General features: G+C 45.7%; 56 protein-coding genes, 1 rRNA gene and 1 riboswitch (1 of these 58 cut by a window edge). Of the genes, 29 read left to right on the top strand and 28 right to left on the bottom strand.

Annotated elements, in window-relative coordinates; genetic code table 11:
• Positions 1–643 carry the 5' portion of an S-(hydroxymethyl)glutathione dehydrogenase/class III alcohol dehydrogenase gene (locus tag WJM94_RS22225; RefSeq protein WP_444496352.1) on the bottom strand. The gene continues 506 nt to the left of window position 1, outside the view, so only the first 643 of its 1,149 coding nucleotides appear in the window; its start codon is at positions 641–643; the stop codon falls past the left edge of the window.
• A 405-nt stretch (positions 644–1,048) separates the two neighbouring features.
• On the opposite strand from WJM94_RS22225, the gene kduI reads away from it, so the two are divergent.
• From kduI to WJM94_RS22195, 6 genes are all read left to right on the top strand, one after another.
• Positions 1,049–1,891, top strand: a complete 843-nt coding sequence (gene kduI, locus WJM94_RS22220; protein WP_444496351.1) for a 5-dehydro-4-deoxy-D-glucuronate isomerase — start codon at positions 1,049–1,051, stop codon at positions 1,889–1,891.
• A 38-nt stretch (positions 1,892–1,929) separates the two neighbouring features.
• Positions 1,930–2,913 (top strand): TRAP transporter substrate-binding protein, encoded by a 984-nt coding sequence (locus WJM94_RS22215; RefSeq protein WP_444496350.1) that lies wholly within the window; start codon positions 1,930–1,932, stop codon positions 2,911–2,913.
• A gap of 51 nt (positions 2,914–2,964) precedes the next feature.
• Positions 2,965–3,504, top strand: coding sequence for a TRAP transporter small permease (locus WJM94_RS22210; protein WP_444496349.1), 540 nt, complete (start codon positions 2,965–2,967; stop codon positions 3,502–3,504).
• 1 nt (position 3,505) lies between these two features.
• Complete coding sequence (locus WJM94_RS22205) at positions 3,506–4,813, top strand: TRAP transporter large permease (protein WP_444496348.1); 1,308 nt, start codon at positions 3,506–3,508, stop codon at positions 4,811–4,813.
• 73 nt (positions 4,814–4,886) lie between these two features.
• Positions 4,887–5,651 carry an IclR family transcriptional regulator gene (locus tag WJM94_RS22200; protein ID WP_444496347.1) on the top strand — a complete coding sequence of 255 codons (765 nt, stop codon included), beginning with the start codon at positions 4,887–4,889 and terminating at the stop codon, positions 5,649–5,651.
• A gap of 208 nt (positions 5,652–5,859) precedes the next feature.
• Positions 5,860–6,729, top strand: coding sequence for a LysR family transcriptional regulator (locus WJM94_RS22195; protein WP_444496346.1), 870 nt, complete (start codon positions 5,860–5,862; stop codon positions 6,727–6,729).
• Here WJM94_RS22195 and WJM94_RS22190 read toward each other — a convergent pair whose 3' ends face one another.
• The 3 genes from WJM94_RS22190 to kdgR form a co-directional block, all read right to left on the bottom strand.
• Complete coding sequence (locus WJM94_RS22190; RefSeq protein WP_444496345.1) at positions 6,730–7,440, bottom strand: 3'-5' exonuclease; 711 nt, start codon at positions 7,438–7,440, stop codon at positions 6,730–6,732.
• Positions 7,441–7,442: 2 nt separating this feature from the next.
• Positions 7,443–9,308 carry a DUF294 nucleotidyltransferase-like domain-containing protein gene (locus WJM94_RS22185; protein WP_444496344.1) on the bottom strand — a complete coding sequence of 622 codons (1,866 nt, stop codon included), beginning with the start codon at positions 9,306–9,308 and terminating at the stop codon, positions 7,443–7,445.
• Between the two features lie 83 nt (positions 9,309–9,391).
• A complete protein-coding gene (gene kdgR, locus WJM94_RS22180; RefSeq protein ID WP_444496343.1) occupies positions 9,392–10,174 on the bottom strand; it encodes a DNA-binding transcriptional regulator KdgR in 783 nt (260 codons plus the stop codon).
• A gap of 256 nt (positions 10,175–10,430) precedes the next feature.
• Here kdgR and kduD point away from each other — a divergent pair, with 256 nt between their 5' ends.
• The 4 genes from kduD to WJM94_RS22160 are packed head-to-tail and all read left to right on the top strand — an operon-like array spanning position 10,431 to position 12,738.
• A complete protein-coding gene (kduD, locus tag WJM94_RS22175) occupies positions 10,431–11,192 on the top strand; it encodes a 2-dehydro-3-deoxy-D-gluconate 5-dehydrogenase KduD (RefSeq protein ID WP_444496342.1) in 762 nt (253 codons plus the stop codon).
• A 21-nt stretch (positions 11,193–11,213) separates the two neighbouring features.
• Positions 11,214–11,735, top strand: a complete 522-nt coding sequence (locus WJM94_RS22170; protein ID WP_444496341.1) for a YgjV family protein — start codon at positions 11,214–11,216, stop codon at positions 11,733–11,735.
• Between the two features lie 7 nt (positions 11,736–11,742).
• Positions 11,743–12,063, top strand: a complete 321-nt coding sequence (locus WJM94_RS22165) for a cupin domain-containing protein (protein WP_444496340.1) — start codon at positions 11,743–11,745, stop codon at positions 12,061–12,063.
• Positions 12,064–12,102: 39 nt separating this feature from the next.
• Complete coding sequence (locus tag WJM94_RS22160; RefSeq protein ID WP_444496339.1) at positions 12,103–12,738, top strand: RpiB/LacA/LacB family sugar-phosphate isomerase; 636 nt, start codon at positions 12,103–12,105, stop codon at positions 12,736–12,738.
• Between the two features lie 397 nt (positions 12,739–13,135).
• Here WJM94_RS22160 and WJM94_RS22155 read toward each other — a convergent pair whose 3' ends face one another.
• Positions 13,136–14,038 carry a DMT family transporter gene (locus WJM94_RS22155; protein WP_444496338.1) on the bottom strand — a complete coding sequence of 301 codons (903 nt, stop codon included), beginning with the start codon at positions 14,036–14,038 and terminating at the stop codon, positions 13,136–13,138.
• Positions 14,039–14,257: 219 nt separating this feature from the next.
• Between WJM94_RS22155 and WJM94_RS22150 the strand changes: the two genes are divergently transcribed.
• Both WJM94_RS22150 and WJM94_RS22145 read left to right on the top strand, forming a co-directional pair.
• On the top strand, positions 14,258–15,187 hold the full coding sequence (locus tag WJM94_RS22150) for a sugar kinase (protein WP_444496337.1): 930 nt from the start codon (positions 14,258–14,260) through the stop codon (positions 15,185–15,187).
• Between the two features lie 11 nt (positions 15,188–15,198).
• Complete coding sequence (locus WJM94_RS22145) at positions 15,199–15,822, top strand: bifunctional 4-hydroxy-2-oxoglutarate aldolase/2-dehydro-3-deoxy-phosphogluconate aldolase (protein ID WP_444496336.1); 624 nt, start codon at positions 15,199–15,201, stop codon at positions 15,820–15,822.
• Between the two features lie 350 nt (positions 15,823–16,172).
• Here WJM94_RS22145 and WJM94_RS22140 read toward each other — a convergent pair whose 3' ends face one another.
• A complete protein-coding gene (locus WJM94_RS22140; RefSeq protein WP_444496335.1) occupies positions 16,173–17,900 on the bottom strand; it encodes a sodium:solute symporter family transporter in 1,728 nt (575 codons plus the stop codon).
• Between the two features lie 129 nt (positions 17,901–18,029).
• On the opposite strand from WJM94_RS22140, the gene WJM94_RS22135 reads away from it, so the two are divergent.
• From WJM94_RS22135 to WJM94_RS22120, 4 genes are all read left to right on the top strand, one after another.
• Positions 18,030–18,707 (top strand): oligogalacturonate-specific porin KdgM family protein, encoded by a 678-nt coding sequence (locus WJM94_RS22135; protein ID WP_444496334.1) that lies wholly within the window; start codon positions 18,030–18,032, stop codon positions 18,705–18,707.
• Positions 18,708–18,722: 15 nt separating this feature from the next.
• Entirely contained in the window at positions 18,723–20,951 is a 2,229-nt protein-coding gene (locus tag WJM94_RS22130) for a right-handed parallel beta-helix repeat-containing protein (protein ID WP_444496333.1), read from the top strand.
• Positions 20,952–21,253: 302 nt separating this feature from the next.
• Entirely contained in the window at positions 21,254–23,023 is a 1,770-nt protein-coding gene (locus WJM94_RS22125; protein WP_444496332.1) for a sodium:solute symporter family protein, read from the top strand.
• A gap of 68 nt (positions 23,024–23,091) precedes the next feature.
• Positions 23,092–24,258 (top strand): oligogalacturonate lyase family protein, encoded by a 1,167-nt coding sequence (locus tag WJM94_RS22120; RefSeq protein WP_444496331.1) that lies wholly within the window; start codon positions 23,092–23,094, stop codon positions 24,256–24,258.
• A gap of 59 nt (positions 24,259–24,317) precedes the next feature.
• On the opposite strand, the gene WJM94_RS22115 is transcribed toward WJM94_RS22120, so the two are convergent.
• Together WJM94_RS22115 and WJM94_RS22110 are read right to left on the bottom strand one after the other, a co-directional pair.
• On the bottom strand, positions 24,318–25,091 hold the full coding sequence (locus WJM94_RS22115) for a siderophore-interacting protein (RefSeq protein ID WP_444496330.1): 774 nt from the start codon (positions 25,089–25,091) through the stop codon (positions 24,318–24,320).
• Positions 25,092–25,279: 188 nt separating this feature from the next.
• A complete protein-coding gene (locus tag WJM94_RS22110) occupies positions 25,280–25,864 on the bottom strand; it encodes a LysE family translocator (RefSeq protein ID WP_444496329.1) in 585 nt (194 codons plus the stop codon).
• Positions 25,865–25,991: 127 nt separating this feature from the next.
• On the opposite strand from WJM94_RS22110, the gene WJM94_RS22105 reads away from it, so the two are divergent.
• Positions 25,992–26,432 carry an Lrp/AsnC family transcriptional regulator gene (locus tag WJM94_RS22105; RefSeq protein WP_444496328.1) on the top strand — a complete coding sequence of 147 codons (441 nt, stop codon included), beginning with the start codon at positions 25,992–25,994 and terminating at the stop codon, positions 26,430–26,432.
• Positions 26,433–26,505: 73 nt separating this feature from the next.
• On the opposite strand, the gene WJM94_RS22100 is transcribed toward WJM94_RS22105, so the two are convergent.
• Together WJM94_RS22100 and WJM94_RS22095 are read right to left on the bottom strand one after the other, a co-directional pair.
• Positions 26,506–27,126 carry an HAD family hydrolase gene (locus tag WJM94_RS22100; protein WP_444496327.1) on the bottom strand — a complete coding sequence of 207 codons (621 nt, stop codon included), beginning with the start codon at positions 27,124–27,126 and terminating at the stop codon, positions 26,506–26,508.
• Positions 27,127–27,179: 53 nt separating this feature from the next.
• Positions 27,180–27,491 (bottom strand): cupin domain-containing protein, encoded by a 312-nt coding sequence (locus WJM94_RS22095; protein WP_444496326.1) that lies wholly within the window; start codon positions 27,489–27,491, stop codon positions 27,180–27,182.
• Positions 27,492–27,901: 410 nt separating this feature from the next.
• On the opposite strand from WJM94_RS22095, the gene ompW reads away from it, so the two are divergent.
• Positions 27,902–28,546, top strand: coding sequence for an outer membrane protein OmpW (gene ompW, locus WJM94_RS22090; protein ID WP_444496325.1), 645 nt, complete (start codon positions 27,902–27,904; stop codon positions 28,544–28,546).
• Positions 28,547–28,700: 154 nt separating this feature from the next.
• On the opposite strand, the gene WJM94_RS22085 is transcribed toward ompW, so the two are convergent.
• Positions 28,701–28,946 carry a Rho-binding antiterminator gene (locus tag WJM94_RS22085; RefSeq protein WP_444496324.1) on the bottom strand — a complete coding sequence of 82 codons (246 nt, stop codon included), beginning with the start codon at positions 28,944–28,946 and terminating at the stop codon, positions 28,701–28,703.
• Between the two features lie 188 nt (positions 28,947–29,134).
• Here WJM94_RS22085 and WJM94_RS22080 point away from each other — a divergent pair, with 188 nt between their 5' ends.
• The gene (locus WJM94_RS22080; protein WP_444496323.1) at positions 29,135–30,268 is read left to right on the top strand and encodes an MBL fold metallo-hydrolase; all 1,134 of its coding nucleotides are present in this window, start codon (positions 29,135–29,137) and stop codon (positions 30,266–30,268) included.
• Between the two features lie 59 nt (positions 30,269–30,327).
• On the opposite strand, the gene WJM94_RS22075 is transcribed toward WJM94_RS22080, so the two are convergent.
• The 5 genes from WJM94_RS22075 to WJM94_RS22055 form a co-directional block, all read right to left on the bottom strand.
• A complete protein-coding gene (locus tag WJM94_RS22075; protein ID WP_444496322.1) occupies positions 30,328–30,783 on the bottom strand; it encodes a macro domain-containing protein in 456 nt (151 codons plus the stop codon).
• Between the two features lie 119 nt (positions 30,784–30,902).
• Positions 30,903–31,328, bottom strand: coding sequence for a VOC family protein (locus WJM94_RS22070; RefSeq protein WP_444496321.1), 426 nt, complete (start codon positions 31,326–31,328; stop codon positions 30,903–30,905).
• 133 nt (positions 31,329–31,461) lie between these two features.
• Positions 31,462–31,791, bottom strand: a complete 330-nt coding sequence (locus WJM94_RS22065; RefSeq protein ID WP_444496320.1) for a DUF4144 family protein — start codon at positions 31,789–31,791, stop codon at positions 31,462–31,464.
• Positions 31,792–31,816: 25 nt separating this feature from the next.
• Positions 31,817–32,353: a DUF924 family protein gene (locus WJM94_RS22060; protein WP_444496319.1), complete on the bottom strand. Its 537-nt coding sequence runs from the start codon at positions 32,351–32,353 to the stop codon at positions 31,817–31,819.
• A gap of 69 nt (positions 32,354–32,422) precedes the next feature.
• Positions 32,423–34,270, bottom strand: a complete 1,848-nt coding sequence (locus tag WJM94_RS22055) for a M3 family metallopeptidase (RefSeq protein ID WP_444496318.1) — start codon at positions 34,268–34,270, stop codon at positions 32,423–32,425.
• 314 nt (positions 34,271–34,584) lie between these two features.
• Between WJM94_RS22055 and WJM94_RS22050 the strand changes: the two genes are divergently transcribed.
• Complete coding sequence (locus tag WJM94_RS22050) at positions 34,585–34,947, top strand: hypothetical protein (protein WP_444496317.1); 363 nt, start codon at positions 34,585–34,587, stop codon at positions 34,945–34,947.
• A gap of 66 nt (positions 34,948–35,013) precedes the next feature.
• Here WJM94_RS22050 and WJM94_RS22045 read toward each other — a convergent pair whose 3' ends face one another.
• Complete coding sequence (locus tag WJM94_RS22045) at positions 35,014–35,187, bottom strand: hypothetical protein (RefSeq protein ID WP_444496316.1); 174 nt, start codon at positions 35,185–35,187, stop codon at positions 35,014–35,016.
• 234 nt (positions 35,188–35,421) lie between these two features.
• Here WJM94_RS22045 and WJM94_RS22040 point away from each other — a divergent pair, with 234 nt between their 5' ends.
• The 3 genes from WJM94_RS22040 (at position 35,422) to WJM94_RS22030 (ending at position 39,223) form a co-directional block, all read left to right on the top strand.
• On the top strand, positions 35,422–36,564 hold the full coding sequence (locus tag WJM94_RS22040; RefSeq protein WP_444496315.1) for a sugar diacid recognition domain-containing protein: 1,143 nt from the start codon (positions 35,422–35,424) through the stop codon (positions 36,562–36,564).
• A 159-nt stretch (positions 36,565–36,723) separates the two neighbouring features.
• The gene (locus tag WJM94_RS22035) at positions 36,724–38,076 is read left to right on the top strand and encodes a GntP family permease (protein ID WP_444496314.1); all 1,353 of its coding nucleotides are present in this window, start codon (positions 36,724–36,726) and stop codon (positions 38,074–38,076) included.
• A gap of 16 nt (positions 38,077–38,092) precedes the next feature.
• Entirely contained in the window at positions 38,093–39,223 is a 1,131-nt protein-coding gene (locus tag WJM94_RS22030; protein ID WP_444496313.1) for a glycerate kinase, read from the top strand.
• A gap of 73 nt (positions 39,224–39,296) precedes the next feature.
• Here the strand turns inward: WJM94_RS22030 and WJM94_RS22025 are convergent, their stop codons facing one another.
• Positions 39,297–39,767: an HAD family hydrolase gene (locus WJM94_RS22025; protein ID WP_444496312.1), complete on the bottom strand. Its 471-nt coding sequence runs from the start codon at positions 39,765–39,767 to the stop codon at positions 39,297–39,299.
• A gap of 43 nt (positions 39,768–39,810) precedes the next feature.
• Positions 39,811–40,326 carry a GNAT family N-acetyltransferase gene (locus tag WJM94_RS22020; RefSeq protein WP_444496311.1) on the bottom strand — a complete coding sequence of 172 codons (516 nt, stop codon included), beginning with the start codon at positions 40,324–40,326 and terminating at the stop codon, positions 39,811–39,813.
• 274 nt (positions 40,327–40,600) lie between these two features.
• Here WJM94_RS22020 and WJM94_RS22015 point away from each other — a divergent pair, with 274 nt between their 5' ends.
• Both WJM94_RS22015 and WJM94_RS22010 read left to right on the top strand, forming a co-directional pair.
• The gene (locus WJM94_RS22015; protein ID WP_444496310.1) at positions 40,601–41,689 is read left to right on the top strand and encodes a NapC/NirT family cytochrome c; all 1,089 of its coding nucleotides are present in this window, start codon (positions 40,601–40,603) and stop codon (positions 41,687–41,689) included.
• 22 nt (positions 41,690–41,711) lie between these two features.
• A complete protein-coding gene (locus WJM94_RS22010) occupies positions 41,712–44,159 on the top strand; it encodes a molybdopterin guanine dinucleotide-containing S/N-oxide reductase (RefSeq protein WP_444496309.1) in 2,448 nt (815 codons plus the stop codon).
• 67 nt (positions 44,160–44,226) lie between these two features.
• Here WJM94_RS22010 and WJM94_RS22005 read toward each other — a convergent pair whose 3' ends face one another.
• The 8 genes from WJM94_RS22005 to thiD form a co-directional block, all read right to left on the bottom strand.
• Positions 44,227–44,952 (bottom strand): phosphatase PAP2 family protein, encoded by a 726-nt coding sequence (locus WJM94_RS22005; protein ID WP_444496308.1) that lies wholly within the window; start codon positions 44,950–44,952, stop codon positions 44,227–44,229.
• A gap of 185 nt (positions 44,953–45,137) precedes the next feature.
• The gene (gene thiE / locus WJM94_RS22000; protein ID WP_444496307.1) at positions 45,138–45,752 is read right to left on the bottom strand and encodes a thiamine phosphate synthase; all 615 of its coding nucleotides are present in this window, start codon (positions 45,750–45,752) and stop codon (positions 45,138–45,140) included.
• A 55-nt stretch (positions 45,753–45,807) separates the two neighbouring features.
• The gene (gene thiM / locus WJM94_RS21995) at positions 45,808–46,605 is read right to left on the bottom strand and encodes a hydroxyethylthiazole kinase (protein WP_444496306.1); all 798 of its coding nucleotides are present in this window, start codon (positions 46,603–46,605) and stop codon (positions 45,808–45,810) included.
• Between the two features lie 13 nt (positions 46,606–46,618).
• Complete coding sequence (gene tenA, locus WJM94_RS21990; RefSeq protein ID WP_444496305.1) at positions 46,619–47,287, bottom strand: thiaminase II; 669 nt, start codon at positions 47,285–47,287, stop codon at positions 46,619–46,621.
• 18 nt (positions 47,288–47,305) lie between these two features.
• Positions 47,306–48,256, bottom strand: coding sequence for an ABC transporter substrate-binding protein (locus WJM94_RS21985; protein ID WP_444496303.1), 951 nt, complete (start codon positions 48,254–48,256; stop codon positions 47,306–47,308).
• Positions 48,257–48,293: 37 nt separating this feature from the next.
• On the bottom strand, positions 48,294–49,094 hold the full coding sequence (locus WJM94_RS21980; RefSeq protein WP_444496354.1) for an ABC transporter permease: 801 nt from the start codon (positions 49,092–49,094) through the stop codon (positions 48,294–48,296).
• Entirely contained in the window at positions 49,087–49,845 is a 759-nt protein-coding gene (locus tag WJM94_RS21975; protein WP_444496301.1) for an ABC transporter ATP-binding protein, read from the bottom strand. The genes WJM94_RS21980 and WJM94_RS21975 overlap by 8 nt, the downstream gene beginning before the upstream one ends.
• Complete coding sequence (gene thiD, locus WJM94_RS21970; RefSeq protein WP_444496300.1) at positions 49,835–50,692, bottom strand: bifunctional hydroxymethylpyrimidine kinase/phosphomethylpyrimidine kinase; 858 nt, start codon at positions 50,690–50,692, stop codon at positions 49,835–49,837. The genes WJM94_RS21975 and thiD overlap by 11 nt, the downstream gene beginning before the upstream one ends.
• 98 nt (positions 50,693–50,790) lie before the next feature.
• A riboswitch (TPP riboswitch) is annotated at positions 50,791–50,898 on the bottom strand.
• Positions 50,899–51,192: 294 nt separating this feature from the next.
• Between thiD and WJM94_RS21965 the strand changes: the two genes are divergently transcribed.
• The gene (locus WJM94_RS21965; RefSeq protein ID WP_444496299.1) at positions 51,193–52,578 is read left to right on the top strand and encodes a TldD/PmbA family protein; all 1,386 of its coding nucleotides are present in this window, start codon (positions 51,193–51,195) and stop codon (positions 52,576–52,578) included.
• Entirely contained in the window at positions 52,578–53,921 is a 1,344-nt protein-coding gene (locus WJM94_RS21960; protein ID WP_444496298.1) for a TldD/PmbA family protein, read from the top strand. Before WJM94_RS21965 ends, WJM94_RS21960 begins: the two co-directional genes overlap by 1 nt.
• A 97-nt stretch (positions 53,922–54,018) precedes the next feature.
• Here the strand turns inward: WJM94_RS21960 and trmY are convergent, their stop codons facing one another.
• On the bottom strand, positions 54,019–54,618 hold the full coding sequence (trmY, locus tag WJM94_RS21955; protein WP_444496297.1) for a tRNA (pseudouridine(54)-N(1))-methyltransferase TrmY: 600 nt from the start codon (positions 54,616–54,618) through the stop codon (positions 54,019–54,021).
• 157 nt (positions 54,619–54,775) lie between these two features.
• Here trmY and WJM94_RS21950 point away from each other — a divergent pair, with 157 nt between their 5' ends.
• Both WJM94_RS21950 and WJM94_RS21945 read left to right on the top strand, forming a co-directional pair.
• Positions 54,776–55,300 (top strand): DUF3087 domain-containing protein, encoded by a 525-nt coding sequence (locus WJM94_RS21950; RefSeq protein WP_444496296.1) that lies wholly within the window; start codon positions 54,776–54,778, stop codon positions 55,298–55,300.
• Between the two features lie 497 nt (positions 55,301–55,797).
• Positions 55,798–57,350: ribosomal RNA gene (locus WJM94_RS21945) — 16S ribosomal RNA — on the top strand.
• Positions 57,351–57,355 lie beyond the last annotated feature (5 nt).

Raw genomic sequence — 57,355 nt, 5'->3', positions numbered from 1 at the left:
TGATTGCAGACAGACCGATACCGCCCAGACCAAAGATAGCGACTGTGTCGCCTTCTTTAACTTTTGCTGTATTTAGTACTGCGCCCATACCAGTAGTTACACCACAGCCAAGCAGACACACTTCTTCCAGAGGAGCTTCTTTGTTCACTTTAGCCAGTGAAATTTCTGGAAGTACAGTGTACTCAGAGAAAGTCGAGCAGCCCATGTAGTGGAAAATAGTTTCGCCATTGATAGAGAAGCGGCTAGTGCCGTCTGGCATCAGGCCTTTACCTTGAGTTTCACGAACTGCCTGACAAAGGTTAGTTTTGCCAGATTTACAGAACTTACACTCACCACATTCTGCTGTGTAAAGAGGAATGACGTGATCGCCGACTTCAACGCTGGTTACACCTTCACCTACCATTTCGACAATACCGCCACCTTCGTGACCTAAAATCGCCGGGAAGATGCCTTCTGGATCGTCACCAGATAGTGTGAATGCGTCAGTGTGACAAACGCCTGTTGCCACGATGCGAACTAAAACTTCACCTTTTTTAGGAAGTTGTACATCCACTTCTTCCATTTTTAGTGGTTCACCTGCCGCCCATGCGACAGCCGCTTTAGATTTAATCGATGTTTGACCTGGTTTGATATCAAGTGCCATTGGATTTTCCTTATCTAATCAATAGGTAGGCGTCGTAGTTAAGCGTAGCTGAGCTTTAGTTTTTCGCCTGATGTTTTACTGGTTTTCATTCTATCTATTTCAATAAAAATGATAATCCATCCTTTTGAAAATGATTTTTACAAATACGTAATAATTGGCCGGGGTTTTAGCTGGTGTATCGATGAGAGTTCATTTTCATAATATTGAACATTAAATAAATAAAACGATGTTTCAACTTCTAACTTTTGAGTCAATTTCATTAGAAAAAAAGGCCTAATGTCACATTAATCCCGGCTTTGATTTGATGCTGATTGCTAGAGATCTCAATTCAATTGAAATCAAATTTGAACGATATTGATCATATATGAACTATCGATACACTTATCTCAAACAAAGGAGAGATAGATGTATACCAACTACAACAGCAATCCGCTGGATGCGAAGCATTATGATACGCAGCGTTTGCGCGACGAATTTCTCAATGAAAACTTATTTGTTGAAAACAAAATAATCTTACTTTACAGCCACATAGATCGCGTTGTTGCACTTGGTGTGTGCCCAACTTCTCAACCGCTTAGCTTGGATGAGTACATTGATAACGATGTGTTTGGCACTGACTATTTTTTACAGCGTCGTGAGCTGGGCATGGTGAACCTGAGTCAGGCTCCAATTGAAGTAAGCACGTCAAGCAACACCTATACGCTTGAATATCTTGATGCGCTGTATCTGGGCAAAGATGAGCAGAACATAACCTTTACTTCACTAAATCCTGCACAGGAACCAGTTCTGTATTGCTTGAGTGCTCCGGCTCACCATACCTTTCCGTCTCGCCTGATCACGCGACAAGACGCAAAAGTAGTCGAGCTTGGCTCAAGTGAAACATCGAATTTGCGAGTTATTAACCAGTACCTTCATCCTGATGTGCTGCCTACATGCCAACTGTGTATGGGCGTGACGCATCTCGCTCCGGGAAGTGTGTGGAATACAATGCCGGCTCATACCCATGAGCGTCGCATGGAGGCCTACCTCTATTTCAATATTAAAGCCGATCAGGTCGTTTTCCATTTCATGGGTGAACCGCAAGAAACCAGACACATCGTGGTGCGCGATAAGCAGTTAGTCCTGTCACCTAGTTGGTCGATTCACTCTGGTTGCGGAACCAGCAATTACAGCTTTGTCTGGGGAATGCTTGGTGAAAACCAAACCTTTGATGACATGGATTTCGTCGACATGAACGCGATCCGATAAATACAAATACCCTACAAATTTTTACAAGGACTTTAGATATGAAAAAAGTACTGAAATTAGCAACGCTGTCGGCTTTGGTAAGTGTTGGTCTGGGCGCAACCTCAATGGCGCAAGCGGCAACCGAAATTAAAGCGGCCTTTAACCAGTCTGATAACCATCCTCAATATCTGGCTCTTCAGGAGTTTGGTAAAAAACTTAATGAGCAAACGGATGGTCGCTACAAACTTTCTATTTATGCTAATGAACTGCTTGGTGACCAACGTGCAGCCCTTGAACTTGTGCAGAATGGCGCGATTCAAATGGCTGTTGTGGCAAACCCTTTGATTGAAAACTACGACGCAACTTATCGTGTCATTGGTATGCCTTACGTTTACACCGGTCCAAAGCATCAGGAAGCGGTATTTACCTCTGGTGAGTTAGATGAGCTGTTTGCTTCAACACAACGTTTTGGATTTGAGGTTCTGACGGCGTACACCGCTGGTGCGCGCAGTATGTACACCAAGGGTGCACCAGTAGAAACGGTTGCAGATATGAAAGGTAACAAGATTCGTGTGATGCAATCTGAAACCATGATCAAGATGCTTTCTTGCATGGGCGGTACCGGCGTTCCTATGAGTCAGGGGGAAGTGTACACCGCGATTCAGCAGGGCGTACTTGATGGTGCTGAAAACAACGAAATCACTTATGCCGATCTTAAACAGTATGAAGTGGCTCCTTACTTCTCAACGACTCGCCATCTGATGGTGCCAGATCTTGTCGTTATCAGCAGCTACTTCATCAACTCAATGTCGAAGGAAGATCAGGCAACCATTCGTCGTTTAGCGAAGGAAAGCACACCAGAGCAATTCAAAATGTGGAACGAGCGTGTGAGTACGGCAATGGAAACCGCAAAATCACACGGTGCTACTTTCAATGAAGTTGACATCAAACCTTTCCAGGATAGCTGCCTGCCATTACAGGAAGCTCTGACTGAATCTCCAGTTCAGAAAAAACTATTCGAAAAAATCTCTGCCTTGAGATAAGAGTCTAAGTTGTAAGGAGCCAGCGTGCTGGCTCCTTTTTGGATCGTCGTTATGCAAAAAACAAAACTCCAAACGTTATTGTCTGGGATGACAATGATTAAGCAGTGGGTGGATAAGTTTCTCTCACTGATTTTGATCCTTATTGTAGGTGCCATGACTGCCTTAGTGACCTACCAGGTGGCATCTCGTTACTTATTTAATAGTCCAAGTGCAGTCAGTGAGGTTCTTTCCCGTTACTTGTTCATTTGGCTAGTGCTATTTGGTAGTGCTTACGTATTTGGCTTGCGTGAACATATGGCGATTAGCTTTATCAAAGACAAATTCAGAGCTAAATATCGCTTGCTGGCGGAGATGTTCATTGAGCTCGTTACTGCCAGTTTCGCCTACGCCATCATGATCACCGGCGGTTACAACAGTGCATTGCGTCAAATGTGGCAGCTCGATTCGGCCTTACAAATTCCTATGGGTGTCATTTACTCCGCGATACCGATCTCTGGCGCGCTGATCTTATTTTATTTCATTTACAACGAATTAAATCTGGTCAATCAATTTAAGTCCCTTAAACACAGCTCAACAGTAAGAGAGGTTTAATATGGATATTGCACTTACTGCCTCGATCGTTATGTTTGCTGGGGTGATATTTTTACTGGTGATTGGTGCGCCAATCGCTATTAGTGTCGGTGCGGCTTCGTTTGCTGCAATGACCGTAATTCTGCCATTTCAGGGGGCGATGACCACATCCGCTCAGCGTATGTTTGTTGGTCTCGACTCGTTTGCACTGCTCGCTATCCCATTTTTTATTCTGGCCGGTAACATCATGAATAACGGCGGAATAGCGATTCGTTTGATCAACTTCTCTAAGATCATCAGTGGCTTCTTTCCGGGCTCGTTAGCTCAGACCAACGTTGTGTCTAACATGCTTTTTGGCTCAATCAGTGGATCAGGCGTAGCTTCTGCTGCAGCGGTAGGTGGCATCATGTCGCCAATTCAAAAGAAAGAAGGCTACGACCCGGCATTCAGCACGGCGGTTAACATCGCTTCTGCGCCAACAGGTATGCTGATTCCACCGAGTAACACCTTAATCGTTTATGCGACGGTAGCGGGGAGTGTGTCTGTATCCGCTCTGTTTGTTGGCGGTTACATTCCCGGTATTTTATGGGGACTCAGCGTGATGGTGATTGCTGGCTTTATGGCTAAGCGTCGTGGTTATATCGCTAAACATTCCATGACGCTTAAAGACTGCGTGAATGTCACTTTGCAGGCGGTTCCGAGTTTATCTCTGATCGTTGTTGTGATTGGCGGTATTCTTGGTGGTGTATTTACGGCAACAGAAGCATCGGCAATAGCGGTGGTTTACTCGCTATTTTTGACCTCATGTTACCGTTCATTGAACTTCAGTGCTCTGCCACAGATTTTCCTAAACACAGCCAAAATGTCAGCGATTGTGATCTTTATGCTGGCTACATCTTCAATCATGTCATGGGTAATGGCGTTTACTCAGATTCCGGGAATGATAGCGGACTCTTTGCTGTCGCTGACAGATAACCCGTTCTTGATCCTGCTTATCATTAACTTGGTGCTGTTGTTTGTTGGTACCTTTATGGACCCAACCCCAGCGGTATTGATTTTTACACCTATTTTCCTGCCTATCTGTACTTCACTTGGTATGGATCCAGTACAGTTCGGTATCTTGTTGGTGTTCAACTTATCGCTCGGCACTATCACGCCGCCGGTTGGTCCAATTCTGTTTACCGGATGTAAAGTCAGTGGGATCAGCATCGATAGTGTAATACGCACATTATTACCGTTCTTTGTGATGGTGTTTGGTGTGTTGATGTTGGTAACGTATGTGCCAGCAATTTCAATGACTATTCCGCAATGGATGGGCCTGATTCGTTAATTGTGGCGTAGTACTTTAAAGGAAAATTACATGCTGTCATACTGTTCGTCATGTATGACAGCATCATTCAATCATGACTACTATTAAAAAGAACGAGTATCGGGCCCCAGCGTTAGAAAAAGGACTCGATATTTTAGAACTGCTTGCCGCTTCAACTGTTCCTCTAACTAAAAAACAGATTGCTGAAAAGCTCGATCGAAGCGTTAGTGAGATTTTTCGCATGCTGTCGGTGCTTGTTGAACGACAATATATCGAGTTTGATTCAGAGCAGTCATCCTACTCTTTGAGCCTGAGAATGTTTGTATTGTCGAATCAGCATCCACCTGTCGCCCAGATGCTAAAACGTGCAACGCCAATGATGGAAGAGCTGTGTTTAAAAGTGAATCAGTCTTGTCATCTCAGCCAATACAAGCATGGTGAATTAGTGGTGATTAGTGTGCAGGAAAGTCCTTATAAAATGGGCTTTGGTCTGCGCTTAGGTGCGACTTTGGATGTCTGCTCTTCTGGTTCTGGTATCGTGTTGCTGGCGTTTTCCAGCCAAGAACAGCGCGAGAAAGTTCTTAAGCAGACCGGTGCTACGGATGTCGAAATTCAACACGCTCTGGCTAACATTACCAAAACGCAGAGTGACGGTTATTACGTAGGCGCGAGTCCGCAGATTTCTGGGGTTACCAATATCAGCTTTCCGATCTTTGGTGCTCTGGGTGAATTGATCGCAATCATTACCGTGCCATATATGACGCTAAACTCTCAAACGGTGCATCATCACATAGAAGATATTGAACAAACCAAGAAGGAGCTTTCTGAGGTAGCCAGGTATCTCAGTATGTTTGAATAACTCTTATATGGGGTCGTAGCGAATTGGTTTCTGGTATAGAAATGGTCACCTGTTCTAAAAGGCTGGCCATTTTCCTCATCCTTGTTAATCAATATCCTTTATAAAATCTTTCAAAGCTGCTTTTAACTCGAACGTGCGAAGGGAAAGTTTCTCCTTGACGGCGTTTGTGTGAGAATGTTGCCTTAATTAGGCTTAAGGGAACAGCACAATGGCGAATTGGGAAGGTGTCACTGAATTTGTAGTAGTCGCAGAGACAAACAGTTTCACCGGCGCTGCATCTAAACTCAAAACATCGGTTGCACAAATCAGTCGTCGAGTCTCTGCCCTTGAACAGCGTTTGGCGGTGAAGTTGCTGCATCGCACTACACGAAAAGTTTCCCTCTCAGAGGCTGGTCAGCTTTATTACCAGCAATGTAAGCACTTGTTGGAAGGGCTAGAGTTGGCAGAGCTTGCAGTGACGCAAATGCAGGCTGAGCCGAGAGGTGTGTTGCGAGTCACGGCTCCTGTTACCTATGGGGAGATGAATCTCGCGCCATTGCTGAACCAGTTTTTAGAGAAGCATCCTCAAGTGAGTCTCGACCTGATTTTAACCAACCAACGACTAGATTTAATTGAACAAGGGGTCGACCTGGCGATACGTCTCGGTCGTCTGCAAGATTCCAGTCTGATTGTCAGACGCCTTTCTTCCCGACAAATGCACGTTTGCGCCAGTCCTAAGTACTTAGAACGATATGGCGAGCCCCATACACTCTCTGAGTTAGGTCGTCATCAATGTCTGGTCGGTTCCGTGGACTACTGGCATTTTAAAGAGCAAAAGCGTGAGAAGTCTTTAAGAGTGTCGGGGAGGATCAAGTGCAACAGTGGCTTCGCTTTAGTGGATGCAGCAAAGCGCGGACTTGGATTGGTTCAGCTACCGGATTACTACGTGCAGGAGGCATTAGACAGCGGTGAGCTGATAGAAGTGCTCAGTGATTACCGAGATGATCGTGAAGGCATCTGGGCCCTGTATCCGCCCAGCCATAACCTGTCACCTAAGGTGAGATTGCTCATCGACTTTTTGGCTAAAGAACTGGCTTAATCAGCGCATAAGCTGGCGAAGCGTCACATAAGGCAGGGCAGAAAGCTTTTTACTCTGGACTAAAAACAGTTCTGCACAAGCTAACGCATCACTGGCCGCTGAGTGAGAATGGTAGTCGGGCAGATGATAATGGCTACGCAAATCGTCGAGTTGATAGCTGGGATGCGCACCAGTTTTCCCTGCATAGCTGAACTGTTTCTCTATCTGCAGCGTATCGATGAAATAGGCTGGCAGTTCGTCCATCTGGTAACGCGTAGTAAAATAGCGTTGGATGAATGCCTTTTCGATACAGCAACCATGAGCCAGGACCACTTTGCCTTCCATTCTTTCCAGCAGATGGTTCATTCCCTGATCGATGTGCAGACCATGAGCTAAATCTTGTGGGGTCAAGCCATTGATCTCTGCGGTTTCGGGTTTGATGAACTGGCCGTGGCAAATAAACCATTCTTTCGTGCTGGCGATATCAATGCCTTCGAGCGTGAGATCCACAACGCCAATCGATAATATTTTATCGCCTCGGGCATCAACACCGGTCGTTTCAAAATCCAGGGCGACAAAACTGAGCTCATTCATTGTTGCCTCCCAATCGATGAGTGGTTGCTGTAAGTAGCGTTGTAGCGCGTTGGGCCAGCTATCGAGAATTTCAATGGACTGACGTTTTTGTTCCGGATTGTTCGGGGATTCCCACCGTTTAAACCAGCGCTTAAACATGTTTATGCCCCTTTCACAAACTTCAATTTCGCCACATCTTGCATCTCACTGATGATCTTAAACGCATCTTTCAAGTGCTTACGTTCAAAGCTGCTGAAATTGTCAGGCGCAATATGATTGTCTGGTGTGGTGCCAGTGAGAATGGCGTTTAGTTGATGGCGAAAACGCACTTGTGTAATAAATCGGTACGCGCCGATGATGTTTTCCATGCTGTCCTTTGATAACGTGCCATGTTCAGCTGCGTAACGAAAACGTTCTTCAGTACCTGTTAAAGACCCACCGGCTGCGAGGCTAAAGATTCGTGCTAAGTCGATGATCAAATTCAATGCGTACTTTTTAATGTTCAGCGTATTGCTGTTTTTGCCACCTTTTTCCAACACGAGATTATTGAAAATGCCTAATGGTGGTTGGGTATCAATGGCATCACGTACCAGAGCAGGAATAAAATTGGCGCTTTTTTGAATACATTCGTGCAGGTGTTGTTGGATTTGGTCAACAAACTCGCGATTACCATGAATCGCTCGTACCTCTAAAAAGACACTGATGCTCAATAGTTTGTTATACTCTGGGCTGGCAACCCATTTTTGATAATACTCTTTCCAGCGTTTTACAGGCTGACACCATTGAGGTGATGCTGCCATGTATTTGCCATCACACAGCGGATAACCACAGGCAGCTAAACCATTACAAACGCGCATTGCAAGATGTTTGAAGTAAAGTTTATGGTCTTCCGTTGCCTCATCGGAAAGGACTATCGCACTGTCCTGATCGGATAGCATATGGACTTCATTTCTGGCGTGAGAACCTGCCACCAACCAGGCATAGTCACAAGGCGGTGGGCCAAGTAATTCTTCACTCAGTTGGATGATGCGACGGTTAAAGGCATCCATGATCATCGACATCACTCGGCCTTGGATTTCGGCACTGACGCCACTTTCAACTAATGCTTGGAAAATCGTTTGTTTTTCTTCTTTTAATGAAGCCAGCGCATTAATTGACTGAGCGTATTTGATTTTTTCGATCAGGAAGAGCGATTGCGTTTTGTGATTGTGGACTAAATGCGTTGTGGTCAATAATCCTGTTACCTGGCCATTTTTTAATACCGGTAAACAACGAACGTTATATTGCAGCATTAATGAAATAGCTTGCATGACTTTGTCATCACTCTGAACCAGTACAGGGGATGTGTTCATGACTTTGGAAATAGGCAGGTTGGTATCTATTTTTTGCGCAACCACACTTTTGGTCATATCGCGGTCAGTCACCATACCTGCAATTTCTCCGTTGCGCATGATGACAGCACATGAGCTACGTTGCTTTCCACACATGCTTTGCGCAACGCTGTGAATTGAATCGTTTACATCGACAATCGCGATGTTTTCGCTGGCGATTTCTCCTACGGTACGAAAGAAAAGCCCTTTATCTTCTTTGCTGACGTATTTCACCGCAGAGCTTAAACGAAGATTGGCTTGTGCTGCGAAATAGTCGGCGAATTCTGGGTGTTCTTCGCTGACTAATTTTAACTCCGAGTGTGGAATCAAATAGAGTAGGGAGTCTTCAATCGCTTCCGCCTGGTAACCGTCTTCCGCGTTTTCCAATGGTTCCAGAAACGTAAAACCAAATTGGTCATCATGGCCCAGACGGGAGCGAAGCTCGCCGGTTGAAGTGCGTTGCTCGATGGCGCCGGTTCTAATGATATAAAGGTATCGCTGATCGCACAGAGCGCTAAAGCCGATGGTCTCGCCGCGCACAAGGTATTTCACTTTCACGGAGTTAGAGATGCTCTTAACCACGGATTCTGGCAATTTATCAAAGGGGTCAATTTTGATTAAAAAGTCAAAGATGTTTGGAGTAACGGAAGTGCCCATGACTAACCTCTAAAATGAACCGGCGTTTCAAGTGTGTTATAAGTGGCAAAAAAAGCAGCCTCCTGGCTGCTTTTTGCATCTTCTTAAGCTGGATAGTTGTTATAACCCAGTTGTTCAGAAATATTTTTGCCTGCTTGGTGCAGTAAACCTACGTACTCTTCCATTCTTGCTTCGTCGAAACGAATGACAGGGAATGAGATAGAGAGACCCGCGATGATTTTACCAAAGCGGTCATAAATAGGCGCAGCGATACAGCGAAGGCCAGGTTCTTGCTCTTCGTTATCTTCTGCATAGTGGAAATCACGTACTTTTACTAACTCTGCTAATACTTGCTCAGTGTTTTCCAGAGTTTTTTCTGTGTGTTTAATAAATTCCACATCACTTAATACTTCACGTACAAAGCTTTCATCACGCTCAGAAAGCAGTACTTTACCAATAGCGGTACTGTACAGAGGATTACGACGACCGATACGCGACTGCATACGAAGGTTGTAACCGGAGTCGATCTTATGGATGTAAATGATGGCATTTTCATCCAAAGCACCAAGGTGCAGAGCTTCATTAGTTTGTTCTGAAATATGGCGCATTTCTTTGTCAGCCAGTTCAATCAGATCCACGTACTCTAACGATTTCGCACCTAGCTCAAATAACTTAAGAGTCAGGGAGTACTTATCGTCTTCACCTTCCTGAGATACATAGCCTAACGACTTCATTGTTTGCAGAAAGCGATAAGTGGTCGCTTTTGACATCATCAGTCTTTGTGAAAGTTCTGAAACACCGATGGACTTTTGTTCACCCAGCGCTTGAAGAATATGAAACACTTTCAGTACTGATGAAACTGCTTCAGGTTGTGTCGACTTTTCCATTGTTGCCCCTTTGTTCTCTAGTTTGTTGCATTATATCGCCTAAAATCTATAGAACCAGTTTTTTTAAAATGCCTTTTCAAAAATTTGAAACAGCTCCAGAGTGGAATGCATAAAAAATACGATCACTATCAATATTTTTAAAACGCTTTTTCAAAAATATTTGCCATCGGTTTCTTTTTAGCTCAATATGAATGCATACAAAGTGACATGGCCAAGTCGCCAAATCACGACATTACCTATTATTGAGGAAAACGACATGATTCTTGATTCATTTAACCTTGAAGGCAAAGTGGCCATTGTTACTGGTTGTGACACTGGTCTTGGTCAAGGTATGGCGCTTGGTCTAGCAAAAGCAGGCTGTGACATCGTTGGTGTAAACATCACTGAACCAACAGAGACAATCGAAAAAATCCAAGCAGAAGGCCGTAAGTTCATCGATATCCGCGCTAACCTAATGAAGCTAGATGACATCCCATCAATCATTGACCGCGCAGTTACAGAACTTGGCCGTATTGATATCTTGGTAAACAACGCAGGTATCATTCGTCGTAACGATGCAATCGACTTTTCTGAACAAGATTGGGATGACGTAATGAACATCAACATTAAGTCTGTGTTCTTTATGTCTCAAGCAGTGGCAAAACAGTTCATCTCTCAAGGTGAAGGTGGCAAGATCATCAACATCGCTTCTATGCTTTCTTACCAAGGTGGTATCCGCGTTCCTTCATACACAGCTTCTAAAAGCGGAGTGATGGGTGTAACTCGTCTAATGGCGAACGAATGGGCAAGCCAAGGTATTAACGTGAACGCGATTGCACCTGGTTACATGGCGACTAACAACACTGCAGCACTTCGTGCAGATGAAGAGCGTAACGCAGCAATCCTTGAGCGTATTCCTGCAGCTCGCTGGGGTAAGCCTGAAGATCTTGCTGGTCCATGCGTATTCCTAGCATCAAGCGCATCTGACTACATCAATGGTTACACTATCGCTGTTGATGGTGGTTGGTTAGCTCGCTGATCGATTTGTGAGAAGGTGATTGTGGACACCACGATATTGGCGCAGGCATTAGGGTTTATAAGTTTTGGTTTGGGATTCTCCGTCTTCTACCAGAAAAATGACAGGCTCTTAAAAATCTTGATGCTGATTTTCAACCTCAATCATCTTCTCCATTTTTTACTGCTTGGTTCGATGGTATCTGCGCTCAGCGCTTTGCTGTCGGCACTGAGAACGACCACGGCGATATTTGTCTCGTCGAAACGAGTTGCCGCTGTCTTTATCGCAATTAGTTTAGTCAGTGGTTTTTGGGTCGCAGAGCAATGGCGTGATATATGGCCTATCCTTGGAACGGTCATTGGTACGTACTCCGTATTCTGCTTGTCTGGGATTAGGATGCGCGTTGGCTTTTTGCTGGGTGCTTCTTGCTGGCTGACCAACAATATTCTGGTGGGGTCCATTGGTGGAACGTTACTGGAAATGACCGTGATCGTAATGAATTCTCTGACGATATTTCGTTTACATCGTCAGCAATCAGAATCAATGATTAATCAATCAAGTTATTAGGTGAACCATGTTCGTATTAAACCAAGACATTCCGATGGAAGATCTCGGCGAAGGGATTTCACGCAAAGTACTGGCACACAGCGAAAATATAATGTCAGTAGAAGTGCACTTTGAAGAAGGTGCTATCGGTACGATGCACTCACACCCACATGAGCAACTGACATACGTGCTTTCTGGTGAGTTTGAATTCACCATCGGTGATGAGAAAAAAATCGTCAAAGCTGGCGATACTATGTACAAAGAGCCAAACATTGAGCATGGCTGTGTTTGTCTGAAACCGGGTGTTCTTATCGATACATTCACCCCAATGCGTAAAGATTTTATTTAAGAATTGATTTTTGAATGCGGTTCCCCGCAGGAGTAACACATGAAAATTGCACTAATGATGGAAAACAGCCAAGCAGCGAAAAACGCAATGGTGGCTGGTGAACTAAACTCTGTAGCTGGTGGTCTTGGCCACGATGTATTCAACGTAGGTATGATTGACGAAAACGATCACCACCTAACATACATCCACCTTGGTATCATGGCGAACATCCTACTTAACTCTAAAGCAGTAGATTTCGTTGTAACTGGTTGTGGTACTGGTCAAGGCGCTCTAATGTCAAGCAACCTGCACCCGGGTGTGGTTTGTGGCTACTGTCTAGAGCCATCTGATGCGTTCCTGTTCAACCAAATCAACAACGGCAACGCTATTTCTCTGGCATTTGCTAAAGGTTTTGGCTGGGCTGGTGAACTGAACGTTCGTTACATCTTCGAAAAAGCGTTCACAGGTAAGCGTGGTGAAGGTTACCCAATCGAGCGTGCTGCTCCTCAGCAAGCAAACGCAGCGATCCTGAACGACGTGAAAGCAGCAGTATCTAAAGATGTGGTTGAAGGTCTGCGTGCTATCGATCAAGAACTAGTGAAAACTGCTGTAGGCAGCACACAATTCCAAGAGTGCTTCTTCGCACACTGCCAAGTTCCTGAAATCGCTGAATACGTGAAGTCACTTCTAGACTAAGCATTACGCACTCATTTATCGGGAATAAGTCAAGGCCAGCCATCGTGCTGGCTTTTCTATTTTCTGAACTAAAACAATTTCGAGAAGATGGTTGTGTCCCACTGCTACGTACGAGTTCAATGTGCATTACTCAGAAACTAATTTCATCTGATGGCATATACGGATTAGTAATCTGAAAGCAGAGAGACCGATATTTGGATTGGCTTGGATAAAGTTAGTGTTGCAGTACTTTGTCCAAACGGGTTAAGTCGAGGCTTCGAGTCACTTAAAACTAACGGCTATGAGAAGAGTCAATGGTGGTATCGATCGGTATCACGAGGAGGTTGTTTGTCTGTAAAGACTATCAACACTTAGTGGAACGCCCCGATATGCCGGGGCGCTACCAAAGCGTTAGTCGTTAAAGTGGGCTGACATTTTGCTGAGATTTAACGTCATCGCTGATTTTCTGTCTGCGTCGCAACCAACTACGCCAGCGAATTGGCATCATTGGAATGATGATTAACAGAATACCCAAAACAGTGAAGAGGTCCGGTACTTCATCAAACCAGACAACACCAAAGAAGGTGACGAATGCTAAGCCGGAATATTCTGCCAACGCTATCTGACTGGCTGGTGCTTGCTGGAATGCTTTTACTACCAATGCATGGTAAGCGAGTACAAACAAGTTGATAGCGACAATCCATAATACATGTCGAAGGCTAATTGGAGCCCACTCCCAATAAGCCAGCACAAATGCAAAGGGTACCGTCATTAAGGTTGTCCAAAATAGTGTCGAGAGCAGAGATTGATCAGCCGGCACTTTACGAATCAAAATGTTACCAACACCCATTGATAATGCGCTACCGAGGGCAATAATGGCTGCCCAATGAAAATGCTCAGGACGTAAGACGATCAGTACGCCGATAAAGCCGAGAAAAGTGGCGAACACTTTGCTGGCAGTAGGGCGTTCTCCCAAAAAGATAAACGCAAGGGGGAGCACTAATAATGGTCCCACGTAAAACATGGCGTTGGCGGTGGCCAATGGCAAATGGGTAATAGCAACCATGGCGCAAGCACTGCCTAACAAAATAAGTTGAGCGCGCCAGAAAGTAACCCAGTCGCAACCCTTCTTCCATTCACTTCTATCCATCCTCAACCAAAAGGGCAGTAACAGAAGCAAACTGATGGATTGGCGAATGAAGACATACTGAAAAGTGGGTACCTCCCCATTTAAAATTTTTAGTGAAACATCTGATAAAGAGGCGAGCAAATTGGCTGCGACCAGAAAGAAGATCGCTCGCGATACGTTTTGGTTAGTCATGTTGAAGTTTGGTTTCTAAATGCTGTCGGCGAGTTAAGGCGATACAGCGTTTGTGGGAGGAAAGTTGAGGGTGATTTTACCAGATCCGTTTCGATCACTGATGTTTTATTTAAGTAGAGTTAGATCTAGTTCTCACATAAATGAACCGTTGTTTTAAAAATATTGTTTATTGGTTTTATTGCTGCAATAATAGCATCAATTACTTTTAGGAGACCTCCAATGAACCCAATCAGTCGTGTCGCCATCATCGGTGAATGTATGGTGGAGCTTAAGAAAAATAACGGCACATTAGAGCAAGGATTTGGTGGGGATACACTAAATACTGCTGTTTATTTGTCTCGTTTAACCAAACAACATGGTGTTGAAACATCCTATGTCACTGGCTTAGGTCAAGACCCGTTTAGCCGTGAAATGCTAGCGGCGTGGCGCGATGAAGGTATCAATACGGATATGGTCTACCTTTCTGAAGACAAGCTACCTGGCATCTACGCTATCGAAACCGCAGAGGATGGAGAGCGTAGTTTCTTTTACTGGCGAAATGATGCTGCGGCGAAATATTGGTTACGCGATCGCGCGCTTTTCTCGTTAGCTAAAGAATTGTGTCAGCATCAAATGATCTATCTGAGTGGAATCAGTTTAGCGATCATCTCTGATGATTGCCGTCAAATGCTGATTGAGCTTCTGAGCTTGTGTAGAAAAGAAGGTGTGAAGATTGCGTTTGATAACAACTTCCGCCCAAAACTTTGGCCAAGTATCGAGGAAGCTCGCGATTTCTACTCAAGAATTCTGAGCGTTACCGACATGGCCTTTTTGACCTTCGACGATGAAGTCATGTTATGGGGCGACAAGCACGAAGACGAAGCGATCAGTCGCACGAAAAACTTTGGCGTGAAAGAGATCATTGTTAAACGTGGTGCTGACGATTGCTTTGTCGTGACTGAAGACCAACTGCACACCGTTGCGGCATTGAAAGTCGAGAGTGTGGTGGACACGACTGCAGCTGGCGACTCTTTCAGTGCGGGTTACCTTGCTAAGCGTATTTTAGGCGGAGACGTTGCTGAGTCTGCGCTGGCTGGACACAAAGTGGCTGGCACCGTTATTCAACATCGTGGCGCAATCATTCCAAGCGAAGCGATGCCTACTATCTAAGGAACGATGAAATGAAAGACCTTAATCAACAACTTTCTGAAATTAAAGTAGTGCCTGTAATTGCAATCAAAGACGCAAACAAGGCAGTAAAACTGGCGCAAGTGCTGATCGAAAACGGCCTACCGTGTGCTGAAGTGACATTTCGTACCGAAGATGCCGCACTAGCGATTAAAAACATGCGCGAAGCGTACCCTGAAATGCTGATTGGTGCAGGTACGGTGTTAACAAGTGCTCAAGTTGACGAAGCGATTGATGCTGGTGTTGATTTTATCGTTAGCCCAGGCTTCAACCCAACAACCGTGAAGTACTGTCAACAGCGTAATGTCACTATCGTACCTGGCGTAAACAATCCAAGCCTTGTTGAACAAGCGATGGAAATGGGCCTGCGAACTCTGAAGTTTTTCCCTGCTGAGCCATCTGGCGGTGTTGCAATGCTGAAGGCGCTAACGGCCGTTTACCCTGTGAAGTTCATGCCAACTGGCGGCGTGAGTCCAAGCAATGTAAAAGATTACTTATCAATTTCTTCAGTCTTAGCGTGTGGTGGCACTTGGATGGTACCTGGCGATTTGATTGACAACGAGCAATGGGATGAGCTGGCGAAGCTGGTTCGTGAAGTTGCAGGAATTATCGCTTAATTCCTACCCCCGATTAGTACCCTAAAACTATCTATGATAGTCGAACGAACTTTTGAGCAATTTGCCAACGCCTGCGGCTCGACGCAGGCGTTTTTTATTTTGAGTTATCCATATTAGTATTTGGTCATTGACCTATTCCGACCAATAAACTGCCTAATCAGCCTTCTGGTTTTAAACCTGCTTATCCAGCCCGCTTACCAACGCAGCTCTCGTTACTTCTACACTCAAAAGAATAAATGTAACCAATCACTATTGGGCTCCTTTTCCTATGTTAAGACTAAGAGATGAATTAACGGGAGATAGGATATTGAGCGCCAAGACAAATTTGCGCCCAATATTAACTATGCCAGTTATTTCTGCCAGACTCGCTTGGATTGTTTTGGAGGTTTAAGCAGGAACAAGCTAAACAGTAAAACTATGCTCCCAATCGCAACGAATATAGATTGAGATGATTCTGCCAGTATGACCCCAGCCATGATCAATAGCGTACCAGCCGTCGCGGTAATCGAACCTACATACAGACCTTGTTTGTGATTGATTGGCGCTTGCTCTTCTGCACTGATAGGTGTGTTTAGCTGTTCTTTAAGCGCTGTTCTGCTTTGCAATACTGCATTTGGCTCCTTGGAGTAAAAATAGCTGGTGAAGAAGAAAAATCCGCCCGTTATGATCAGATGAAGTGCTAGCGTTACCACGATAGTCAAATCCTTGCTTTCTCTTGCTGTTAGCGGTGTAGAGGCGAGCCAATTCACATCAAAAATAAACATCATAAACAGCGATACCATACAGCCGACAATCACGGTCGCCCATCCTGACCAGTTCGGTGTTTTCACTGTGACAAGTGCTAACAAGGAAGGGATGTTGATGGGCATCTGAATAAACGCAGCAAAGACAAGCATCATATCAAACAGACTGTATGACTCGACGGAAGCCAGTAACAGCGCGGTTCCTGTCGCCAACAGCCCGGAGATCAAGGTTGATACCTTGCCGACAATCAACTGCTGACGACTATCCGCTTCTGGGTTTACCCACACTAGGTAAAGACTTTTCACCACAATGCCCGCATTGCGATTATGTGCAGAAGAAAGTGGTGCAATCGTTGCTGCAACCAGTGCCACCATGACCAATCCGAGTATTCCCTGTGGCATGTAGTGCTGAATGTAATAGAGGTAGGCTCCGGTATTCGCACTTTGTCCCAATGCCGGGTAAACCGAGAAAAGATCGATTTGCTGTGCCGCCACGAACCACGCAGGCATAAACCAAAGCACAGGAGCAAAAATAAATAATATTCCTGCCACGAATGCAGCTTTGGTTGCGTCTTTATCATTGGCGGTAGTGAGAAAGCGATAGCAACTTAATGTGTGGTTGTTGTTCATGGTTTGTTGCAACAACATCGTAAATGCCCAGACCACAAACAAGGACGGTATGTTGATGCCCGCGCCATAAATTGGCGTCGCGTGTTCAAAAATGTCACTCAGTGATTCAAAGCGCTGCAACGCGGTATAACCTATCACCAATGTAATTGCGATAAGTAAGACCAACTGAATCACATTGGTGACTGAAACGGTCCAGGCTCCGCCACTAACAGCGATCAAGGTGACGAGGACACCCATAACAAGAATGATGCTATAAACTTCAATTGCAAAAACAGCGGAGAAAAAAGACGCCAGTCCATTCATCCAAATCGCGCAAGCGATCAGCGTTAGCGGAAAGCTCAGCAAGGTAAATAGCTGCTCTGATGCTCGGCCGAATCGCACGCGAATCACTTCCATAGCAGTTTCTACTCTAAGCCTACGATACCTACGGGCAAAAAATGCGGCTGCGAGGAAAAACCCCAGTGAATTACCCCAAAAAATAAACATCACACTGATGCCGTCTTCATAAGCTTTGGCGGCAGCACCAGTAAAGGTCCAAGCCGAAAACTGGGTCATAAAAGCGGTAGCGCCAGCCATCCACCACATCATGGTTCCCCCTCCTTGAAGGAAGTCATTTGAGGAGTTGGAAAATCGACGGAATACCCATGCAGCGATCGCAATGAAGAGCAGATAGATCATTACGATCATCGAATCTAAGAAAGTCATGTGTCACAGCTCACGAAAAAATTAAAACGACGTTTTAAAGATCACAAAAATCCCGACAGGAACTTTATCGGAACGATTTTATGATTATATTAAAACAACATTAAATATAAAATAAAATGGCGTTTTAAAATGAAAATTAAATACCTTGCTTCTGCACTATTACTGGCAATGACCTCTGGTTTAGCTGGCGCCGCTTCTGTTGATATTCGACATGAGTTTGTGCCAGATCGTGATGGCGATGAGCATCGTGACCGTATTTACGTTTCACACCGTTTTGCTAACCAAATTGGTTTCAGCGTGGAAGCTAAGTGGAACTACAAAGATGGCCACATGAGTGACGCAGGCCACGAGACAGGTCTGACTTACCGCTGGAAAGCGACTGACAACTTCTCGCTGACTCCAGGTATCAACATTGATGCAAGTCCATCAGGTGCATCGACTTTCAAGTACAACCTGACTGGTTCATACAAAATTAATGATGAGTGGGATGTGGCAGCACGTATTCGCCATGGTTACAAAAACACCGACGATTCTCGTTACAACCAGCTAAACCTTTACGCAAACCGTAAGTTCGATTGGGGCAAGCTTGGCGTTGAGGCTGAGTACAAAGATCTTCACGGTGGAGAGGGTGGCTGGAAGGACAAAGGTCATGACCAGTTGATCGATTTCAAAGGTGAGTACACCAAACTAGAAAGCGGCTTTATTCCATTCTTCGCAGTTGCGGCTATCACGCACAAAGGCGATGGCTCTCAATACAAAGATGAGTACGTCCCACGTTTTCGTGCCGGTGTGAAATATAACTTCTAACAAGGAATTGTGACCATGAAAAAGCACACTTTAGCTTTGTGTCTGGCGGCGATTTTAGCGCCAGCGGCACATGCGACGGATCTAAAAGTCGAAGACCTGACTTGGAAAGCGATCACTTTTGGCCAATCGACGGACATGAACTTTGGCTCTACCATTTTGCCGGAAAAGGTTGGCGTTAACCAAGTGATGGTCAATGGTAAAGCTGTAGAGGCTGGCAAGTTAGCATCAACGTTCACTGTTGAAAGCCGTGGCGGCAAATTGGCTAACTCTCATGAAGGGTTAACCTTCTACTACACCGAGTTGCCAACGGATGTGAACTTTACCCTAAGTGCGGATGTGGTGTTAGAGCAACTTGGCCCAGAAACCGGAGCAACACCAAACCGTCAGGAAGGAGCGGGTCTGATGGTGCGCGATATTCTAGGTGCGGAGCGATTAGTCCCTCAACCTCAAGGCCACGAAGAGTTTCCGTCAGCATCGAACATGGTAATGAACCTGATGCGTTCGCATACTCGCACCAACGATGGCATGACGAACATAAATGCTTCATTCCGTGAAGGCGTGTACCAACCTTGGGGTACACCTGGTAACCGTTTAAGCCGTGTCGACTATGCGGAAGGGTTGCCTTATGGTACGGCTGAAACCTACCGTATGACGCTGACACGCACCAATGATGGCTTCAAAGTCAGTTACCGTAACGGTGACAAATCTTTTGAACAAGCTGTAAAAGGCGCAAATGCTAATATTGTTGAGATGCAAAATGCAGATTCTCAATACATCGGCTTTTTTGCCTCGCGTAATGCCAAGATGACGGTCAGCAATGTTGACTTACAGCTATCTGCGGCAGATACCGTTGATGCACCGAAATACGCGGCTGAGCAAGGTGAGTTGGTGTTCCAAAATGCATCATCTCCACGCTCTGCAACGAAAGACTACCCAGTACAGGCGCGAGCAAATTACTCGGGCGAGTTTGAGGTACTACACAATGGTAAATCGGTCGCGAAGCAGCAAGTAACAGCAGGTGAATTGTTCAGTCACTGGATCAATTTAGATGGCGGAGCAAACCAGCTGGATGTCAAGTTCACTGCGACCGACGGACCAAATCTAGAGACACAATCACACGCTTATAACGTCGATTTCGTTTCGATACCAAATCCAATGGAGCTTTACGTAGCGCCAAATGGCAAAGCTAATGGTAACGGATCTGCGGCGCAGCCACTGGATCTAGCCACTGCAATCGACTTGTTACCTGCTGGCGGCACAATCATTCTTAAAGATGGCGACTACCAAGGTATGGAGATCCCGTTAACTGCAAGTGGTAGCGTAGACAAGATCAAGCATCTTCGTGCAGAAGGCAATAACGTACGTTTTGTGTCTGAACTTCGCCACGAAGCACACTACTGGCATTACCAAGGTATTGAAGTCGCAGGTGCGCAATTTATTGTTCACGGCAGTCACAATACCTTTGAAAAAATGGTCACACACGGTGCACCTGATACGGGCTTCGTGATTACGTCTCCTGAAAAAATCGGACGTGCGCTGTGGGCAAGCTACAACCAAGTAATTGATAGTGAAAGTTACAACAACATGGATCCTTCACAGATCAACGCAGACGGTTTTGCAGCCAAGATGCGTATCGGTGATGGCAATACCTTCATCCGTTGTCTGTCTCACCACAACATCGATGACGGCTGGGATTTATTCAACAAGGTGGAAGATGGCGCAAACGGCGCAGTAACCATTCTTGATTCAATCGCGTTTAGTAATGGTCGCACTCTTGAGATTGCGAACAAAGGTGGCACGATTGGTAACGGCTTCAAGCTAGGCGGCGAGGGTATCCCGGTTCCACATGTCGTGAAAAACAGTCTGTCTTTCAACAACAATATGGATGGTTTTACGGATAACTTTAACCCAGGTGCATTGGTGTTGAGCGATAACGTGTCAATTGACAACAAGCGTTTCAACTTCTTGTTCCGTAAGAGCCCGTACTCTGGTGAGATTGAACAAGGAACGTTTACTAACAACCGTTCTTACCGATTCCACGTCAGCAGTAAATATGACGATGTGATCAACAGTGCAAAATCAACGGGCAACGCTCTGGTTGATGATGGCACTACCTACAATAGTGATGGCAAAGCGATCGATGTCAATTCGCTCGCCCCATTAAAGCAAGCATCGATGATTGATAACCAGCAAGCCATGCCGGGTAAAAAAGAAGCGATTCAGCTTAAGCAACTCATCCAATAACACTAAACGAAGGGCTCTAGGGAGCCCTTTTTGTTGGTCAAAAATTATTCGACATTGATCTCGTTTTCATACTTCCGCACTTGTCTGTGACATTAGATTTTGGAACTAGGTTCAAAATAGTACCCATTGAAAATTCATGGTTATTGTGCCGATCTTATTTACAAGATCCCCATTGTTGATCTCAATCACGTTTGGGCGTAAAAATTGAAAAATGAACCGTTGTTTTGATTTTTGTCTCAGTTCGTTTTGTTTTTTGAAAATATAATTTATCTAAATTAAAACAGCGTTTCGAGGATTCTATTATGGAATACGATTACTTAGTAATAGCAGGCTACTTTGCCCTGATGGTGGCCATCAGTCTGCTGTTCAAAAAAATGGCAAGTAACAGTACATCTGATTACTTCCGCGGGGGCGGTAAAATGTTATGGTGGATGGTTGGTGCAACGGCCTTCATGACACAGTTCTCTGCGTGGACATTTACTGGTGCTGCTGGTAAAGCCTTCAGCGATGGATTTGCTGTTCTTGCGGTATTCGTAGGTAACATGGTTGCTTACGTATTTGCTTACTTCTACTTTGCTCGTCGCTTCCGTCAAATGCGAGTAGATACCCCAACTGAAGCAGTTAAGCGTCGTTTTGGTAACACTAACGAGCAATTCTTTACGTGGGTAATTATTCCACTTAGCGTTATCAACGCGGGTGTGTGGCTAAACGGTCTTGGCGTTTTCGCTTCAGCCGTATTTAACGCCGATATCATTACCACAATCTATGTAACTGGTGCCGCAGTACTGCTTATCTCTTTGCTATCTGGTGCATGGGGTGTGGTTGCATCTGACTTTATTCAGACTCTGATTGTTGCTGTAATTTCAATTGCTTGTGCAATCGTGGCTTTGATTTATGTTGGCGGCCCTGGCGAAATAATTAACAAGTTTGACAATGGTAATGGCTTCTTCGTTGGGCCAGATATGAACTACCCTCTACTGCTAGTTGGTTCGTTCTTCTTCTTCATCGTTAAGCAGCTACAATCTATCAACAATATGCAAGAGTCTTACCGCTTCCTTAACGCGAAAGATTCAAATAACGCTAGCAAAGCTGCATTACTTGCGCTTGGCATGATGGTTGTTGGTGCTGTTATTTGGTTCATCCCACCATGGGCAACTAACATCATGGTTCCGAACGCAGCAGAAGCTTACCCTGCGCTTGGTGCTAAAGCTGGTGACGCGGTTTACCTAGTGTTTGCTCGCGAGTTTATGCCTGTAGGTACTGTTGGTCTATTAATGGCAGGTTTGTTCGCTGCAACGATGTCCTCGATGGACTCAGCACTAAACCGTAACTCTGGTATCTTTGTTCGCAGCTTCTACGCACCTATCATGCGTAAGGGTCAAGCAACTGACAAAGAGCAACTTCGCGCAGGTCAAATCGCTTGTATCGTGAACGGTATCCTAGTTATCTTGATGGCTCAGTTCTTCAACTCACTGAAGCACCTAAGTCTGTTTGATCTAATGATGCAAGTTGCGACGCTACTGCAATCGCCAATCCTAGTTCCATTGTTCCTAGGTATCCTAATTCGTCGTACACCAAAATGGGCACCATGGGCAACAGTGGTTGTTGGTATGGGTGTTTCTTGGGCTGTAGTGAACATCTTTACTCCAGCTAACGTAGGTAGTTGGTTTGGTATGGAAGAGTTAACACGTCGTGAAGCGGGTGAAATGCGTACTATGATTACTATCGCTGCACACCTAATCTTTACTGCTGGTTTCTTCTGCCTATCAACATTGTTCTACAAAGAAGAGGCCGATACTCACAAAGAAACAACAGCAGAGTTCTTTAAAGATGTGGACACAGAGTGTGTTGCTGAAGAAGGCCAAGACATCGTTGACCGTATGCAGCGCAAAAAACTGGGTTCACTAGTGATGATCATGTCAGCGGGTTTAACTCTGATGGTACTGATTCCAAACCCACTATGGGGACGTGCATTGTTCCTAGGTTGTGCGGCTGCCATCTTCGCGGTTGGCTACGCTCTGAAAAAGAGCTCAGGTCTAGAGTCTACCCAAGCATTAGCTGCGACTCGATAAGAAAGAAATATAATACTATCCACTGCCAACGGTTTCTGTTGGCAGTGCCATTGCGGAGAATTTGAAATATGGCCAAAGGCGATATCATCCAGCTATCTTTTGAAACTTTCACCGATAGCGATACGAACGTAAAAGTGACGCGTTTAACGCCAACTGACGTGATTTGTCATCGTAACTACTTTTACCAAAAATGCTTTACTCAGGATGGACAAAAGCTTTTATTCGCAGGTGACTTCGACGGAAATCGCAACTATTACCTGCTAGACCTTGAAACGCAAAAAGCAGTCCAACTGACAGAAGGCGCTGGTGATAATACCTTTGGCGGTTTCATTTCAACGGATGAGAGTGCATTTTTCTATGTGAAAAACGAACTGAATCTGATGAAAGTTGACTTAGAAACATTCGAAGAAACAGTCATCTACACGGTTGATGAAGAGTGGAAAGGCTACGGCACTTGGGTAGCAAACTCAGACTGCACGAAGTTAGTGGGTATTGAAATTCTGAAACGAGACTGGCAACCGCTGACGTCTTGGGAGAAGTTCGCAGAGTTCTACCACACCAACCCAACTTGCCGCCTGATCAAAGTTGATATTGAAACTGGTGAACTGGACGTGGTTCATCAGGAAAGTGCGTGGCTTGGCCACCCGATTTACCGTCCATTTGATGATTCTACTGTTGGCTTCTGTCACGAAGGCCCGCACGACTTGGTTGATTCGCGTATGTGGCTGGTTAACGAAGACGGCAACAACGTTCGTAAGATTAAAGAGCATGCTAAAGGTGAATCTTGTACGCACGAATTCTGGATCCCAGATGGCAGTGCGATGGCATACGTGTCTTACTTCAAAGGCCAAACGGATCGCGTTATCTACAAAGCAAACCCTGAAACATTAGAGAATGAAGAAGTGATGGTAATGCCACCTTGTTCACACCTGATGAGTAACTTTGATGGTTCTTTGATGGTCGGTGATGGTTGTGATGCTCCTGTCGATGTTGCAGATGCAGACAGTTACAACATTGAAAATGACCCGTTCTTGTACGTGCTAAACACTAAAGCGAAATCGGCGCAAAAACTGTGTAAACACAGCACATCATGGGATGTTTTGGACGGTGATCGTCAAATTACTCATCCGCATCCTTCATTTACTCCAAATGACGACGGTGTGTTGTTTACCAGTGACTTTGAAGGTGTGCCTGCAATTTACATTGCTGAAGTGCCGGAATCTTATAAGCACTAATTAAACAGTGAATAGCTACGTAAACGCCCGGTTCTGCCGGGCGTTTTTTAATTGAATCGCTATTGATTGGATTCCGCGTCTTCACGCTTGATCACTTTATGCCCATCTTCTGAAACACCTTGCTTCCAGTAGCTGCTGATGTAGATATTTTCACGATCAACTTCCTTTTCATTACGGAAGTATTGGCGTAAAGCGCGCATTGAATCGAACTCACACGCACACCACACGGCGGCATCACCCTCCAACCATTCTAATTCACGAACGGCTTCTGCCAGAGCTTGACCTTCTGTCAGCCAAATCAATTCCATTCCGGCTGGTGCGTGCAGAGGTTGAATGTCTGCGGCGGAGATGACACTGATTACTGCGTAGCCTTTCGCTTCTTCTGGCAAAGTGCGAATTTTAGCTGATAGAGCAGGGAGTGCGGTCATATCTGCCGCCATAAAAAACCAGTCTGCTTCGGTATTTAAGTTAGATATGGTTCCAGGACCAACGATGTTGATGACATCTCCTTTCTGCACCGACATTGCCCAACGGGCCGCAAAACCACACTGTAAATCTTGTGTGATGTGACGGACAAAATCCACTTCAATACTAGAGGTTTCTGGATAGAAGCGGCGAATAGTATAAGTGCGCATCAAAGGTCGATTCTCTTCTGAAACGGGTTGTAAATCGGTACCACCCATCTCATTAAAGAGCAGCTTAATGTAGCCACCTTCACAGTCTGCAGGGAACTGGCTCAGTGCTTCACCCTGTAGAGTAAGGCGCTGCATGTTTGGAGTAATCGTTTCTGTATGTGTGACCACAAGTTCTTTTGGTTGAGGTTTCTTTTTCATTTTCACTTTCTCGATAATTATTCTCTTTCTCATTAAAGATTATCAATATCCGTCTTGAGAGAGTAGCGTCTTTAAACAAATTTACATTGTGAATCGAAATTGAAACCTCAGTAAAAAGTGTCTTCTGTTCTGATATTGGTCAATCAATCGTTGAACTTGTTCCTAGAGCTATTTCGGCCTGAGTTCATCTATATCATCGGGATCGTCGACAGAAGAAGCAAAGCCGCCATGCCATAGTTAAACCCTTTTACACGTTTAGGTGTGGTTAGCCAGCGCTGAAGCTGCATCCCAGCCGCAGTCCAAAAAGTTACTGACGGCAGATTGGCTAAGCAGAAAATACCCGCAATAAAGGTTAGCTCTAACCATACCGCGCCTGTGCTGTATACGGTAATTGCGGTGAGCGCCATCGACCAGCCTTTTGGATTGACCCATTGAAACGCCATCGCACCGATAAATGACATCGGACGAAAATCGTGTTTAACGTCGGATTTATCGCTGGTGGCAATTTTATAAGTGAGGTACAGCAAGTAGCTCAAACTCATTACTTTTAAAATTGAATGGGTAACCGGATAGGCATGAAACAAGCTCATTAAGCCAATGCCAACCAGAATCAGCATCAAACCAAAGCCGAACGTAATACCTAACATATGCGGAATTGTCCGTTTAAAGCCCACATTCGCACCCGATGTCATCAGCATTATATTGTTAGGCCCCGGCGTGAATGTTGATACAAAAGCAAATAGCGCCAATGCGCCTAATTGATGGTATTCCATAGTATGTTCCTTAACTTAAAACCCGTCTCACATGGACGTTAGCTAGAGAACAACTATAAGTAGAAACGTCATCAATATTGTGCTTTTATTGACCTCAGTTGATTTTATTTGGCAACAAAAATTCATTATGGATAGATTTGACGAAAGAATATTGCAAGAACTTAAATTGGACGGAAGAATCTCCAATGTCGAGCTGTCTGAGCGCGTTGGATTGTCACCCTCAGCGACGTTGCGCCGGGTGCAAGAGTTGGAGCGAAAAGGTGTTATCAAAGGCTACCGAGCGGTGTTGGATAGCGAGCAACTTGGTGTAGGTTTTATCGCCTATGTCTCGATTGGTTTGGCTTCTCATTCAAAACGAGCACAACTCGATTTCGAAGAGCACGTCCGTTTTGTTAAAGAGGTGGTGGAATGCCACAACATCACTGGTGCGAACGAATATTTGTTGCGGGTAGAAACGCGAGATTTGGCAGCTTATAAGGCGTTTCATGCGAATGTGCTGGGTGAGTGTGAACACGTTCAAGGGATTACAACCATGGTGGTGATGGATACACCAAAAGATGAACGATGATGAATCAATCTGTGTAGCACGTGAATTTGAAGTGGCTCGAAAGAGTCAGTCGAGTATGAGATGGCTAAGGTGTCTACTCGCCTGGCTTCCACTCAGTCCAATTGAGCATCGCGTAGTCGGCAAGCTTGAGCATCGGGATGTCTTCATGGGTATCACCATAGGCATAAACAGACGCAAAATCGCTTAGTGAAAACGCCGCTTTTACGCGCGCGACTTTTCTTTCTAAACTGCAATCGCCTTTGAGATAGACTCCGCTGATTGTTGCCTTTTTCGTATCGAGTTCACTGCATAGCAGGTAGTAACCATTCGCTTCACACCACGGTTGCAAATACAGGTTTAGTGAAGCGGAAACAACGACGATGATATCGCCTTGTTGTCGGTGCCAATCCAACTTATCTATCGCTTCTGACCTCAGATGGCGGGGGATGATGTCGTTGGCGAATTGAGTACCGATGGCTTTGACTTCTTGAGTCTCTTTACCTGAAAAGGCAATGAAACTGGTGATTGGACGCATAAAGCGCGCTGGCAAAATACCAAGTTTATACAGCAAGTAAAATGGTATGATCACTATCCCGCCCACTTTCTTTCTAAAGCCAGAAGCAGAATAGTGAAGGAACAGGCTGAACATGTCCTGACGAGTAATGGTCCCATCAAAATCAAATAGTGCCAGTGACGGCTTTTTCGCATCGTTCAATTTCTTAGCCTACTGTTCTAATATTTTTGTTCACTGAGGTCAGTCGCTTGAAATTATTGGTAAAACACCGCTAACCAGATGGTCTCCTGATTGGGGTCAGTCCAGCTCACTTTGTGTTTGGTGTGCGCCGGGATATTAATGTGGTCACCTGCCTCAAGTCGTTTTACCGAGCCATTTTCGAAGGTCAGTTCTCCGGTCCCTTTTAACACTAATACCCACTCGTGTTCTTCTTGGTCATACCAACCATGTTCAGGTGAAGTTTGTCCATGAGAGACAATGCGTTCAATGCGCAGATTTTCGCGGCACAGCAGATCTTCAAACGTTTCTTCACTGACATCATTGGGTAAATCTTTAAACAGGTTCATCGTATTTCCTAGTGAATGCTCAGTTTTAAACTCGCAAGTTATTGCCAGCGTTGACTATTGACGATCATAACACCAAACAGAGACACGAGATGCCATTAATAGCCAATCTCCGTCCAATAAAGAATTGTATAAATCGGCTGGGCTTTCTTCTCACACGCACATTTTGCATTACAAGCTTGTAACGCATTTGCATAATATGTTGATCGGTTTGGCGTTTTCTAATACAGAACAGCTATATTTTTTACAAATTGATTTCCGTCAATTTAGTAAGGTTTTTATGTGCTAGATTGCGCCGAGTTAAAAAATATAAGTACCCGAGTGCGCTAATACTCTGACTTTCCGATGGTTCTTACCGGAGAGCCATAAGCACGTCATTAGGTACAATACGAAGCCCCTAAAAGGAAATTAAAATGAAAAAAACAATCTGCAGTTTGGCAGTGGTTGCTGCGCTCGTGTCACCAAGTGTTTTCGCTCATAAGCAAGGTGACTTCGTTCTTCGTGTTGGTGCGGCATCTGTCGTTCCTAATGATAGCAGCGACAAAATTCTTGGTTCACAAGAAGAGTTGGAAGTGGATTCCAACACACAGCTTGGTCTGACGTTTGGCTATATGTTTACGGACAACATCAGCTTCGAAGTGTTAGCGGCAACGCCTTTTAGCCATGACATTTCAACAAATCTATTGGGATTGGGCGATATCGCTGATACCAAACAACTACCACCAACCTTTATGGTTCAGTACTACTTTGGTGAGCCTCAAAGTAAGTTCCGTCCATACGTTGGTGCAGGTCTTAACTACACCATCTTCTTTGATGAAGGCTTCAACAATAAAGCGAAAAATGTTGGCTTGACCGATCTTAAATTGGATGATTCTTTCGGCTTAGCTGCCAACGTAGGCGTGGACTTCATGATTAACGATCAATGGTTCCTCAACGCTTCAGCGTGGTATGCAAACATTGAAACAGAAGCGACGTATAAGTTTGGCGGCGAGAAGCAAAAGACTGACGTAGAGATTAACCCTTGGGTATTTATGATCAGCGGTGGTTACAAGTTTTAAAGAAAAACCAGTAGTTTTCAGGGTCAGTTGACCTTGCTAGCAACATTTGCAACGCGAAAGGCTATAAGCCCTAGCGCATGACAATTTTGGCATGGCTTTAGGGGCGGTTTACGGGGCCGCCCCTCTTTTTGTTCTCATCTTAAATCGTAATGATTTAATCAAACGTGACCTCGGTGAAGTGTGGATTTGCCTTAAGCGCTCTCATCGCAAGCAGATTTTCGGTCGGAAAGGCAATGTGCTCTCCGTCGACATCCAGAAATAGGCACTCTTGTCGCTGCATATCAAAACCGGTATCGAATGCTCTCCCCTGATGGATTTCACCATTTTTCAGAGTGATTTCGACAGGTAGCTGAAACATGCAGGCTATTTCAATAAAATCGTATTGGTTGCAGGTTACCATTGTACTTCTCCATTTCCACCAACGCTCCTTATAGTGTAATCCGTGTAGCGTTTTTGGCTTGAGATTGATTTTCTGAAGAAAAATTTTTTCTGTGAAACTTAATCTTCATCTTACCCCTCATCTTGGTCATGAAATAGACATATAAGCAGGCTTTACTACAACTATCGTTGAGTAAACGTAGATAACACATGTCTGAAACGACCCTAAAAAACACCTATCTAAGCCGTAAACGTAGTTTGAGTTCATTGAATACTTCGCAAACTTATAATGCGCAACTCGCATACCGTATTCATCACTCTCCTCAGTTTGAAAACGGTCGTGTCAAAAATGCGATGCCAAATGTACCAAGCCACCAGTCATTTTGGCAGGTTCTCTGGAGCTATTTAGGCGGACGAGCACCACTGTGCCCAAATGAAGATTTGCCGTATTCTCCAATCTATCAGGATCAGTTTTCCCAACGCACTGACTCAATGCGGGTGACTTGGTTGGGGCATTCAACCATGTTGGTGGAAGTGGATGGTGTCCGTATTCTGACGGATCCTGTTTTTGATTATGCTTCTCCACTGATCGCGAAAGCATGGTTTGAGCGTAATATCCCCAATACCCACGCAAGAGAGAGCTTGCCTATCCCAGATATCATCGTGATCTCGCACGATCACTACGATCATCTGGAGGCCTCGAGTATCCGATTTTATGCTGACAAATCGGTCACATTTTATGTTCCGCTTGGTGTCGGCAAACACCTTATCAAATGGGGAGTGTGTGCTGATAATATTGTCGAATTTGACTGGTGGGAGAGTGTTCAGTACGCCAACATCGAGCTTATCTGTACGCCAGCTAATCATAACTCAGGGCGCACCTATCTGGATAAGAACTCTACCCTGTGGGCTTCCTGGGTCATCAAAGGTCGAAGAGAAACGCTGTATTTTAGTGGTGACAGTGCTTACGACCAGCACTTTTCTGAGATTGCACTGCGATGTGGACCGATAGATATCGCCTGCTTGGAAGTTGCGGCAGATGTGAAGGACAAGCAAGGCTATCCGGTAGAAAACTGGGGTCACATGCAAGCGCACCATACCGTACAGGCGTTTAAGGATCTGCAGGCGAAAAAACTATTGCCTGTCCATTGGGCGACGTATGAGCTATTTACTCATCGATGGGATGAGCCGATTTTAGATTTGATAGCGCACTGCCAAAGAGACAGTCTTACGTTGCTTACTCCGATGCCAGGAGAGAGTTTTTACATTCAAAATGAACATAGAAATTGCAACTGGTGGTTGAAGGAAACTGACGATGAGTCTGTAAGCAGCGTACCGGTGTAACGCGCTCTTGGATTCAATCTTCGTTATTTCTTGAATTTGTTGCATCGCTTAACTCGCTTTTAATTCGTAGAACTTCGCAATTGAATACGGGCGAGTGCCTGCTGCCAAATCCGTAACATATCATCGCCAAACAGATAAAAGCACATATCAAGTGGGCGGTATTCAGGGCGGTGACAGATGGACATTGCTATTTCTGCTGCTTCTTGTGGAGGGTAACCATAAACACCACAAGAGATAGCAGGTAGAGCGACGGTTTGGCATCCATTTTGTAGTGCCAGATCGAGAGCATGTTGATAAGCAGATTCCAGTACCGCTCGAGGGTCGGAAAATTTGTTGTATATCGGGCCAACGGCATGAATCACGTAACGTGCGTTTAAATTCCCGGCTTTAGTAATGCGAGCTTCGCCAAAAGGGCAGCGGATGCCGTTCACATCTTCCACTTCGTAACACGCATTTTGCAATGTAGGACCAGCAGCATAGTGAATTGCGCCATCAACACCACCTCCACCGAGCATTCATGGGTTGGCAGCATTAACGATAGCGTCAACCTCCGCTGTGGTGATGTCTCCTTTAATCAATGAGATATTGTTCATGTTACTTGCCTTATAAAATCTGGTTCTAAATGAGTCGGACACTATTCACTTTTTACCTGAGGCTTTAACTCGACGACATTCCCTTCAGGATCATTAATATAGAGTGAGCGTCCAAAACCCTGTGCACCATAACGCTTGGAGAAATCCTCAGTTTTAATATCGTGTGAGAGCAGATACTGGCGTAGTTCACTTTCTTCAAAAGGCGCAAGTTGCAGGCAGAAGTGATCGATATTCCTTCCATTTTGCACCGGAGGTTTCCCACCAAGTCTTCCCAGTTCACTCTCTACCGTGACGATATCAATCAATGCGATTCCTGCTCGGAGCTGGGTTAAGCCTAGCTCGGCCAGTTCCCTTTCGACAGGACAGCCCAATATGTCGCGATAGAAATGCAGCATGGCATCGAGATTACTGGTTCTTAAAACTATGTGGTCGAGTGCTTTGACTTCGATAGGATTATGACTAGACATGTATTCCTCCTCTGATTGCTTTGAGGATAGCATATGACCTTAGCGCTTTTTTATACGTGCTAATGTCTTGCAAAGGAGAAACGGTGGCTAACCTAGCATAAGGAGGCGGCAGTGATACGTTGAGCTTGCGTTATTAGCTCGCCAATGCAGAAACCGCCTGCTGCACAGTTGTGAAATGGATTTTAATGATGCATCTCTGTGCTTGACTGAATTCATGAGATTGGATGAGCGCGGTTACCTCTTCAACAGGCAAAATTTTATCCCTGCTCATCAGCGTGATTTGGTTGATATTTTCAGAATTCAAACCGAAGGTACGACCATGTGAATCAATCACGTAATCTTCTTGTCCCCAAATGAGCGATTCGCACTCGGCATGTAAGTCTGAATGGGAGTGCAGATAGATGAGCTCGTCATCGCCGTCTAGTTTTAGTAAGCATGGCCACAATACGTTGTTTAGTGTCATTCTATCGCCTCGTTAATGATTGGGGTTAAAAGCCGGAATTTGGCATTTTTAAAAACTCGATTTCCTCTGGCGTACTTTTTCTTCCTAATATCGCATTGCGATGTGGATAGCGCCCAAATTGGTCGATGATGGCTTTGTGTTTTAACTCAAAATCGTAGTTCTTTTCAAGTCCCGGAGCTCGAAACAGCTTTTCTGCTTCTACATGGATGACACGAGATTCACTGTGCATGAACGGCATGTACAAAAAGCTACGTTGATCGTGATTAAGCGCTTTATGCAGACCGAGTCGAATGGCCTCTTGCGCTAACGAGAGCGCGAGTGGATCTTGTGCAAACGCTTTTGGTGTATTGCGGTACACATTACGCGAAAACTGGTCGAGTACAATGATTTCGGCTAATCGTCCTTTTGCGCTGTCGCGCCAGCTAAAGAGTTCGCATCGAGCGGCTTGTTCGAGCAGTGATGAGAACCGAGATTCAATGAGTTTATCCAGCTCTGGACTATTTTCGAACCAATTTTGAGGGGACAGTTCTTCAAACCAGAATTTGATGATCGACAGGTACATTTCGCTTCCTTGTCTTGCAAACAATCAGTAACGAAGAGCCAGAAGTATAGATTCTGGCTCTCAGTTTTACTATCGTCCGTATGTGTCTACAATGTAGCGCTCAAAATCATCGCACATTTGCTCGTCAGAAATGACGTTGCTTGCCAGTTCTTTACTGCCGTCGACGACTTTAATTGTCGCGTTCAGCGAAGTCACTGGTGCTCGTTCACGCGTTTCAAGCGCTTTGATTTTCTGTTGCTGAACTTCCCAGGCTTGCTCTGATGACAGGTTACAAACGTCTGCAAGGTATTTGGCATTAAAGCCCTCGCCAGTCAGACTGACAATGGTTTCATTGTGAGAAAGGTTGTTGCCAGCGTGCCAGTAATGTTTAGCTAGCAGTGGGCCGATCTCTGGGTTATCTGTAAGGTAGCCAAACTTATCTAAGAAGTATGCTCGAGTCTGATAAACCGCCATATGCGCCAATAGGTAACCTTGATACGCACAAGCCGCTTCATCCGATAGCAGATGTGGAATCGCCATTAACGGGCGAGGACTGCATTCCAAACCAAGGATCTGCTTCTCGCAATCTCGCGCAAGTTGAGTAATGCGCTCTGGTGTTAGTTCATCATCGCTTAGCTGATACAGTGCGCGCTCAAAATATGGTACGACCAAGATACTGCGCTCTTCGTAGGCTTTGAATGGCTGACGGCTATTGATCATCGCTTGAATGATCTCATCAGGTACTGGGTTACCTTTATCATCCAGTGCGTATTGTTTTAGCCAATCCGCATCGGTTAGCAGGCTGTCACAGAACATCGACTGGGTTTCTGCATAAGCCATGGAAGTTGGCGCAAACTCCTGCGAGAAACAGGGTGCGTTCATTTTTACGTTGGCAAAGTGGGCTGCGTGGCCGCCTTCATGGAATAACGTATTGATGCCATCGTAGCCGCTACCCACTTGGTCTGGTTTGGCATTGCTTGTGAAGTTGACCTGCGCAGCAACCCATTTACCTTGGTTGTAAAAAGAAGGAATAGGGCCGTGGCAGAATCCATTCGGGTATTTGCCTTTACGATCGAGCAGATCCAGAGTCAGCGTCGCGCCTGAGTAGTCGATATTCAGACGACCGAACGACTCTACCCAACGTCGCAAAGACTTTGAAAACGGTACGTATGGATCAAGGTCACGCATCACGTCGCCCGCGAACGAGTAGATAAAGTTATGTCCTGTTAGTGCTGTTTGACCTTTCTCTTTCGCCAAATTCTCTAAGCTTGTCAGGTGGGCATTTCGGGTACGCTGCTCAAAATCATCCAGAATCCCGAACAGTTGCTCAGTCGTCATCTTCTCAGTTTTTTGCACCGAGTAGTCGAAGAACGTAGCGTAACCAAGTGAGCGGGCAAACTGATTACGCAGTTTAATCAGTTCGATAAATCCATTCTCTAGTAGCCATTGCTCAAGATTTAGTAACGCTTGATGAGCGGATTGGCGCACCGCTTCGTGATTATTAGTACGAATGGTAGAACTTAATACCGGTAATGAGCCCTCTGTTTGCTTTCCATTTTCATCAGTAAAGGTCTGAATGTGATTTTGTTTTTTCTCGAATAGCTCTGCTTCAAACGCAATGAGCTGATTTTTAAGTGCTTGCGCATCTTTACCTTCGATTGCGTGTGATTCAAACATCGCTAGCCAGCCTGACAGACCCGTTTTGGTTTGCTGTTTCTCTTGCTGATCAGCGATTGAGTCTGCGGCTTCTAACTGTTGTTTGATTGCCGTAATTTGTTCAGCGTTGCTTAAAAAGCTTGTCCATGCAGTTTGTGCCTGCGTCGAGCCATCATGATCATCGCTGATCCCCATGTAAGTTTCCCAAAAGAAATCTTCTTTAGTGCGGTGAATCGCGAGATAGCGTTGGTTGAGGTCGTTGAGGTAATCCGTTGCGTTCATTTTGATCCTTCAAATGGTTGCGTTATGTAGTCAGTTGATTATTACACGCTTAGGAGCAAGAAAGGAGTTGGAGCGTTATTTACTGCCTTTGCATTTCGTAAACGTAATTTTACTATTTGTTTACATTTTAATGGGTTAATGAGTGGTTTGTTATTAAAACTAGTCAGTAAATCAAAACTCATCTGTATAAACAGTGGGCTAGTACATTCACAGTCTCGTCAGTGATCACGCAGTTTCGCTTGAAATCCAAACATAGATGTCATTTGGGTTTATAGTTTATGCATTCTTTTTCAGCTTCGATAGATGAAATAAAAATGATAACAAAGACAAAAACAATATTATTTATGCTAGGAATGGTGTTGGCAGGGTGCTCTTCAGTTACATCGCCAAAAAACGATACAGCCGAAAGTATTCAGCAAAAGTGTGCTGTGATTCTTAGCAGCCATGTACCAGATGATCAGCGTTGGCAAGTCTACAATGACTTACTGCAAGAGTATGTCACTTATAAAGTGGACAATCAGACCGATTTTGAACGTTTCAATGCATTTATTCAGGAAGTACAAATGGATGAAACCAGAGAGTTAATTACCGAGTTAATGGAAGTAACTGATTGGGGATGTGCAAACGGCAATTATCTCGAAGAAATGGACTTGTTTATCCGGGAAGTACAAAAATAAGTAAACCGAGCGTTGGAGCGCTCGGTTATGCTGAAACGTTCAGGCTTACTCAGTCACGCCATTGATTTATTCTTCAGGGTAATCTCCCTTGTTTTGATTTTCCGCTTTCGCTTTCCAATGTTCGCTCGGATCATATGCCTCATCGCATAAGTCAACGGTATAGCCCATTTCTGTAATTTCTTTCAGGGTGAGGTTGTCAGCAATCTTCGCAATGTCACCCGCTTTGTTACGTAGTTCCATGATTTATCCTCCGTTGTACCTAAGTGACTTCAATATACTGAAACAAGCATATCGAGGTAACTTTAGTATAAGTATATATCCCCAGCGACGATTATGATGTCTAAAACCATGCTTTTTGTATGACTAATAGGGCAATGATTTGCGCTAGCTCGTGTAATTCACATCAGCACAATGGAGATATAGCGTGTTTTGTGATTTATTGACTCGTTCATTTGTCTTTAGGAAGGAAGATTTATGGTGATTCTAGATCATGTACTTGCGCAGCAGATCGTCGACAGAACCATGTCTATTATCGGTCACAATGTGAATGTGATGAATTCAGCGGGCATCATTATTGGTAGTGGTGACCCTAAACGAATTGGTCAGGTTCACGATGGTGCTGTACTGGCGCTCAGTCACGGTGACTCTCTCGAGGTGAATGAACAACAATGTTTGACTCTGCAAGGCGTGAAGCCTGGTATTAACATGCTGCTCAAGTTGCACGGTGAGGTGGTGGGTACCGTTGGTGTTACTGGCGAGCCTGATAAAATTCGCGATTTTGCCAAGTTGGTAAAAATGACCGCAGAACTCACCATTGAGCAAGCTGCGCTAGTAGAAAAATTTCAGTGGGACAGGCGTCATCGGGAGGAGTTTATTCTTTCCTGGATTAAGGGAGGCTTAACCGAAGAAGAGATCAAAGATTGGGCGATGCGTCTTTCTATCGATATTACTCAGCCTAGGGTCGCTACGGTGATCGAAGTCTCTACGACTTCCGCTTCGAATAGCATGAAGAGTGTGAGAAATATCGTCGAGTTGCTAGAGTATCCGGAAAGAAACAACCTTGTTGCGATCGTCTCGGTGAATGAAATCGTGGTGCTCAAACCTTGCCACTGTACAAAGCAATGGGACAGCAAAATAGAAAGCGAACGGATTGACAAGTTGATGTCTCGATTAAGCGATTACGATTTTCATACCTTTCATATTGCGCTTGGGCAATTGTTCGTTGAACCTAAAGACGTACCCTTATCGTATCAAAGTGCGAAACAGGTTATGGCCGTCGGGAAGCAGTTTCATCCAGATAAACGCAAATACTTGTTTGATGAGTTACGCTTGCCGGTACTTTTAGCGCCGTTGGCTGATATTTGGCAAGGTGAACAAATTATTGATAGGGTGAAACTGTTGAGGGAAAAAGATAAATCTGGTCAGTTACTGAAAACGCTTGATGCGTTATTTGAGTGCAATGGTAACGTTAAGGAGTGTTCTAATGCTCTGTTTATTCATAGAAATACCCTCAGATATCGTCTGGAGAAAATCACAGAGATTACTGGCTTATCAACCACAAATTTTGTAGGGTTAGCTGAGCTTTATATTGCGACACGCCTCTCAAAAATGACCTAGCGTTGTGCATTTGCACAATGAAGGTCATTTTTAAACGAGATCATTTGTCACTCCGCCTAAAGGAATTTACTAGCAAACGATTGATAATTCTAATGTCCCTACATATTGAAGTGAGCCTACTTGGTCTTGCTCGATAAAATAAAAATAAATGGAGTTATCATGACCCTTATATTAATCCTGCTCGGGGTGATTGCGTTTATCGTGCTCACCACTACCAAATTTAAGTTACATCCATTTTTAGCCTTAATCATCGCAGCGTTTCTTGCCGCGTTTGCTTATGGCTTACCTGCTGACAGCATCGCCAAAACCATCGCTTCTGGATTTGGTGGTATTCTCGGCTACATCGGCTTGGTTATCGTTCTGGGTACCATCATTGGTATTATTCTGGAGAAAAGCGGCGCTGCGATCACCATGGCAGATACGGTCATTAAAGTTCTGGGTGAGCGTTTCCCAACCTTAACCATGAGTATCATCGGCTATATCGTTTCTATTCCGGTATTCTGTGACTCTGGCTTTGTTATCCTTAACTCATTGAAAGAATCGCTTGCCAAACGTCTGAACACGTCAAGTGTGGCGATGAGTGTAGCGTTAGCGACAGGTCTATACGCGACGCACACTTTTGTACCGCCAACTCCGGGCCCAATTGCTGCCGCAGGTAACCTTGGTCTGGAATCTAACCTTGGCTTGGTTATTGGCGTGGGTGTCTTTGTCGCAGCTGTCGCAGCGTTGGCTGGTATGTTATGGGCAAACCGTTTCAAACATGTTGAGCCAGATGGCATCGATGTTGCCGAGGAAATTCAACATGATTGGAAAGCTCTGAAAGCCTCTTACGGCAAACTGCCAACTGCAAGCCAGGCATTTGCTCCAATTTTTGTTCCAATCTTACTGATCTGTTTTGGCTCTATTGCTAAATTCCCAAGCCTGCCTCTCGGTGAGGGCATGTTGTTCGATGTACTGACTTTCCTCGGCCAACCTTTAACGGCATTGGTGATCGGCCTGTTTCTTTCTGTTCGTCTATTAAAATCGGATAAGAAGATTGAAGAGTTTGGCGAGCGTATTAGTCAAGGTATCACTGCCGCAGCACCTATTCTTTTGATTACCGGTGCTGGTGGTGCGTTTGGTACCGTACTAAAAGCGACACCACTTGGTGATTATCTTGGTACTACTCTGTCTGCATTAGGTGTCGGTATTTTCATGCCATTTATCGTTGCTGCTGCCCTGAAATCCGCGCAAGGTTCTTCTACGGTCGCACTGGTAACGACGTCTGCTCTGGTTGCCCCAATGCTGGCACAATTGGGACTGGATTCAGAAATGGGTCGAGTGCTGACAGTAATGGCGATTGGTGCTGGCGCGATGACAGTTTCACATGCAAACGATAGTTTCTTCTGGGTTGTTTCCCAGTTCAGTCGAATGTCAGTAGGTTTGGCTTATCGAGCACAAACCATGGCAACTCTGATTCAGGGTGTCACTGCGATGGCATTGGTATACATTTTGACTCTCGTTCTCTTATAAGTCTCAGGAAATAGATATGAAAGTGGTAATTGCACCTGATTCATTTAAAGAAAGTTTAACCGCCAAGCAAGTAAGCGACGCGATTAAGACAGGCCTTGCTCGAGTTTGGCATGATGCCGAGTTTGTTACGGTTCCGGTAGCAGATGGAGGAGAAGGCACGGTTCAATCGTTGATTGATGCAACACATGGTGAGCAAGTGTTCACTACCGTTATGGGCCCTTTAGGAAATGAGGTTCAGGCGTTTTACGGTATCCTTGGTGATGGTGAAACTGCGGTGATTGAAATGGCAGAAGCCAGTGGTTTACATCTTGTCCCAACTGACGCACGTGATCCTAAACTGACCAGCAGTTTTGGTACTGGCCAGTTGATTAAACATGCTTTAGAACGCGGTATGCAACGTTTAATCATTGGCTTAGGAGGAAGTGCGACTAATGACGGTGGTGCAGGTATGTTGGCTGCGTTGGGAGTTAACTTTCTTGATGAGGCCGGGAATGCAATTGCCGCAAACGGCGGTGGTTTAGTTAATCTTTCCTCCATCGACATTTCAGGTCTCGACTCTCGTTTAGCGCAATGTGAGATACTCGTCGCGTGTGATGTTGATAATCCTCTTTGTGGAGAAAAAGGTGCTTCGGCAATCTTTGGTCCACAAAAAGGGGCAACAGCATCCGATGTCGCTACACTGGATAACGCTTTGCTTAAATTTGGTGAGTTGACTGAGCAAGTCACAGGTAAGCATGTACTAACCCGTGAAGGAGCCGGTGCCGCCGGTGGGATGGGAGCAGCACTGTTAGGATACACGCCTGCTCGTTTACAGCCAGGAATTGAAATTGTATTGGAGACGGTCAAACTAGCGGATCTTGTTGCCGATGCTGATATCGTATTTACTGGTGAAGGAAGAATTGACCACCAAACGGCTCATGGGAAAACCCCGATGGGGGTCGCTAAGGTAGCGAAGCAATTTAACTTACCAGTGATCGCGTTAGCTGGCTGCGTGGGCGATAACTTCCAAGCCGTTTATCAGTGCGGGATTGACGCTGTATTTCCTTGTGTGCCAAGAGCAATGAGCCTGGCAGACGCAATGAAAGAAGCTGACACAAACGTGGCGAATTTAGCCGAGAACGTTGCCCGGTTATGGTTGATGAAATAGTCGGTTTCTATCCAAGACATTAAGGATAAAACTCCACTTCGCGTGGAGTTTTTTATTGCTATGGCGAAGCATCTTAGCCTGCTACAAGCTCTGACAAACAGCGAATCTGCTTCGGGATGGCTTTCCCCGGTGCTGGCTCACCCGCCGCGTTAAACCAAATTGTATTCAGCCCTGCTTCCATCGCGGGGTAGATGTCTTTGCTCGGCAAGTCTCCAACCATGGTCAATTCTCTTTCGCTGACACCAAGTTTTTTAGCAATGGCTTGGTAAAATTCAGCGCAATTTTTTTCAATGCCAATATTAGAAAAACAGAAATAACCACTGATGTATCGGTCTAAATCGACACGCTGGAAAGCTCGCTGTACATCTTCCATAACAGAGTCTGATGCACTAGTGGCAATATAGATCTGATGGTTTTTGGAGAGCATTGCCAACGTTTCTTTGGCCTGTGGGATTGTCTTCACCGTGTCCCATTCACACATTTTGCCTTGTGCATGAGGGAAGTCCACCATCAATGTGTCTCCCCAATCGAAAAGATAAATCATGTTTGAAACTCCAATATTACTCATCTGCACTCAAATAACTTGCTTAGATTTCCAGAGCGTAGATCTTGTCTGCGTAACGATTACCACCGATCTCATAAGCATCCGGGATAACTTTTACCAAGGTAAATCCACACTTTTCCAACACTCGTTCAGAGGCGATATTCCCCTCTGTCACTGTGGCGGAAAACTGGCTGAGCTGATGTTGAGTACGTGCCCATTTAATTACGGCTTCGAGAGTCTCGGTGCCCAATTGCTTGCCATGAAACTCTGACAAAAGTAAGTAGCCTACTTCAGCGGTTCCGTTTTGGAGAACAAAACCTGTGATTCCGATAGGTTGCTTAGATAACGCGTCTTTGATTACAAAACAGAGCCAGTGTTCACTTTCTGGTGTCCAGATTGACAAGCGTGATGCAAATTTCTCTTTTAACTGCTCCTCGTTGGGGGCGTCGAAACAAAGAGAGATGATATCTCTATCGGTGTGCAAGCGCTGAAAAAGCCCCCAGTCATCTTCCGCGATTTGGGTCATTACTGTCCTGGGAGTCGATAAGTAAATTGGCATAGGCTTCCTATTTGTATCAATCTGGAAGCTCAGTGTCTCACCTTATTTATCCATTGTTCAAATGGTTGCATTTAGAAAGGTTATTTATTTTATGAGCCCTAATTATTCAAAAATTAATACTGCGAATCTATTTAATGAGAGCTAAATAGCAACATTTCATTCTTGAGTCTTTAATATCAGTTGCGTATGACCTGGATCATATGCGTCCTACCCCTAAAGTATTAATTTGCGAACTATAATCACAATTTGTGAGCAATTGTTGCGAGTTATTACAATGAAAAAAAGCACTTTTATTTTGTTATTAGCGGCTGGGATTGGGCTAGGTTGGTTAACTCTCGGCGGAACGGCAGCGGTGATGCATTACACCTCAGATACTGAGTTTTGTGTCTCATGCCATACGATGGATATTCCATATAAAGAATATCAAGGTTCGGTTCACTTCAGTAACGCAGAAGGCATTCGTGCAGAATGTTCAGATTGCCACATTCCACAAGAACCCATGGATTATTTGATCACGAAAATTCGTGCGTCAAAGGACATCTACCACGAGTTTATAACGGGTAAGATTGACACTCCGGAAAAATACGAATCACATCGTAAAGAAATGGCTGAAATGGTTTGGGCACAGTTCCGCGAAAATGACTCTGCAACCTGTCGTTCGTGTCACGACTATGATGCCATGGAAGAGTTCGAGCAATCTCGCGATGCAGCGAAGATGCACGAATACGGAATCGCAAACAACCAGACCTGTATCGACTGTCACAAAGGTGTGGCTCACTTCGCACCTGAGGTGGAACTTGATAGCAAAGCGTTTGAAACCTTAATGAGTTTTACAACCAGAACGTCTCCCGGTGCGAAAGTGGTGTACCCAGTCACTGCCATCAATATGGGTGAGTTGGGCACCATCAATCCAACAACGAAATTGGAAGTGGAAAACGCGGAAGGTGATGCTCGTACGGTTACGTTGAGCGCGTACCAAATGAAAGGTGCGGAACAAGTGCTTTACATGGGGGAAGGTCAACGCGCTATTGTGGCGACACTAACTGAGCAAGGCCAACAAGCGCTTGAGGGCGGCGAATTTACAGCCGATGTATACGGCAACGAATGGCGCTCTGTCTCTTTAACCGGCACGATTGATTCTCCAGTTGTTGATACGCTTGACCCGGTATGGTCATACGCAGAAGAGTTGGACAATGTTTATTGTGCCACTTGCCATGCGAAGATTCCTTCAAATCACTTCACGGTGAATGCATGGGGACCGGTCGCGAAGAGTATGGGTGATCGCACGGATATTACTGCCGAGAACCTAGAAATTCTAACCAAGTTCTTCCAGCACCACGCGAAAGATGTGGTTGGTCACTAAAGAGAAATAGAAGGATAAAATTATGACTAATATGACCCGCCGCGGATTTCTAAAAGGCACTGGTATGGCAGCTGGTGCGATGGCATTCACTTCGTTTGCTCCGCTGTCTGTTGCCTCTTCAGATGCACGAGGTAAAGGCATTTTAACGGCTGGACGAATGGGTCCAATTCTGTGCGAAGTACAAGATGGCAAACTGGTTTCTACGACCAATGCTTTACCTCAGACTGTGCCAAACAGCCTGCAAAGCACTGGGCCTGATCAAGTGCATACTAAGGTCCGCGTAAAATACCCAATGGTTCGAAAAGGCTATCTTGCGAACCCGTCTGCACCTGAAGGAGTACGTGGTAGCGATGAGTTTGAGCGTATTTCCTGGGATAAGGCTTACAAGCTGATTCATGAACAACACATGCGTATTCGCAAAACCTACGGACCAGCCTCTGTTTTCGCGGGTTCTTATGGTTGGCGCTCGAGTGGTGTGTTACACAAAGCGCAAACCTTGCTGCAACGTTACATGAGTATGGCGGGCGGTTACTCTGGCCACCTGGGTGATTACTCAACCGGTGCGGCTCAGATCATCATGCCGCATGTCGTCGGTTCTATTGAAGTTTACGAGCAACAAACTACTTACCCCGTTGTTCTTGAGCACAGTGATGTGGTTGTACTTTGGGGGTTGAACCCAATCAACACACTAAAAATTGCTTGGAGTTCAACCGACTGTGCCGGTCTGGAGTTTTTCCATCAACTGAAAAAATCGGGTAAAACGGTGATTGCTATTGACCCGATTCGTTCTGAAACCATTGAGTTTTTCGGCGAAAATGCTGAGTGGATCGCACCGCATCCAATGACGGACGTGGCGATGATGATGGGTATCGCTCACACCTTAGTGAAACAAGGTAAGCACGACAAAGCCTTCCTCGATAAATACACCACCGGTTACGACAAATTCGAAGCGTACCTGATGGGTAACGAAGATGGCGTTGAAAAATCGGCTGAGTGGGCGTCAGGCATCTGTGGCGTGCCTGCTAAACAGCTAGAACTGCTGGCTGATATCTTCAGTAAAAACCGCACTATGTTAATGTCTGGCTGGGGGATGCAGCGTCAGCAATATGGTGAGCAACGTCACTGGATGCTGGTTACGCTGGCAACCATGCTGGGTCAAATCGGTCTGCCGGGCGGTGGTTTCGGGCTCTCCTACCACTATTCAAATGGTGGAAATCCTGCTCGTGATGCTGGGGTGCTTCCGGCTATTTCCGCATCATTGGGTGGTGGCTCTTCTGCAGGTAACGACTGGGCGGTATCTGGTGCTGTGCAAAGTTTTCCTGTTGCACGAATTGTAGAGGCGCTGGAAAACCCTGGCAAAATGTATCAACACAATGGTCATGAACTCACATTCCCTGACATCAAGATGATTTGGTGGGCTGGTGGCGCGAACTTTACTCATCACCAAGATACCAACCGTCTCATCAGAGCGTGGCAAAAACCTGAACTGATAGTGATTTCAGAACCTTACTGGACTGCGGCTGCGAAGCATGCCGATATCGTTCTGCCTATTACCACGTCGTTCGAACGTAACGATATGACTATGACGGGGGACTACAGCAACCAACACTTAGTACCGATGAAGCAGGTGGTGGAGCCGCAAGGTGAAGCGAGAAACGACTTCGATGTATTTGCGGATATGGCCGAGATGATTGCTCCAGGGGGGCGTGATGTTTACACCGACGGCAAAACGGAGATGGAATGGCTGTACGGTTTCTATAAAGTGGCGCAACAAGGTGGCCGTGGCTCTCGTGTGGCAATGCCAAACTTCAGTAAATTCTGGGAAGATAACCAGCTGATCGAGATGAAGTGGAACGAGAAAAACGCTCAGTTTGTTCGTTATGCCGATTTCCGTGAAGATCCTGTTTTGAACCCTCTTGGTACGCCAAGTGGCAAAATTGAAATCTACTCGAAAACGATTGAAGGTTATCAGCTAGAAGATTGTCTACCACATCCTGCTTGGTTCGAACCAACAGAATATACAGGCAACGCGCAAGAAGACGAGTTACAGCTAATGACAGCACACGCCGCGCACCGTCTTCACAGCCAGTTTAACTATGCGAAAATCCGCGAAGAGTACGCGATTGCAAACCGCGAACCAATTTGGATTCACCCGGATGATGCAAAACCTCGCGGGATTAAAACGGGCGATCTTGTGCGTGCATTTAACGGCCGAGGACAGGTGTTGGTTGGCGCAGAAGTGACGGATCGCATTAAGCAAGGTTCGGTATGTATTCACGAAGGTGGCTGGCCAGATCTGGATCCGAATACTGGGATATGTAAGAACGGTGGCTGTAATGTGCTGACACTGGATATTCCGACCTCAAGACTCGGCAATGGCTGTGCAGCAAACTCAGCGCTGGTTCGTATCGAAAAATACACAGGTCCAGAGTTAGAACTAACAGCGTTTGAACCACCAAAAAATGGCTAGAAAAAGTAGCGCTTGAAAGCAAGAAGCCAGCATTACGCTGGCTTCTTTTTTCTAAATATTGTTCACATTAGCGCGGAGCGAGAGAAACAAACGGCACCTTCTTGGTGACCTGAAATGTTGGCAGAAAAGTAAATATCACCGCCACAAACACCACTGAGCCAATCAAATCTTCGACGCGATGCATACCTAACCACAAGCGACTGTACGCGACACTGACTCCCCATAACCAGAGTGCAAAAGCGGAAACATAACACTGTTTTTGCAACATCAAGCCACCAAAGAAGGCCAGACATATCGCTACGAAAATCGTGTGACCTGAAGGAAAAGAGTAGTCTTTTTCTCCTTGCCAATGGCGTGTTCGCCAATCGCTGACTTTGTTTGAGACTTGGTTTATCACACTTGCTTGTTGTTCTGTGGTGAGTTGATAGAAAGCCTCTGGTGTTTCTATAAGTTGCTCGGCGGCAAGATACTCGGTGTATGGTCGCGGACTTTCCGTCATCAACTTTAAGCCTGCTTTACATGCAAAACCAATCACTAGCAGCAATCCAAGCATGGATATCTTCTGCATCCATTCTGTAGGAGTGGGTTTAAATCGATAGAGAGACAAGACGAGTATGGTCAGCGTGATAAGAAACCCCTTACTACCAGCGGAGTCGGTCAACAAAGTAAAGGTAATGCCTAGGCTATCTGGTATTGAAGAGGAGAGGTCCTGATATGAAGAAGAGAGTGATAGTGGAATGATGCCAAGAATAAACAAGGCGAGCATCATCAATCCGTATTTTTTGGTTTTCATTGAAAGCTTTTGTTTTTACAACTGTGAAAATAGGCAGCTATCTTACGCTAATTTGAGTAGAAATCTTATCAACCGGATGTCAATTCAAATCAGCTGAATGAAATTTGGGTATAACGTTTTGCTCTAAGGTGAAAACAGAACGGACGCTTGTCTCCAAGCGTCGTAAAGTGATGGTTGGAAACAGCTCAACTCATTAAGCTAAGTAAGTACTCACAAGCGCTTTTGGGATCGGCGGCATGACAGATTGCCGATACCAGTGCCAAACCGTGTACGCCAGTCGCGCTTAGCGTTGGAATGTTGGTTTCATTAATGCCACCAATTGCGACGATTGGAAGAGAGGTGGTACTGAGTGCCATTTTCAAACCATCAATGCCCCAGTGTTTCTGGGTATTGGTTTTGGTCGGTGTTGCATAGATAGCGCTTAAGCCAATGTAATCGACAGGCAGAGCATCGACTTCCGCCAGTTGCTGTTCATTCTCGATAGATAAACCGAGGATTTTGTTTGGACCAATCAGTTCGCGCGCTATATGCGCTGGCATGTCAGATTGCCCGAGATGTACGCCGTCAGCATCGACAGCAAGCGCGACATCGACTCGATCGTTGATGATTAGTGGCACATTGGTGTCTTTGAGGATCTCTTTTACCGCTTGAGCCCGCTCGATGAAAGCACGCACGTCTCCATGCTTCTCACGAACTTGCACCATGGTTACGCCACCTTCCACTGCTTTGCTGACCACATGCTTGAGCGTGGCTAGGTCTTGTTGGTCATCGGTGACCAAATACAAACGATAGGCGTTCATTTTGTTTCCTTTATGCCTCCGGCCCATTGTATGAGATGGAGGCATCGTTTTTTAGTTACGCTTCGATGACTTGAAGTTTTAGTCGATTCGCTAATGTTTGTTCATCAAGCTGATACAACTCATCAAGCAACGTTAATTGTAAGCTGCCTGGACCACGAGCTTGTTCAGCGGCGATTTCACCCGCTACGCCAAGTACGGCAGCTGCCGCCAAACCTGTTTCATCGCCTACAGCGGCAAACGCACCAGTGAGTGCGGAAAGCGTACAACCCATTCCCGTTACGTATGGCATCATCTCATGGCCATTACTGAGTGTTACGGTCTGCGATTTCGTCACGATGTAATCCGTCTCGCCAGAAATCACGACGTTTGCGTCATACTCTGCAACGAGGAACTGCGCCGCGCCTAATGCTGCATCGCTACTGTCTAGGGCATCGACACCTTTGCTCTGAGCTTGTTCACCAGCCAGAGCTATGATTTCCGATGCGTTACCACGAATGATAAGTTTGTCTGCCAAGCGCGCAATTTGGCGGGACGTTTCTGTTCGCAGTGAACTTGCGCCACAGCCCACAGGATCTAGGATGACGACCTTACCGTTTGTATTGGCTTGTTCTACCGCGAAGAGCATACGTGGTGTCCAAACACTATCGAGCGTGCCAATGTTGATCACTAGCGCGCCGGCAAATGACATCATTTCTGCCATCTCTTGTTTTGAGTGCGCCATGATTGGAGATGCGCCGATAGCAAGCAGAGAGTTCGCCGTGTTGTTCATCACAACGTAGTTAGTAACGTTCACGACTAATGGTTTGTGTTGACGTACGGCGGTCAATGCTTGAGTAATTTGTTCAATTAACATGTCTATTCTCCAATTAATCTTGCTGAGCGTTTAAGCCTTGTTGCCAGAAAGCCACTTCCATCCGAGTTGCCGTTTTGAATACCTGAATCAGATTCTGGCCGCGCTGGCTGTTGATGTCGATTTCAGCCAGTAGCTCGTTAAAGTGCTCTGCGCCTTTCGCCACGCCAGACTGAAATTCTTCACCACCATAGAGGGTGATCCAGCTTGCGTACGGGTTACCTTCGATGACAGTGTTTTCATCGTCTATCAGCATTTTGCCAATAGCGGCATAACCGATAGAGCAGGGTGCTAATGATGCGTACAGGTCAACCAAATCACCGGTCATACCTGCATCCAATACATAACGCGTGTAGGCAACGGTGCCGAAATCTTCCTGTTCGTTTTCCAGATCGGATTCAGTTAAACCCCATTGACCACAGTAAGTTACGTGATGAGCGATTTCTGAATCCAGCAACGCGTGAACACTCGGTAGTGCGCGGCGCATGTCATACAAAGTACGTGCTTTATAAATCGCTAATGCATAAGCGCGAGCGTATTGCTTTAGAAATAAAAAGTCCTGTTTTAAATAATGCAGAAAACAAGGCTGAGCAAGCGTACCGTTCGCCAGTTGCTGAACGAAGAGGTGCTCTGTGTATTCCTGCCAATCTTGACGGCAAGCGTTTATCAAATCTTGGTATTTCATAAAGGGATAATCTCGGGATCAGTCAAAGCTAGGCACGTAATCTTTTGCTTTTGGTAGCGTTTCGATGATTTTTTGTGAGTACATGAACTCGGCGTAATCGTCGTAGCGTTTTAGATCAACCGCGGATGGGCGAAGAGCGAAACGGGTCAACGTGTCATTCCAGGCGCGTTGGTTAAGTTCGTTGTCCAGTGTGTCTGGTGAGTAAGCAACAAACTCTTTCCAAGATTCTTTTGGATGGTTCACGATGTAAGTGGTTGCTTGCTCAAGCGCTTTGTTGAAGGCTTTGATGGCTTCTTTGTCGTACGTTTTTGCATTCGCGACAAAAACAAGTTCGTCATATGCAGGCACGCCGTGCTCTTCCGGGAAGAAGGCTTTGGCTTTGTAACCCTCTAACGCAAGCTGGTTGGTTTCGAAGTTACGTAGTCCACCCCAAATCGCATCCACTTTGCCTGATGCCAGAGATGAAGATAGTGCCCAACCTACGTTGATGATTTGTACGTCAGAAAACTTCACATTCTCTTGTGCCAACATTGTGCCAATTGTTGCTTCTTCATTACCCGCGATAGCAATACCGATCTTCTTGCCTTTTAGATCAGCAAGGCTTTCGTTTTTACCGTTGTTCAGCACCATCATGGTATTCAGTGGAGTCGCGATGAGCGTTGCTGAGCGGATTAGTGGCAGACCAGCTGCAACATCAATCGTCAGACTTGGCTGGTATGAAATTGCCATATCCACTTTGCCCGCGGCGACCAGTTTAGGTGGCGTGCTTGGATCAGCAGGCTCTTGAATGTTGACCTTCAAACCTTGCTCTTTGAAGTAGCCACGCTCTTTCGCAATAACGATAGGGCCGTGGTTCGGGTTCACGAACCAATCCAACATCAAAGTCAGCTCTTTTTCGGCCGCCAGTACGTTAGTTGATACAATAGAAGCAAGCAGAGCTGCAGCGCTAATAAGTTTGTTTTTATTCACGGGTATTGTTCCTTTTAGTGATCTCTATTTGTTTGATCTATTTGCTTTCCCAAGGGATGGCTTTTTTCAGTAATTTGTCAGTGATGAAGTAGAGGGCGATGGACAGCACGGCAAGGATAAACAGCGCTGCAAACATTTCGTCGATGATCATGCGCGCGTTGGCTTGCAGCATCAGATAACCCAAGCCTTCACTTGAACCGACCCACTCGCCAACGACAGCGCCAATCGGGGCGATAACCACCGCGACACGAATACCAGAGGCCAAGGTCGGCAGTGCCGCAGGCAATTGAATGTGACGCAGCAGTTGCCATTTCGAAGCGCCCATCGTTTTGGCCAAATCCAGATATCCGGTTGGGGTATTGCGTAAACCGTCGTAACAACAAGTCGTAACAGGGAAAAAGATGATGATCGCTGCCATCACGACTTTTGATGCGATGCCGTAGCCAAGCCAAAGCATCAGAACGGGAGCGATGGCAAACACCGGAATCGCCTGGCTTGCAATCAGAATTGGGAGTAGCCAGCGTTTTAGCGGTTCGAACAGCAACATTTGCAGCGCAAACAGCAAACCCATCGACAAGCCGAGTCCGAGACCAAGCAGGATTTCCTGCGCGGTGACCCAGGTGTGTGCGAGTAACACGTCATAACGGGAGAGCAATCTATTCAGCACATCAACTGGTGCAGGCAAAATGAAGCTTGGCATATTGAACGCCACGACAATCAGTTGCCACAGGCCTAAGATGACCACCGTGCTGATCACCAAGCGTAGAATCGGATGGGTGACTCGTTCTTTCTTGCTGATACGTGCCGAGACGGAGTTGTATTGAGTCATATCACTCATAATCTTTCTCCAGCTGATCCAAGATCGCTTGTTGCAAGGTGGCACATTCGCCATCAAGCACGCGAGGGAGCATAGTATTTGGCACCAGCAGATGCTTAGCTTGTGCTGGTGAGCCTTGCAGTACATACAACTGGTTGGCAAGACGAACCGCTTCTTGCGGATCGTGAGTAATCAGCACGACTGTTTTGCCTTTGAGCAGCGTGGCGGATAAGGTTTGCAGTTTATGGCGAGTAACGGCATCGAGTGCAGAGAAAGGCTCGTCCATCAAGACCAGAGGTTTGTCTTGCATCAGAGTACGAGCCAGTGCCACGCGTTGGCGCATACCTCCGGAAAGCTGGGCTGGTTTGGCGTAGGCGTAGTCAGCTAATCCAACTTGTTCGAGCAATTGAATAGCACGCTGTTTTTCATCTACTGAATTTGAGTTGGCGTGAGAAAAGCGGGAACTCAGGCAGACGTTGTCCAGCGCATTGAGCCACGGCAACAACAAATCCTGCTGTGCCATGTAAGCGATGCGCTCGTGTAAAGCAATCCCGTCAGTGGTAGTCAGTTCCCCTTGCCATATAACCTGATCATCTAGCAGACCGGCGAGATAACGCAAAATGGTGGTTTTACCGCAGCCACTTCGTCCCAATAATACCGTCCACTGCCCGGCAGGAATGGTCATGTTTACCCCTGCGAGCGTAGGTGTCTGGCTGTCGTTGTATTGCAGACTGGCGTCTCTAAACTGAATACCAATTGCATTAGCGCACATAAGTGTGGCCAGCAAAGAAGTGGTGAACCGGGCCGTGACCTTTACCCACTTCCAGCTCATCCGCATGGGCGATGGCTTGAGAGATATACTGCTTACCTAAATGCACGGCTTTGTGCAGGTTGTTGCCTTGGCCAAGGTAAGAGGCAATCGCAGAAGAAAGGGTACAGCCCGTACCGTGTGTGTTCTTGGTTGGGAAACGTTTTGAACTGATCAATTCTGCAGAATCCTGCATGATTAGCAGGTCATTGCTGTTTTTATCTTTCTCCAGATGACCGCCTTTCAACAATACCGCTTTAGCGCCAAGAGCACGAAGATCTGCAATCATCTCATTCATTTCAGCTTCGGATTCTGGTACAGGTTTCCCAGTTAACGCTGCACCTTCCGGAAGATTGGGGGTGATGATGTCAGCGAGAGGAATGAGCTCTTCTTTTAAAGTGCTAATTGCGGAGTGCTCCAGCAATAAATCACCGCTGGTGGCGACCATAACAGGGTCAATGACCAGATGCTTCGGTTGGTATTGTTTAATTTTGTCAGCAACCACTTTGATGATGTTGGAATCGGCTAGCATGCCGATTTTGACGGCCACGATATTTAGGTCGGTAAAAACGGCATCGAGTTGGCTTTCTACATGATCGAGTGGAATAGGAAAAATGGCGGAAACGCCTTGAGTATTTTGTGAGGTAATTGCAGTAATGACAGAGCAAGCAAAACTGCCCGTTGCAGACATGGCTTTGATGTCTGCCTGAATACCTGCGCCGCCACCGCTGTCTGATCCGGCGATCGTCAACACGATAGGGGTAGTTGTTGATGGCGTCTTGTGTGAATAAGGCTGTGAATGCTGCGTCATGGTCGCTCCTATTACAAGACGTATAGGAACTGACTTTGACCGTTGTGAGCAGAGCGTTTATCGGCTCCGCTATAGCGTGCCTAGGAAGTTAGGCGAAAGGCAAAGTGCTAATAGTTCCCTACGTCAGTGCTAACTGAATCAGGTTCAACGGGTCTCGAATTTCGATCTCAGCCAACGCGTATTGCGTGGCCCCCCGACTATTTCGCAAGGATGATAGCAGGACCCTTACTCAAGGGATACGTTTTTTGAGTGTTCATTTGTGTGTTGTGAGTGATAGAGTAGGCTTTATATGTTTTGTAGTGCGGAATTGACCAGTGTAACTCTCTGGTTTATGTGCATAAACTGGAATATTAAATAAATAATCGTGGTCTCACTTAGCAAGGATTAGCACAAAACAAGGTTAAAATAATGTTAAAATTTAACACGTTGCCAATTTAACTTTGCTGAGTTTTCGCAAGTTATATAGGAAGGCTAAGACGATCATCGAGCAAGGAGACTTCATGCTTAATTCTGTAACAGCGAAGTCAGTGATCGATCATGCTCTCTTTTTAGGAGCTGATTTCGCTGAGCTATTCGTTGAACATCATCAAACTAACACCGTCCAGATCGCTTCTGGTGAAGTGGATAAGGTCAATTCAGGTATCGATTTTGGTATCGGTATTCGCCTCTTTTTTGGCCATAAAGTGCTTTATGGTTACACCAACAGCACAGACGAAGCGGAACTTAAACGCGTAACCTCGTTGCTAGCGGCGAAAGACAAACGTGAGCAAATCGCATCAGCGGGTTCTCTTAATTTAAATCGCTATCCAGTTCAGCACGGTTGTCGTTTCGCACTCAGCAAAGACGCCAACCTGGATTCTAAAATCGCTTTCCTCTTAAAAGTCGACCAAGCGGCGCGAGCTGAAAGTGAATACATCAGTCAGTTTATTGGTAGCGTGCTACAGCGAGAGCAACAGGTCACAATCTTCAACTCGGAAGGCTTACACGTTGACGATACACGTCACTATGTTCGAGTTGCAGGCAGCACTGTAGCGCAAAAAGGCAATGAACAATCTTCTGGTATGGAAGGTCCTGGTGCGCTGGCTGGCTGGGAATTTAGTGAACAACTGGATGCTAAAGAACTCGGTCAAACTATTGCACAACAGGCTTTGGTTAAGCTTGGCGCAGATGCTTGTCCATCAGGCGAAATGCCAGTGGTTATCGGCAATGGTTTTGGTGGTGTTATCTTCCACGAAGCGTGCGGTCATTTGCTTGAAACTACATCGGTTGCGAAGAAGGCGTCAGTATTCCATGACAAGATGGGAGAAATGATTGCTCATACTGCCGTGAGTGCGGTCGATGACGGCACCATGACCAATGAGTGGGGCTCAATTCATGTCGATGATGAAGGTATGCCTACTCAGCGTACTCAACTGATCAAAGACGGTAAGTTAACCAGCTTTATGGTCGACAAAATGGGCGGGATGAAAACGGGTTATGAGCCAACAGGTTCAGGACGTCGCCAAAACTACAAGTTCGCCCCGACATCACGTATGCGTAATACCTTTATCGAAGAAGGCGAGCATTCACTTGATGATATGCTGGCGGGTGTTGAGCGTGGGATTTACGCCAAGAAAATGGGCGGTGGCTCTGTTCAACCGGGTACGGGTGAGTTCAATTTCGCAGTACGTGAAGCTTATCTGATCGAAAACGGCAAAATCACTAAACCGCTTAAAGCGGCGACGCTTATCAGCACCGGTCCTAAAGTACTGCAAGAAATCAGCATGGTGGGCAAGGACATGGCGCTTGCTGCGGGTATGTGTGGATCAGTGAGTGGTGCGGTACCAACAACAGTGGGCCAGCCTTCGCTGAAAGTGGACAATATTCTGGTAGGAGGTGGTAACTAATGAGCCAAGAACAACAACTTCTTAATGCCGTTGATTACGTTCTATCAGAAGCAAAACGCCAGGGTGCAGAAGCGGATGTGATAGTAAACCGAAACAGCAGCTTCTCTCTGAAAGCAAACCAAGGCAAGCTGGATGAATATAAAGTAAGTTCAAGTCAGGTATTGGGTGTACGAGTAGTGAAAGACGTGCGAGTAGCGACAAGTTACTCTGAGTCTTTAGAACTGCCAAGCCTAGATTTGATGCTGACTAATGCATTACAAAGTGCGCGCTTTTCAAAGCAAGATGAACATCAAATGATCAGCTGTATAAACAGTCAGATCACCACTGATGTGGCGGAGATAGTGCAGGAAGGCACCACTTCTGTTGATGAAAAAATTGAGCTGTCGCTGGCACTTGAGCAAGGTGTGGTGAGTCTGCCTCACGCATCAAGCTCTCCTTACAATGGCTACAGTGATGGTGAAACTCAGCTGATCATTGCTAATACGCAAGGTACTTTGTGTCAGCACTTTGAACGCAGTTTCAACTGTTATGCGTACACTCTTTTTGAAAAAGATGGTAAGCAGTCTATGGCAGGTAAAATGTCAGTTGGCCGTCGCTTCGATGAGTTGAGCGCGGCTTACTGTATTGAAGGGAGCTACAACTTAGCACGTGACCTTCTTGATGGTCGTCCTGTCGCAACGGGTAACTACCCAGTCATTTTCGATATCGATGAGCTAAGCAGTTTGTTCGATGCATTTGGTAGTGCGTTCTCTGGCGTAAGTGCTGTGAAAGGTATTACGCCATTGGGTAACAAAATTGGTCAAAGTGTTGCGAGTGAGTTGATTACTTTTACGGACACTGCGTACATGGCAAACGGTATGGCGATTTGTGGCTTCGATAGCGAAGGTTTTGCAACTCAGGACAACGTTTTAATTGCAAATGGTCAGCTCAATACGCTATTACATAACAGCCATACCGCAAGCTACTTCGGTGTTGCTTCAACATCAAGTGCCGCACGCGGAGCTAAATCGAGCTTAGATGTTGCTGCCAACCATAAAGTCATTACAACGGGTAAGAGCAGTGCTTCTGAAGTTAAAGCGGGTGAGTACCTTGAGCTTGTTGAGCTGCAAGGTGTTCATTCGGGAGCTGATGTCGTCAGCGGTGACTTCTCGTTTGGTGCGAGTGGTTTCTTATGCCGGGACGGTCAACGAGTTCAGCCAGTGCGTGGTATTACTGTCGCGGGTAACTTCTACAAAATGCTACAAGAAGTGGATGCGGTTGGAGATACTCAGTTGATTAATGGCAGTCGAACCTTCTTCGCACCAGATGTGCGTTTTGCACGTTTGAGCATCGGCGGCAAATAAGCCTATCATTCGACACTCAGAAACCAAAAAGAGGACTCAATTGAGTCCTCTTTCATTATCTAACGATCAGTAAGCGAAACTATTAGTAAGCGAAGAACTAGAACTCGCGAATATCCAGCTCATTGTGAATTAATACCACGCACTGAGAAGCAAACAGCATCTTAGGACCAAGGCTAATCTTTTCTGTGCCCAGGCGTTTCAAACTGTTGAATGACTTCTTCGGCATTGGAATGTGGTCAGTCAATAAGAAGCAAGGGTTTGCTCCAATTTCTGCGTCACGAACGAATTCGCCTTTTTTATCCAACATATATAGCTGGTGGTCTTCTGCCAGTTCTTGAACCAAACGCTCGAAACTAATTGTACGAACAGTAATACCCGGCTCAACGTCACGAAGCTGCTCTTTGCCCATACCAACTGATGCGTCCAAAGCGCGCGCTACTGCAGCGATCAACGTCGACTCGTGGAATCCGCCAATATTAGTAATATCATTAGAGCGAATCGTAATGGTGCGGGAGTAATCTTTAGTGCTCTCCAGAACTAAGTGCACAACCACATCCTCACGATGTGATTGAGCGACGAACATGGTGTTCATCATGGTGTGAGCAAGGATCTCGGTATGTGCTTCCTGACCTATACCTTCTAGCAGTGCTTTGCTTGTGGTCGGTGCTGCACGAGCTCGTAAAACAAAAGAGCGCATGAATTTAGCCTCTATATATGAAGAGTGAATGCGCGGAGTATATACCTAAGCATGTTGTGGATGCGAATTTAATAGCAATTATGAACTTACTTACAAAGCTTCGATTGTGGTGTCGGTTATCACCGCTAAAATAGGGGTAATCCTTGAGGAGTGGTATATGGAAATTAAAAAAATAAATAAAGAAGTCTACAGAAAGAAAGTAAATTTGGTTATTGGTGGTTTTGTTGTATTGCTTGCTGTGTCGTCATTAGCGTTCAGTACTCTATTAATCAGTCTTTTTGGAAATATCGATATTCAACCGGAACAATCGACGGGTAACTTTCACTGGAATTTGATCGGTGTGCTTCTGTCGCTTGCTACGTCCTTCTCTTTATTGAACCAGCTTAAAACTCGTCCTTACATGCAAGAGGTGTTGTATGTTTGGAAGCTCAAGCAGTTGCACAACAAGATTTACCGCAAGTTAAAGAATATTAAAGTGGCCGCGAGTTCTGATGATTTGAAAGCGCTAACCATTCTTAAGTTCTACTACACCACTCAAAAGCAAGTGTTTGAGTTAGACAACAACACACTTACGATGACTAGCGTAAATAAAGAATTGGAAGCGATTAAAGGCATCGAAGTGAGTAAATCGTTATCAATCGATATTACTCGTTTCGAAGAGGTGTGGTTAGATACATATTGATTGCTTAATCACTACCTTTGAGTAACATTTTAGTGCTAAAAATAAGCGTTTGAGTGAAATTTCATCACTCGGCGCTTTTTTTTAAATTTTTTTTCTAAAAAAGGGTTGCCAAGAAAAATCATCTCCCTATAATGCGCCTCCGTTGTCAGGGCAAAGCGGAAACGCAAAAGCAGCTGGCAATGAGGCGAAATAAAAGCTTCTAAAAATTAATTTAAAAAGTGTTTGACACCAAGAATTAGTTCATTAGAATACGCCTCCGCTCTGAGAGAAAAAACTTCTCGAAAAGCAAGCTCTTTAACAATATAGACCTATCAATCTGTGTGGGCACTCGTTGATGATAATCCAAAAGATTTATCAATGAACTGAGTGACCAAAGAGTCGCAAGACTCAGCACAGTCAATTCAGTAGTGAATAGTATCTAGACCCTAGGGTTCTAGGTCCTAGGAACTACAAATCAGTATTCATTGAGCCGAAGCTTTTAGCTTCAAAAAAACTTTAAATTGAAGAGTTTGATCATGGCTCAGATTGAACGCTGGCGGCAGGCCTAACACATGCAAGTCGAGCGGCAGCGACAACATTGAACCTTCGGGGGATTTGTTGGGCGGCGAGCGGCGGACGGGTGAGTAATGCCTAGGAAATTGCCCTGATGTGGGGGATAACCATTGGAAACGATGGCTAATACCGCATGATGCCTTCGGGCCAAAGAGGGGGACCTTCGGGCCTCTCGCGTCAGGATATGCCTAGGTGGGATTAGCTAGTTGGTGAGGTAAGGGCTCACCAAGGCGACGATCCCTAGCTGGTCTGAGAGGATGATCAGCCACACTGGAACTGAGACACGGTCCAGACTCCTACGGGAGGCAGCAGTGGGGAATATTGCACAATGGGCGCAAGCCTGATGCAGCCATGCCGCGTGTGTGAAGAAGGCCTTCGGGTTGTAAAGCACTTTCAGTCGTGAGGAAGGTAGTGTGTTTAATAGATGCATTATTTGACGTTAGCGACAGAAGAAGCACCGGCTAACTCCGTGCCAGCAGCCGCGGTAATACGGAGGGTGCGAGCGTTAATCGGAATTACTGGGCGTAAAGCGCATGCAGGTGGTTTGTTAAGTCAGATGTGAAAGCCCGGGGCTCAACCTCGGAATAGCATTTGAAACTGGCAGACTAGAGTACTGTAGAGGGGGGTAGAATTTCAGGTGTAGCGGTGAAATGCGTAGAGATCTGAAGGAATACCGGTGGCGAAGGCGGCCCCCTGGACAGATACTGACACTCAGATGCGAAAGCGTGGGGAGCAAACAGGATTAGATACCCTGGTAGTCCACGCCGTAAACGATGTCTACTTGGAGGTTGTGGCCTTGAGCCGTGGCTTTCGGAGCTAACGCGTTAAGTAGACCGCCTGGGGAGTACGGTCGCAAGATTAAAACTCAAATGAATTGACGGGGGCCCGCACAAGCGGTGGAGCATGTGGTTTAATTCGATGCAACGCGAAGAACCTTACCTACTCTTGACATCCAGAGAATCTGGCGGAGACGCTAGAGTGCCTTCGGGAACTCTGAGACAGGTGCTGCATGGCTGTCGTCAGCTCGTGTTGTGAAATGTTGGGTTAAGTCCCGCAACGAGCGCAACCCTTATCCTTGTTTGCCAGCGAGTAATGTCGGGAACTCCAGGGAGACTGCCGGTGATAAACCGGAGGAAGGTGGGGACGACGTCAAGTCATCATGGCCCTTACGAGTAGGGCTACACACGTGCTACAATGGCGCATACAGAGGGCGGCCAACTTGCGAAAGTGAGCGAATCCCAAAAAGTGCGTCGTAGTCCGGATTGGAGTCTGCAACTCGACTCCATGAAGTCGGAATCGCTAGTAATCGTGGATCAGAATGCCACGGTGAATACGTTCCCGGGCCTTGTACACACCGCCCGTCACACCATGGGAGTGGGCTGCAAAAGAAGTAGGTAGTTTAACCTTCGGGGGGACGCTTACCACTTTGTGGTTCATGACTGGGGTGAAGTCGTAACAAGGTAGCGCTAGGGGAACCTGGCGCTGGATCACCTCCTTATACGA

It is taken from the genome of Vibrio sp. YIC-376 (genome assembly GCF_052353105.1).
In the GTDB taxonomy this organism is placed as follows: domain Bacteria; phylum Pseudomonadota; class Gammaproteobacteria; order Enterobacterales; family Vibrionaceae; genus Vibrio.
This window is presented reverse-complemented; position numbering and strand designations above follow the sequence as displayed.

Bases quoted from the DNA above. Each gene is read 5' to 3' on its own strand.
- kduI (WP_444496351.1), top strand. From the start codon at position 1,049: ATGTATACCAACTACAACAGCAATCCGCTGGATGCGAAGCATTATGAT.
- WJM94_RS22215 (WP_444496350.1), top strand. From the start codon at position 1,930: ATGAAAAAAGTACTGAAATTAGCAACGCTGTCGGCTTTGGTAAGTGTT.
- WJM94_RS22210 (WP_444496349.1), top strand. From the start codon at position 2,965: ATGCAAAAAACAAAACTCCAAACGTTATTGTCTGGGATGACAATGATT.
- WJM94_RS22205 (WP_444496348.1), top strand. From the start codon at position 3,506: ATGGATATTGCACTTACTGCCTCGATCGTTATGTTTGCTGGGGTGATA.
- WJM94_RS22200 (WP_444496347.1), top strand. From the start codon at position 4,887: ATGACTACTATTAAAAAGAACGAGTATCGGGCCCCAGCGTTAGAAAAA.
- WJM94_RS22195 (WP_444496346.1), top strand. From the start codon at position 5,860: ATGGCGAATTGGGAAGGTGTCACTGAATTTGTAGTAGTCGCAGAGACA.
- WJM94_RS22190 (WP_444496345.1), bottom strand. From the start codon at position 7,440: ATGTTTAAGCGCTGGTTTAAACGGTGGGAATCCCCGAACAATCCGGAA.
- WJM94_RS22185 (WP_444496344.1), bottom strand. From the start codon at position 9,308: ATGGGCACTTCCGTTACTCCAAACATCTTTGACTTTTTAATCAAAATT.
- kdgR (WP_444496343.1), bottom strand. From the start codon at position 10,174: ATGGAAAAGTCGACACAACCTGAAGCAGTTTCATCAGTACTGAAAGTG.
- kduD (WP_444496342.1), top strand. From the start codon at position 10,431: ATGATTCTTGATTCATTTAACCTTGAAGGCAAAGTGGCCATTGTTACT.
- WJM94_RS22165 (WP_444496340.1), top strand. From the start codon at position 11,743: ATGTTCGTATTAAACCAAGACATTCCGATGGAAGATCTCGGCGAAGGG.
- WJM94_RS22160 (WP_444496339.1), top strand. From the start codon at position 12,103: ATGAAAATTGCACTAATGATGGAAAACAGCCAAGCAGCGAAAAACGCA.
- WJM94_RS22155 (WP_444496338.1), bottom strand. From the start codon at position 14,038: ATGACTAACCAAAACGTATCGCGAGCGATCTTCTTTCTGGTCGCAGCC.
- WJM94_RS22150 (WP_444496337.1), top strand. From the start codon at position 14,258: ATGAACCCAATCAGTCGTGTCGCCATCATCGGTGAATGTATGGTGGAG.
- WJM94_RS22145 (WP_444496336.1), top strand. From the start codon at position 15,199: ATGAAAGACCTTAATCAACAACTTTCTGAAATTAAAGTAGTGCCTGTA.
- WJM94_RS22140 (WP_444496335.1), bottom strand. From the start codon at position 17,900: ATGACTTTCTTAGATTCGATGATCGTAATGATCTATCTGCTCTTCATT.
- WJM94_RS22135 (WP_444496334.1), top strand. From the start codon at position 18,030: ATGAAAATTAAATACCTTGCTTCTGCACTATTACTGGCAATGACCTCT.
- WJM94_RS22130 (WP_444496333.1), top strand. From the start codon at position 18,723: ATGAAAAAGCACACTTTAGCTTTGTGTCTGGCGGCGATTTTAGCGCCA.
- WJM94_RS22125 (WP_444496332.1), top strand. From the start codon at position 21,254: ATGGAATACGATTACTTAGTAATAGCAGGCTACTTTGCCCTGATGGTG.
- WJM94_RS22120 (WP_444496331.1), top strand. From the start codon at position 23,092: ATGGCCAAAGGCGATATCATCCAGCTATCTTTTGAAACTTTCACCGAT.
- WJM94_RS22115 (WP_444496330.1), bottom strand. From the start codon at position 25,091: ATGAAAAAGAAACCTCAACCAAAAGAACTTGTGGTCACACATACAGAA.
- WJM94_RS22110 (WP_444496329.1), bottom strand. From the start codon at position 25,864: ATGGAATACCATCAATTAGGCGCATTGGCGCTATTTGCTTTTGTATCA.
- WJM94_RS22105 (WP_444496328.1), top strand. From the start codon at position 25,992: ATGGATAGATTTGACGAAAGAATATTGCAAGAACTTAAATTGGACGGA.
- WJM94_RS22095 (WP_444496326.1), bottom strand. From the start codon at position 27,491: ATGAACCTGTTTAAAGATTTACCCAATGATGTCAGTGAAGAAACGTTT.
- ompW (WP_444496325.1), top strand. From the start codon at position 27,902: ATGAAAAAAACAATCTGCAGTTTGGCAGTGGTTGCTGCGCTCGTGTCA.
- WJM94_RS22085 (WP_444496324.1), bottom strand. From the start codon at position 28,946: ATGGTAACCTGCAACCAATACGATTTTATTGAAATAGCCTGCATGTTT.
- WJM94_RS22080 (WP_444496323.1), top strand. From the start codon at position 29,135: ATGTCTGAAACGACCCTAAAAAACACCTATCTAAGCCGTAAACGTAGT.
- WJM94_RS22075 (WP_444496322.1), bottom strand. From the start codon at position 30,783: ATGCTCGGTGGAGGTGGTGTTGATGGCGCAATTCACTATGCTGCTGGT.
- WJM94_RS22070 (WP_444496321.1), bottom strand. From the start codon at position 31,328: ATGTCTAGTCATAATCCTATCGAAGTCAAAGCACTCGACCACATAGTT.
- WJM94_RS22065 (WP_444496320.1), bottom strand. From the start codon at position 31,791: ATGACACTAAACAACGTATTGTGGCCATGCTTACTAAAACTAGACGGC.
- WJM94_RS22060 (WP_444496319.1), bottom strand. From the start codon at position 32,353: ATGTACCTGTCGATCATCAAATTCTGGTTTGAAGAACTGTCCCCTCAA.
- WJM94_RS22055 (WP_444496318.1), bottom strand. From the start codon at position 34,270: ATGAACGCAACGGATTACCTCAACGACCTCAACCAACGCTATCTCGCG.
- WJM94_RS22050 (WP_444496317.1), top strand. From the start codon at position 34,585: ATGATAACAAAGACAAAAACAATATTATTTATGCTAGGAATGGTGTTG.
- WJM94_RS22045 (WP_444496316.1), bottom strand. From the start codon at position 35,187: ATGGAACTACGTAACAAAGCGGGTGACATTGCGAAGATTGCTGACAAC.
- WJM94_RS22040 (WP_444496315.1), top strand. From the start codon at position 35,422: ATGGTGATTCTAGATCATGTACTTGCGCAGCAGATCGTCGACAGAACC.
- WJM94_RS22035 (WP_444496314.1), top strand. From the start codon at position 36,724: ATGACCCTTATATTAATCCTGCTCGGGGTGATTGCGTTTATCGTGCTC.
- WJM94_RS22030 (WP_444496313.1), top strand. From the start codon at position 38,093: ATGAAAGTGGTAATTGCACCTGATTCATTTAAAGAAAGTTTAACCGCC.
- WJM94_RS22025 (WP_444496312.1), bottom strand. From the start codon at position 39,767: ATGATTTATCTTTTCGATTGGGGAGACACATTGATGGTGGACTTCCCT.
- WJM94_RS22020 (WP_444496311.1), bottom strand. From the start codon at position 40,326: ATGCCAATTTACTTATCGACTCCCAGGACAGTAATGACCCAAATCGCG.
- WJM94_RS22015 (WP_444496310.1), top strand. From the start codon at position 40,601: ATGAAAAAAAGCACTTTTATTTTGTTATTAGCGGCTGGGATTGGGCTA.
- WJM94_RS22010 (WP_444496309.1), top strand. From the start codon at position 41,712: ATGACTAATATGACCCGCCGCGGATTTCTAAAAGGCACTGGTATGGCA.
- WJM94_RS22005 (WP_444496308.1), bottom strand. From the start codon at position 44,952: ATGAAAACCAAAAAATACGGATTGATGATGCTCGCCTTGTTTATTCTT.
- thiE (WP_444496307.1), bottom strand. From the start codon at position 45,752: ATGAACGCCTATCGTTTGTATTTGGTCACCGATGACCAACAAGACCTA.
- thiM (WP_444496306.1), bottom strand. From the start codon at position 46,605: ATGTTAATTGAACAAATTACTCAAGCATTGACCGCCGTACGTCAACAC.
- tenA (WP_444496305.1), bottom strand. From the start codon at position 47,287: ATGAAATACCAAGATTTGATAAACGCTTGCCGTCAAGATTGGCAGGAA.
- WJM94_RS21980 (WP_444496354.1), bottom strand. From the start codon at position 49,094: ATGAGTGATATGACTCAATACAACTCCGTCTCGGCACGTATCAGCAAG.
- WJM94_RS21975 (WP_444496301.1), bottom strand. From the start codon at position 49,845: ATGTGCGCTAATGCAATTGGTATTCAGTTTAGAGACGCCAGTCTGCAA.
- thiD (WP_444496300.1), bottom strand. From the start codon at position 50,692: ATGACGCAGCATTCACAGCCTTATTCACACAAGACGCCATCAACAACT.
- WJM94_RS21965 (WP_444496299.1), top strand. From the start codon at position 51,193: ATGCTTAATTCTGTAACAGCGAAGTCAGTGATCGATCATGCTCTCTTT.
- WJM94_RS21960 (WP_444496298.1), top strand. From the start codon at position 52,578: ATGAGCCAAGAACAACAACTTCTTAATGCCGTTGATTACGTTCTATCA.
- trmY (WP_444496297.1), bottom strand. From the start codon at position 54,618: ATGCGCTCTTTTGTTTTACGAGCTCGTGCAGCACCGACCACAAGCAAA.
- WJM94_RS21950 (WP_444496296.1), top strand. From the start codon at position 54,776: ATGGAAATTAAAAAAATAAATAAAGAAGTCTACAGAAAGAAAGTAAAT.